Below are 56,604 nucleotides of genomic sequence, written 5' to 3'. Positions count from 1 at the left end.
CACCGCGCCGACACGCAGAAGGTCACCGGGGTGTACGCCGCCGCCTACGACAGCGCCGAGGGCTGGGAGAAACTCAAGGCCGAGATCGCCGCCTTCGCCGAGGAATTCGGCCGCCGTCCGCGCGTGATGATCGCCAAGCTCGGCCAGGACGGCCACGACCGCGGCGCCAAGGTGGTGGCCACGGCCTACGCCGACCTCGGTTTCGACGTCGACATCGGCCCGCTGTTCCAGACCCCGGAGGAGTGCGCGCGCCAGGCCATCGAGAACGACGTGCACGCCGTCGGCGTCTCGACGCTGGCGGCCGGGCACAAGACGCTGGTGCCCGCCATCATCGAGGAACTCAAGAAACAGGGCGCGGACGACATCATCGTCTTCGTCGGCGGGGTGATCCCGCGGCAGGATTACGAATTCCTCTACGAAGCCGGCGTGCAGGGCATCTACGGCCCGGGTACGCCGATCCCGGCCAGCGCCAAGGACGTGCTGGAAAAGATCCGCGCCGCGCTCAAGCGCCAGGCCGCTGGCTGACCCCGGGATCATGGTGATCGCGCAGGATCCCGCGCCGGCAGCGCTGCTGCAGCCGCTGCTGCATGGCGAGGCGCCGGCGCAGCGGCGCGCCTTGGCCAAGGCGATCACGCTGCTGGAGTCGACCCGGCCCGACCATCGGCGCCAGGCCGACGCGCTGCTCAACGCGCTGCTGCCGCACACCGGGCGTGCCTGGCGGCTGGGCATCAGCGGGGTGCCCGGCGTGGGCAAGAGCACCTTCATCGAGGCCCTGGGGCTCCATCTCATCGGGCTGGGGCATCGCGTCGCGGTGCTGGCGGTGGATCCGAGCAGCAGCGTCTCCGGCGGCTCGATCCTCGGCGACAAGACGCGCATGGAAAAGCTCTCCACGCACGAGCGCGCCTTCATCCGGCCCAGCCCCAGCGGGGGCAACCTCGGCGGCGTGGCGGCGCGCACGCGCGAGGCGATGCTGGTCTGCGAGGCCGCCGGCTATGACGTCGTCATCGTCGAGACGGTCGGCGTCGGCCAGAGCGAAACCGCGGTGGCCGACATGACCGACATGTTCTGCGTGCTGCAGCTGCCCAACGCCGGCGATGACCTGCAGGCGATCAAGAAGGGCATCATGGAGCTGGCGGACCTGATCGTCATCAACAAAGCCGACCTCGACCCCGACGCCGCCACGCGCGCGCAGGCGCAGATCACCTCGGCGCTGCGGCTGCTGGGCCTGCACGGCGGCGCGCACGGCGAACCGGGCGCCTGGATGCCGCGCGTGCTGCAGCTCAGCGCCCTGCAGGCGCAGGGCATCGAGGCGTTCTGGCAGGCGGTGCAGGAGTACCGCGCGCTGCAGGAGGCCAGCGGCCGCCTGACGCAGCGCCGCCAGCGCCAGGCGCGCGCCTGGATGTGGGAGCGCATCGACGCCGGCCTGCGCGAGGCCTTTGCCCATCACCCGGCGGTGCGCGAGCGCCTGCCGGCCCTCACCGCCGAGGTGCTGGCTGGCCGTGTGGTCGCCTCCGCGGCCGCGCGCGAGCTGCTGGCCTGTTTCGGGGTCGGATGGATAGACGGCCCGTCCCTGCCGACGAATCAGGAAAGGCCCCCACCATGTTGAGCGAAGCGTCACTGCGTTTGGTGCAGGGGGCTCAAGGGTGGCGCCAGCATCGAATCCAAGTCTTGGACTTGGCCGAAGGCAGGGTGATAGTGAAAGGGCAGCGTGCACCCCGCCCAGCTTGGCGTTTCGCCCCGATGCGCTGGTTGGCCCGGGCGGCTGATTTGCCGCTGCTCTTGCCCGTGCCGGCCCCTGGAGGGCCAGAAGGGCAGGCGATCGAGGTGCGCCGCCTGTGCGCGCTGGCGGAGGCTGGAATAGCAGTGCCGCCGTTGCTGCACGTCGCCGACGATCATCTCGTTCTTGGCTACGTCCGCGGTTCAGCCCTGCCCCGGCTCTTGGCTGCTGAGCCGGGGCAGGCCATGCACGCCTTCAATCTCGCCCTCGACGGGCTGGCCTACGTGCATCGGCAGGGCCAGTACCTTAGCCAAGCTTTCGCCCGCAACGCGATCGTTTCGGACAAGGGCTTGGTGTATCTGGATTTCGAGGACGATCCTCGCACTGTGATGTCACTGCCAGACGCCCAGACCCGCGACTGGCTAGCCCTGCTGCTGTCGAGCGTGTGGATCTGTCGGGCGTCCAGAGCGGCCATGCTGGCGGCATGGCGAGCGATGGAGGCGACCCTTGATCCGGACGTGCGATCCCGCCTACGCCATGTGGCCCGGCGCCTCGCGTGGTTGCGTCATCTGCCTCGCAGTCGCCGTCCCTGGGGGCGCGACGTCGTGACGGTTCAAGCTTTGGCGTCCTTTTTGCACGACTGGGACCCGTTGGGCCTTTGAAGACCGTTTTTTACAGGAGCCCATCATCATGCATGAGATCCTCGAACAACTGGAGCGCAAGCGCGCCGCGGCCCGTCTGGGCGGTGGCCAGCGCCGCATCGACGCCCAACACGCCAAGGGCAAGCTGACCGCGCGTGAGCGCATCGAGGTCCTGCTCGACGAAGGCAGCTTCGAAGAGTGGGACATGTTCGTCGAGCACCGCTGCGCCGATTTCGGCATGGCCGAGCAGAAGATTCCGGGCGACGGCGTGGTCACCGGCTACGGCACCATCGACGGCCGGCTGGTGTTCGTCTTCAGCCAGGATTTCACCGTCTTCGGCGGCGCGCTGTCGGAGGCGCACGCCGAGAAGATCTGCAAGATCATGGACCAGGCGATGAAGGTCGGCGCCCCCGTCATCGGTCTGAACGACTCGGGCGGCGCGCGCATCCAGGAGGGCGTGGCGAGTCTCGGCGGCTACGCCGAGGTGTTCCAGCGCAACGTGCTGGCCTCCGGCGTCATCCCGCAGATCAGCGTCATCATGGGGCCGTGCGCCGGCGGAGCGGTCTATTCGCCGGCGATGACGGACTTCATCTTCATGGTGCAGGACACCTCTTACATGTTCGTCACCGGGCCGGACGTGGTCAAGACCGTGACGCACGAGGAGGTGACGGCCGAGGAGCTGGGTGGGGCGCTGACGCACACCACCAAGAGCGGCGTGGCCGACCGCGCGTTCCAGAATGACATCGAGGCGCTGCTGATGGTGCGGCGGCTGTTCAACTACCTGCCGCTGTCCAATCGGGAACGTCCACCGCTGCGCAAGAGCGGCGACCCGATCGACCGCGCGGAACTCAGTCTGGACACCCTGGTGCCGGACAATCCCAACAAGCCCTACGACATGAAGGAGCTGATCCTGAAGACCGTCGATGACGGCGACTTCTTCGAGATTCAGCCCGACTACGCCAAGAACATCATCGTGGGCTTTGCGCGCATGGATGGCCAGACGGTGGGCATCGTAGCCAACCAGCCGCTGGTGCTGGCCGGCTGCCTCGACATCAAGAGCAGCATCAAGGCCGCGCGCTTCGTGCGCTTCTGCGACGCCTTCCACATCCCGGTCATCACGTTCGTGGACGTGCCCGGCTTCATGCCCGGCACGGCGCAGGAATACGGCGGCATCATCAAGCACGGCGCCAAGCTGCTGTACGCCTACGCCGAGGCCACCGTGCCCAAGATCACCGTCATCACGCGCAAGGCCTACGGCGGCGCCTACGACGTGATGGCCTCCAAGCATCTGCGCGGCGACGTCAACTTCGCCTGGCCCAACGCCGAAATCGCCGTCATGGGCGCCAAGGGCGCGGTGGAGATCATCTTCCGCGAGGACAAGAAGGATCCGGCCAAGCTGGCCGAGCGCGAAGCGGAGTACAAGCGGCGCTTCGCCAACCCGTTCGTCGCGGCCGAGCGCGGCTACATCGACGACGTCATCCTGCCGCACGAGACGCGCAAGCGCATCTGCCGCTCCCTGGCGATGCTCAAGGACAAGAAGCTCGACAATCCGTGGCGCAAGCACGGCAACATTCCGCTTTGAGCCCGGCCATGGCCGACATCGTGCTCGACAGTGTCATCACCTGCCCGGTGTGCGGCGGGCGCTCCAGCGAGCGCATGCCCACCGATGCGTGCCAGTATTTCTACGAGTGTCCACATTGCAACGTCGTGCTGCGTCCTAAGACGGGTGATTGCTGCGTGTTCTGCAGCTACGGCAGCGTGCCGTGTCCCCCCGTGCAGTCTCCATCGCCCCCGTCGTGTTGCCGCACGACCTGACGAGGTTACGTGATGTTCAAGAAGATCCTGATTGCCAACCGCGGCGAGATCGCCTGCCGCGTCATCGCCACCGCCCGCAAGATGGGCATCGCCACCGTGGCCGTCTACTCCGAGGCCGACCGCGAGGCGCGCCACGTCCGCCTGGCCGACGAGGCCGTCTGCATCGGCCCGGCGCCCAGCCGCGAGAGCTATCTGGTGGCCGACAAGATCATCGCCGCGGCCAAGGCCACCGGCGCCGAGGCCATCCATCCCGGCTACGGCTTCCTGTCCGAAAACGAGGATTTCGCCCGCCGCGTCGAGGAGGAGGGCCTGGTCTTCATCGGCCCGAAGCACCACAGCATCGCCGCGATGGGGGACAAGATCGCCTCCAAGAAACTGGCCAAGGAAGCGGGCGTCAACACCATTCCGGGATGGAACGACCCGATCGAGTCGGCCGAACAGGCGGTGGAGATCGCGCGCGGCATCGGCTATCCGGTGATGATCAAGGCCAGCGCCGGCGGCGGCGGCAAGGGCCTGCGCGTGGCCTGGAACGACAAGGAGGCGCTGGAGGGTTTCACCTCGTGCCGCAACGAGGCGCGCAACAGCTTCGGCGACGACCGCGTCTTCATCGAGAAGTTCGTCGAGGAGCCGCGCCACATCGAGATCCAGGTGCTGGGTGACGCGCACGGCAACGTCGTCTACCTGTGGGAGCGCGAGTGCTCGATCCAGCGCCGCCACCAGAAGGTCATCGAGGAGGCGCCCAGCCCCTTCATCAGCGACGCCACGCGCCGCGCCATGGGCGAGCAGGCCGTCGCCCTGGCCAAGGCGGTCAAGTACCAGAGCGCGGGCACCGTGGAGTTCGTGGTCGGCAAAGACCAGAGCTTTTATTTCCTGGAGATGAACACCCGCCTGCAGGTGGAGCACCCGGTCACCGAGTGCATCACCGGGCTGGATCTGGTGGAGCTGATGATCCGCGTGGCCGCCGGTGAGAAGCTGCCGTTCACCCAGGCCGACATCCGGCGCGAGGGCTGGGCGATCGAGTGCCGCATCAACGCCGAGGACCCGTTCCGCAACTTCCTGCCCTCCACCGGGCGGCTGGTGCACTTCAAGCCCCCCAGGGAGACCATGTGGGCGGCCGACACCGCGCATCGCTACGGCGTGCGCGTGGACACCGGGGTGTTCGAGGGCGGCGAGATCCCGATGTACTACGACTCGATGATCGCCAAGCTCATCGTGCACGGCAAGGATCGGCTGGACGCCATTGCCAAGATGCGCGAGGCGCTCAACGGCTTTGCCATCCGCGGCATCAACAGCAACATCCCGTTCCAGGCTGCGCTGCTGGCGCATCCGGACTTCGTGGCCGGTCGCTTCAACACCGGCTTCATCGCCCAGCACTACGCCAGCGGCTTCCGCGCCGAAGACGTGCCGCACGACGACGAAGGCTTCCTGGTGGCGCTGGCGGCGTTCGTGCGTCGCAAGAGCCGCGAGCGCGCCGCCGGCATCAGCGGCCAGATGCCAGGGTACGGTGCGCGCATCGGCAACGACTACGTGGCCATCGCGCTGGCGGCCGACGGGCAGCATCGCCACATCCCGGTCCACGTCGACGAATACGTGGGCGAGGCCGGCTACGCCAGCGTGCTGGTGTGGCAGGGCGAGCAGGCCCGCCGCTACAAGATCACCTCGACCTCCCGTCTGAGCGACATCGTCATCACCGGTGACTGCAACGGTGAGCCGTTCACCGCGCAGGTCGAGCGTGGCTCGGCCAAGCACCCGCTGGCGCTGGTGGTGCAGCACAACGGCACCAGGCTCGAGTGCCTGGTGGTGTCGCCGCGCATCGCCGAGCTGCATCGCCTGATGCCGTTCAAGGCCCCGCCGGACATGAGCCGCTTCGTGCTGTCGCCGATGCCGGGGCTGCTGGTGGAGGTGGCGGTGCAGCCGGGACAGAAGGTGCAGGCCGGCGAGCGCGTCGCCGTCATCGAGGCGATGAAGATGGAAAACATCCTGTTCGCACCGGCCGACGGCGTCGTGGCCAAGGTGCTGGCGCAGCAGGGTGAGAGCCTGGTCGTCGATCAGCCGATCGTGGAGTTCGAGCGATGAGCGCACCGCGCCCTTTCCGCATCCTGGGCATTCAGCAGATCGCCATCGGCGGGCCGGACAAGGCACGGCTGCGCCGCCTGTGGGTGGAGCTGTTCGGCCTGCCGGTCACCGGCTCCTTCGTCAGCGAGCGCGAAAACGTCGACGAGGACATCTGCGCCCTGGGCGCCGGGGCGCTGAAGGTCGAGGTCGACCTGATGCAGCCGCTGGATCCGCAGAAGAAGCCCGCGGTGCACGCCACGCCGCTGAACCACGTCGGCCTCTGGGTCGACGACCTGCCGCGGGCGGTGGAGTGGCTCAGCGCGCAGGGCGTGCGCTTCGCGCCCGGCGGCATCCGCAAGGGCGCGGCGGGCTTCGACATCTGCTTCATCCACCCCAAGGGCAGCGAGGAGGCGCCGATCGGTGGCGAGGGCGTGCTGATCGAGCTGGTGCAGGCGCCGCCCGAGGTGGTGCGCGCGTTCGACGCCCTGGCCGCGGCGGGTGCCCCGGCCTGAGCCTTGGCGCCGGCGGTCACCGCGAGGCACGGCGCCCCGGGCGTTTCAGCGGCCAGCCGGCTCCGCGGGGCCGGCGCCGGGGCCCGCCGCCGTGCGGGCCGCGCGGGCGGCGCGCGCTTGCTCGATCGCCGCTCGCACCAAGGCGCGCTTGCGCTCCAGCAGCGCCGGATCCGTGTGCCTGGAGTGCTGGGCCAGGTCAGCAAGCTTGGCTTCGGCCTTCTGCAGCCGCCGCACCTCGGCCTCCTCGGCCTCGCGCGCCAGGCGCCGCTGGCGCGCCTGGTAGCGTCGCCGGGCGGTGGCGGCCTGCGTCGTCGACCACGCCTGCCAGCCGGTACGTCCCGGTGTGGTCACCTCCATCGCGATGCAGTCCACCGGGCAGACGGGGATGCACAGCTCGCAGCCGGTGCAGTACGCCTCGATGACGGTGTGCATGCGCTTGTGCGCGCCGACGATGGCGTCGGTCGGACAAGCCTTCAGGCACAGCGTGCAGCCGATGCACCACGTCTCGTCGATCACCGCCACGCCGAACGGCCCCTCGCTGCCCACCTCGGGGTCGAGCGGCCGCACGGGCTGGCCGGTGATCGCCGCCAGCCGCCGCACGCCTTCCTCGCCCCCGGGGGGGCAGCGGTTGATCGGCGCTTCGCCGCGCGCGATCGCCTCGGCGTAGCGGCGGCAGTCGGGATAGCCGCAGCGCGTGCACTGCGTCTGCGGCAGAGCGGCATCGAGCCGCTCGACCAGCCCGTCGTCCTGTCGCGTCTTCATGCGCCGGGCTGCCGCCGGCGCCGGCGGTTGGCCGCCGGGCCCACGGCCGCCCCGCGGCGGTCGCGCTCAATGGCGGCGGCCAGCAGCTCGGCTTCGTCGCCGGCCTGCGCGTCATCGGGGCCCGCGGCGGCGGGCTGGTGGCGGCGGATGAAGTCGCGCACCACGGGGTAGACCTTCTCGCGCCAGCGCCGCCCGCTGAAGATGCCGTAATGGCCGGCGCCCTCCACCTCGAAATGATGGCGGTGCTGGGACTCGATGCCGGTGCACAGGTCGTGCGCGGCGCGCGTCTGGCCGCTGCCGGAGATGTCGTCGAGCTCACCCTCCACCGTCAGCAAGCCGGTGCCGCGGATGTCCTGCGGCCGCACCCGCTCCAGCCGTCCGTCCGGGCTGCGCACGTCCCAGGTGCCGTGCACCAGCTTGAACTCCTGGAACACCGTGCGGATGGTCTCCAGGTAGTAGTTCGCGTCCATGTCCAGCACCGCGTTGTACTCGTCGTAGAACTGGCGGTGTGCCTCGGCGCTCTCGTTGTCGCCCTGGATCAGGTGCTGGAAGTAGTCGTAGTGGCTGTTGACGTGGCGGTCCGGGTTCATCGCGATGAAGCCGGCGTGCTGCAGGAAGCCCGGGTAGACGCGCCGCCCCTCGCCGGGGAAGCCCGCCGGCACGCGGTAGATCACGTTGTTCTCGAACCACTCGTAGCTGCGCTGCAGCGCCAGGTTGTTCACCGCGGTGGGCGAGCGGCGCGCATCGATCGGGCCGCCCATCATCGTCATCGACAGCGGGATCTTCTCGCCGCGGCTGGCCATCAGCGACACCGCCGCCAGCACCGGCACGGTCGGCTGGCACACGCTCATCACGTGGCAGTTGCCGTACTGGCCCTGCAGGTAGCGGATGAACTCCTGCACGTAGTTGACGTAGTCGTCGAGGTGGAAGTCACCCTCGGACAGCGGCACCATGCGGGCGTTCTTCCAGTCGGTGATGTAGACCTTGTGGTCGCGCAGCATCGTGCGCACCGTGTCGCGCAGCAGGGTCGCGTAATGGCCCGACAGCGGCGCCACGATCAGAACGACCGGCTGATCCTTCAAGCGCAGCAGCGTGGCCGGATCGTCGGCGTAGCGCTTGAAGCGGCGCAGCTGGCAGAACGGCTTGTCGATCTCGACGCGCTCATGGATCGCCACCGACACCCCCTCGATGTCGATGGTGCGGATGCCGAACTCGGGCTTCTCGTAATCCTTGCCGAGGCGGTGCAGCAGATCGTAGGCGGCGGCGATGCGCTGCGAAAAGGGGGTCTGGGCCAGCGGCGAGGTCGGGGTGGCGAACAGCTTGGCCGCCACGGCCGCGAAATCGGAGAACGGCTCGATGAGGGCGCGCTGGGCCTCGTACAGGTGGTACAGCATGGGAACCCCGAAGGAATATTTGTTGCGGTGCAACAAATATAACAGGAAGCCAACGGGCGCGCCATCGGCACCTTCGCCGAGGCGGCGTCACCTCGGCGACAGGCGCCGCGCCGGCCGCCTCAACCGCGCAGCACGCTGGCGATGGCCCGGCAGACGTAACCGATGTTGCGGCTGTTGAGCGCCGCCACGCACATGCGCCCGGTGTCGGTCCCGTAGACGCCGAAGTCGCTGCGCAGGCGCTGCATCTGCTCCTTGGTCAGACCGGAGTAGCTGAACATGCCGATCTGCCGGGTGATGAAGCTCATGTCCTGCGTCACGCCGGCATCCTTCAGGCCCTGCACCAGCTGCTCGCGCATCGCCTTGATGCGCGTGCGCATGCCCGCCAGCTCCTGCTCCCACAGCGCCCGCAGCTCCGGGGTGTTGAGCACCGTGGCCACCACCGCCGCACCGTGCGTCGGCGGGTTGGAGTAATTGGTGCGCACGACGATCTTGAGCTGCGACAGCACGCGCTCGGCCTCGTCCTTGCTCGCGCACACCACCGACAGCGCGCCGACGCGCTCGCCATACAGGCTGAAGCTCTTGGAGAACGACGTGGCGACGAACACGTCCAGTCCCGCCTCGACGAACTTGCGCACCGCCGCACCGTCCTCGGCGATGCCGTGGCCGAAACCCTGGTAGGCCATGTCGAGGAACGGCACCAGGCCGCGCTCCTTCACGACCGCCACGACCGCATCCCACTGCCCGGGGGTCAGGTCATAACCCGTCGGGTTGTGGCAGCAGGCGTGCAGCACGACGATGGTGCCGGGCGCGGCGGCGCGCAGGCTGGCCAGCATGCCCTCCACGTTGACCCCGCGCGCGGCGGCGTCGTAGTAGGCGTAGGTATCCACGGCGAAGCCGGCGTTGGCAAACAGCGCGCGGTGGTTCTCCCAGCTCGGATCGCTGATCAGCACCTTGGCGGCCGGGTTGAGCTTCTTCAGGAAGTCGGCGCCGATCTTCAGGCCCCCCGTGCCGCCCAGCGCCTGCACGGTGGCCACGCGGCTGCTCTGCACCACGTCGCTGTCGGCGCCGAACACCAGCGCCTTGACCGCGTTGTCATAGGCCGGCATGCCGTCGATCGGCAGGTAGCCGCGCGGGGCGGGCTTTTCCATCAGGCGCGCCTCGGCCTGGCGCACGCACTGCAGCAGCGGCAGCTTGCCATCGTCGTCGTAGTACACCCCCACCCCGAGGTTGACTTTCTCCGGGCGGGGATCGGCGGCGAACTGTTCGTTGAGCCCCAGGATCGGGTCGCGCGGGGCCATCTCGACGGCGGCAAAGAGGGACATGGCAGCAGGGCTTTCTCGATGATTCGGTTTGAAAGGCAAAACTTTGCGATTTTACGTTCTGGCCATACGGGCGCGGCGTTCGCCGCACCCACGCCAAGCGGAAGGTTGGTCTATACTCGAAGTAGATGCCAAGCGCTGGAGCGAGGCCCTCACCATGACCACCGCCGCCGTGTTCAGCAACAATCGCAGTCAGGCCGTGCGCCTGCCGGCCAGCATGCGCCTGCCCGATCACGTCAAGCGGGTGGAGATCCGCCGCCGGGGGGCCGAACGCATCCTGTGTCCCCCCGGACAGCGCTGGGACAGTTTTTTTCTCGACCCGCAGGCCGAGACGGTTCCGGAGGACTTCCTGCCGCAGCGTGCAGATCAGCAGCAGCCCGGGCGCGAGGCGCTGTGATGCTGCGCTACCTGCTCGACACCAACATCGTGATCTATGTCATCAAGCGGCGGCCGCTGAGCGTGCTGCCGCGCTTCAACGAACACGCCGAAAGGCTGGCCATGTCGGCGATCACGCTGGCTGAGCTGATGCACGGCGCCGAAAGTAGCCGCGAGCCGGCGCGCGCGTTACGGGTCGTGGAGGATTTCTGCAGCCGGCTGGAAGTGCTGCCGTACGGGCCGAGGGCGGCGCAGCACTACGGGGCGATCCGCGCCGCGCTGGAGCGCCAGGGCCAGCCGATCGGGATCAACGACCTGCACATCGCCGCCCATGCCCGCAGCGAGGGTCTGACGCTGGTCACGAACAACGTGCGCGAGTTCGAGCGTGTGCCGGCCTTGCAGGTCGAAAACTGGGTGCAGGACGCGTGAACGCCCCCGCCCCCGGCCAGTTCGTCCACTTTCCCGGCTCGCCGTACGAGCTGTTCCAGCCCTATCCGCCGGCCGGTGACCAGCCGGAGGCGATCGCGCGCCTGGTCGAAGGGGTGCAGGATGGCGAGGCGTTCCAGACGCTGCTGGGCGTGACCGGCTCGGGCAAGACGTTCACGATGGCCAACGTGATCGCGCGGCTGGGGCGGCCGGCCATCGTCTTTGCGCCCAACAAGACGCTGGCGGCACAGCTCTACAGCGAGTTCCGCGAGTTCTTCCCGCGCAACGCGGTCGAATATTTCGTCAGCTACTACGACTACTACCAGCCCGAGGCCTACGTGCCGCAGCGCGACCTCTACATCGAGAAGGACAGCGCGATCAACGAGCACATCGAGCAGCTGCGCCTGTCGGCCACCAAGAGCCTGCTGGAGCGGCGCGACGTCGTGATCGTGGCCACCGTCAGCGCCATCTACGGCATCGGCGACCCGCACCACTACCACCGCATGATCCTGACGCTGCGCACCGGTGACCGGCTCGCGCAGCGTGACATCATCGCCCAGCTGGTGCGCATGCAGTACCAGCGCAACGAGCAGGAATTCGTGCGCGGCAAGTTCCGCGTGCGCGGCGACGTCATCGACGTCTTTCCGGCCGAGCACTCGGAGCTGGCGCTGCGCATCGAGCTGTTCGACGACGAGATCGAGCGCCTGAGCCTGTTCGATCCCCTGACCGGGCGCACGGAGCGCAGCCTGGCGCGCTTCACCGTCTATCCCGGCAGCCACTACGTCACGCCGCGCGAGCAGATCCTGCGCGCCATCGACACCATCCAGGAGGAGCTGCGCGAGCGCGTGCAGTGGTTCGTGCAGCAGGGCAAGCTGCTGGAGGCGCAGCGGCTGGAGCAGCGCACGCGCTTCGACCTGGAGATGCTGGCCGAGGTCGGCCACTGCAAGGGCATCGAGAACTATTCGCGCCACCTGACCGGGGCGCGCCCGGGCGAGCCGCCGCCGACGCTGGTGGACTACCTGCCGGCCGATGCGCTGATGTTCCTGGACGAGAGCCACGTGATGATCGGCCAGCTGGCCGGCATGTACAACGGCGACCGCGCGCGCAAGCAGACGCTGGTGGACTACGGCTTTCGCCTGCCCAGCGCGCTGGACAACCGGCCGCTGAAGTTCGAGGAATTCGAGCAGCGCATGCGGCAGGTGATCTTCGTGTCGGCCACGCCGGGCGACTACGAGCTGGCCAGGAGCGGCCAGGTGGTCGAGCAGGTGGTGCGCCCCACCGGCCTGGTGGACCCGGTGGTGGAGGTGCGCCCGGCCACGCACCAGGTGGACGACGTGCTGCAGGAGATCCGCCTGCGCGTGCAGCGCCACGAGCGCGTGCTGATCACCGTGCTGACCAAGCGCATGGCCGAGCAGCTCACCGACTACCTGGGTGAAAACGGCGTGCGCGTGCGATACATGCACTCCGACATCGACACCGTGGAGCGCGCCGAGATCATCCGCGACCTGCGGCTGGGGGCGTTCGACGTGCTGGTCGGCATCAACCTGCTGCGCGAGGGGCTGGACATCCCGGAGGTGTCGCTGGTGGCGATCCTCGACGCCGACAAGGAAGGCTTCCTGCGCTCCGACCGCAGCCTCATTCAGACCATCGGGCGCGCCGCGCGCAACTTGAACGGCATGGCGATCCTCTACGCCGACACGGTCACCGACTCGATGCGCCGCGCCATCGACGAGACCGAGCGGCGCCGCGCCAAGCAGCTGGCCTTCAACGCCGCGCACGGCATCACGCCGCGTGGGGTGAACAAGCGCATCAAGGACCTGATCGAGGGCGTGACCAGCGAGCGGGCGCAGCAGCAGGCCGCCGCCCAGCGCGCCACCGCGGCCATCGTGGCGACGCCGCAGGCGATGGACGAGCAGGCGCTGGCGCGGGAGATCAAGCGGCTGGAGCGCCAGATGCTGGAGCACGCCCGCAATCTGGAGTTCGAGGCCGCCGCGCGCGTGCGCGATGCGCTGCTGCAGCTCAAGCAGCAGGTGCTGGGCGCGCAGCACCCCGACGCCGTGGTCTGAGAACCTCCCCCGTTTGGGGGAGGGGGTGCCGGCGGCCACTTGCTCGAAAATCGGAGGGCATGTCGGCCATCACGCGCATCTACCTGATCGAGGACGACCGCACCATCCTGCGCTTCGTCGAGGACGCGCTGCGCCTGCGTCCGGACTGGAAGCTGGTGGGGCATTCCGACACCTATGCTCACGCCCAGATGATGGCGCCGCACAGCCTGGCCGACGTGTTCCTGGTCGACCTCGGCCTGCCGGACGGACGCGGCGAGGACATGCTGCGCCTGCTGGCCGAGGGCCGGCCCGAGGCCGAGCTGCTCGTCTTCACCGTCTTCGGTGACGAGTCGCGCCTGATCCGCGCGCTGCAGTGGGGCGCCACCGGCTACGTGCTCAAGGGTTGCTCGCCGCAGGAGCTCGTCGAGGCGATCGAGCAGATCCGGCAGGGCGGGGCGCCGATCTCGCCTCTGCTGGCGCGCATGCTGCTCAAGCAGTTCCGCCAGGCCGGCGACGCCGGCGACGGCATGGCCGACGGCCCGGTGCCGGTGCTGTCGGAACGCGAGACCGACGTGCTGCGGCTGGTGGCGCAGGGCTACGTCAACAAGGAGATTGCCCAGCGCCTGGGCATCGGCGTGGCCACCGTCAGCACCCACGTCAAGAACCTGTACCGCAAGCTGGCCGTGCGCACGCGGGTGCAGGTGGTGCGCGCCGCCCAGGCACGGGGGTTGCTGTGACGCTGGCGCCGGCGCTGGCTCCCCCGCCGGGCCAGGAGGCACCCGGCGCTTGGCGACCGGTCGTCTGGGCGGTGGGGGTGCTGTTGCTGGCGCTGCTGCTGGGGCTGCACGCGCTCACCCGTCCGTGGGCACCGCCGGGCACGGTGGCGCTCAAGGAGGCGCGCGCATCGCTGCCGCACGACCCCGGCCAGCCGCCGCGGCCGGTACGCCTGCCGCACGTGCTGGACGACGAGGGGCCGGCCTGGTGGGGCACGGTGCGCTACGAACTGGACTGGCCCGCACAGCTGGCCTATGACGATGCCGCGCAGCAGCGGCTGGGTCTGCTGCTGCCGCGCGCGGGCATGCGCCTGCGCGTGCTGCTCAACGGGCAGGAGATCTACCAGTTCGGCTGGACTGCGCCGCCGCAGCAGACCGTCATCGGCAACGCCGTGCCGCATTTCGTGCCGCTGCCGCCGTCGCTGCTGGCCACGCGCCCGCACGACAACCGGCTGGCGGTGGAGGTGCAGGCGCGCGTGCTGGAACGCAGCGGCCTGTGGCCGGCGGTGCTCGGGCCGCAGGAGGTGCTGCAGGATCGTCAACAGTCGCTGCTGCTGTGGCAGGTCACCGGCTCGTGGGTCATGGCGGCGCTGGCGCTGTTCATCGGCGCACTGGCGCTGCTGCTGTGGCGGGCGTTGCGCGAGCGGCTGTTCCTGCTAATCGCGCTGGCCTCGCTGGCCCACGGCGTGCGCACCGCGCTGGTGTCGGTGGTGGAGCCGCCGCTGCCGTTCGAATGGCTCCTGCTGCTGCGCTGGAGCACTTTTGGTGTCTACGTCGGCTTCTTCGTGCTGACGATCGAGGAGCTGTTCGAGGCCGGGCTGCGCTGGGTGCGCGCCGGGGCCTGGGCGGTCGTCGTGCTGTCGCCGGCGTGGACCGGGGCGGCGCTGTGGACGCTGGACTACGACATCATCCGCATCTGGGCCGGCGCGATGACGGTGTTCGCCGCCGTGGCGCTGCTGGCGGCGGTGCTCGACCGGGTGCGCCGGCGCGCGCTGCACCATCAGCACCTGCTGGTCGCGCTGGTGGCGGCGTTCACCTGGATCAGCGCGCTGCGCGACTTCGTCGTCATCCAGCTCGACTTTCCCGGCGATGGCGACCTGCGCTGGATGTCGGTGGGCAGCCTGGTGCTGACGCTGACGCTGGGCTGGGTGCTGGTGGAACGCGCCGCCGGTTGGGCGCAGGCCGTGCACCGGCTCAACGACACGCTGGCGCAGCGCATCGCGCAGCGCGAGCGCGAACTCAGCGCCGCCTTCGAGCGCCTGCAGGCGGCCGAGCGCCAGCGCGCCATCGAGGAGGAGCGCCGGCGCCTGATGCGCGACATGCACGACGGGCTGGGCAGCCAGCTGGTGCAGACACTCAACCTGGTGCGCAACCCCAACGCCCAGCTCGACCGTGAGGCGCTGGCGGGCATGCTGCGCCAGGCGCTGGACGAGCTGCGCCTGACGCTCGATTCGTTCGAGCCGATGGAGGGTGACCTGCCGGCCATCCTGGGCACGCTGCGGCGCCGACTCGGACCTGCCTTGGAGGGCGTCGGCATCGAGCTGCGCTGGGAGGTGCAGGATGTGCCGCCGCTGGCGGTGCTGGACTCCCGCGGCGTGCTGCACCTGTTCCGTTGCCTGCAGGAGATCTTCGCCAACGTCGTCAAGCACGCCAGGGCGCGGCGCATCGTCGTCAGCACCTGGCAGCGTGACGACCAGGTCATTCTCACGATCGAGGACGATGGCGTCGGCCTGCCGCCGGCGCAGGCCCGACCGCGCGAGGGGCGCGGGCTGCGCAACGTGCTGACGCGCGCCGCCAAGCTGGGCGCCACCGTGCGCTTCTACGACGCCCACCCCGGCACCGGCATCGAATTCACCTTCCCACTGGGCGAGGCACGCCCGGCGCTGGACAGCGGCTGGCCGCCGTTGGCACGCTGAGCGTGGGGTCAATACCCGACTGTTTCGTTCGACTTTTGTTATACTTTACGAAAACAGTCGGGATTAGGGCGGTCGCTGTCAGGTGGCAGCCCGCTGCCATCCACGAGCCAGGAGCCACGCCATGCGCTTGACCACCAAGGGACGCTTCGCCGTCACGGCGATGATCGATCTGGCGCTGCGCCAGGCCAGCGGTCCGGTCACGCTGGCCGCCATCAGCCAGCGTCAGCACATCTCGTTGTCTTACCTGGAGCAGCTGTTTGGCAAGCTGCGCCGCCACAAGCTGGTCGAATCCACCCGCGGACCCGGTGGCGGCTACACGCTGGGCCGCAAGGCCAGCGAGATCACCGTGGCCGACATCATCCTGTCGGTGGACGAGCCGATCGACGCCACCCAGTGCGGTGGCAAGGAAAACTGCCAGGGCGACGGCCAGCCGTGCATGACGCATGATCTGTGGGCCGAACTCAACGAGCGCATGATCGAATTCCTGCGCTCGGTCACGCTGCAGAAGCTGGTGGACGACCAGCTGGCCAAAGGCGCCGTGGTGGAGCCGCCGCCGTCGCTCAAGCGCGCCATCTCGCCGCACCCGGTGGTCAAGCCGATCCGGGTCAACGCCCCCAACTCCGTCTTCGCGCTGGCGGCTGCCGGCGCCAAGTGAGCCACGACTTTCCAACCGCCAGGAGCGCGCCGCGATGAGCAGCACCCCGCACTACCCCCTGTACATGGATTACAGCGCCACCACGCCGGTCGATCCGCGCGTGGTGGAGAAGATGATCCCCTGGCTGCACGACCACTTCGGCAACCCCGCCTCGCGCAGCCATGCCTGGGGCTGGGAGGCCGAGAAGGCCGTCGAGCACGCGCGCGAGCAGGTCGCCGACCTGGTCGGCGCCGACCCGCGTGAAATCATCTGGACCAGCGGCGCCACCGAATCCAACAACCTGGCACTGAAGGGCGCGGCGCACTTCTACAAGGACCGTGGCCGCCACATCGTCACCGTCAAGACCGAGCACAAGGCGGTGCTGGACACCTGCCGGCATCTGGAGCGTGAGGGCTTCGAGGTGACCTACCTCGACGTGCAGCCCGACGGCCTGGTCGACCTGGAGGCGTTTCGCGCCGCGCTGCGCCCCGACACCATCCTGGCCAGCGTGATGCTGGTCAACAACGAGATCGGCGTCATCCAGGACGTGGCCGCCATTGGCGCCATCTGCCGTGAGAAGGGGGTGATCTTTCACTGCGACGCCGCGCAGGCCACCGGCAAGGTCGAGATCGACCTGCGCGAGCTGCCCATCGACCTGATGAGCCTGGCCTCGCACAAGACCTACGGGCCGAAGGGGATCGGGGCGCTGTACGTGCGGCGCAAGCCGCGCGTGCGGCTGGAGGCGCAGATGCACGGCGGCGGGCACGAGCGCGGCCTGCGTTCGGGCACGCTGGCCACGCATCAGTGCGTCGGCATGGGCGAGGCGTTCGCCATCGCCAAGGCCGAGATGCCCACCGAACTGCCGCGCATTCGCCGCCTGCACGAGCGGCTGGTGGCGGGGCTGACGCAGATCGAGCAGTCCTACATCAACGGCCACCCGACCCGGCGCGTGCCGCACAACCTCAACATGAGCTTCAACTACGTCGAGGGCGAATCGCTGATCATGGGCATCAAGGGCGTGGCCGTCTCCAGCGGCTCGGCCTGCACCTCGGCGAGCCTGGAGCCGAGCTACGTGCTGCGGGCGCTGGGCCGCAGCGACGAGCTGGCCCACAGCAGCCTGCGCATCACGATCGGCCGCTGGACCACCGAGGCCGACGTGGACTACGCCATCGAGGCCATCAAGGCCAACGTCGCCAAGCTGCGCGAGCTCTCGCCGCTGTGGGAGCTGTACCAGGAAGGCGTCGACCTCGACTCGATCCAGTGGGTGGCGCACTGACGCGCCTGCCTGCCACGACACGAAAGGAGCATGACCATGGCTTACAGCGACAAGGTCATCGATCACTACGAGAACCCGCGCAACGTCGGCAGCTTCGACAAGAACGACGACAACGTCGGCACCGGCATGGTGGGGGCACCGGCCTGCGGCGACGTCATGAAGCTGCAGATCAAGGTCAACCCGGCCACCGGCGTCATCGAAGACGCGCGCTTCAAGACCTACGGCTGCGGCTCGGCGATCGCCTCCAGCTCGCTGGTGACCGAGTGGGTCAAGGGCAAGACGCTGGACGAGGCGGTGCAGATCAAGAACAGCCAGATCGCCGAGGAGCTGGCGCTGCCGCCGGTCAAGATACACTGCTCGATTCTGGCCGAGGACGCGATCAAGGCGGCGGTGGAGGATTACCGCCGCAAGCACGCCGTGGCCACGCAGGAGTGAAGCAGGACATCATGGCCGTGACCCTCACCGAAGCCGCCGCGCGGCACGTGCAGAAATACCTGGCCCGCCGGGGCCGGGGCATCGGCGTGCGGCTGGGCGTCAAGACCACCGGCTGCTCGGGCCTGGCTTACAAGCTCGAGTACGCCGACGAAGCCGCACCCGAGGACATCGTCTTCGAGGCGCACGGCGTCAAGGTGCTGGTCGATCCCAAGAGCCTGCCGTACTTGGACGGCACCGAGCTCGACTTCGTGCGCGAAGGCCTCAACGAGGGCTTCAAGTTCCGCAACCCCAACGAGCGTGATCGCTGTGGCTGTGGCGAATCCTTCCGTGTCTGACGGCACGGCGGCGCTGCAGGCGGACGACTTCACGCTGTTCGGCCTGCCGCGGCGCTTCGCGCTGGACGTGGCCGAGCTGGACGAGCGGCGCAAGGCGCTGCAGCGGCTCTCGCATCCCGACCGGCACGCCGCCGCGGGCGCGGCCGCGCAGCGCGTGGCCATGCAGTGGTCGGTGCGCATCAACGAGGCCTGGCAGCGCCTGCGCGATCCGCTGCGCCGCGCCGCGTACTGGTGCGAGCTGCACGGCGTGCCGGTGCAGGCCGACAGCAACACCGCGATGCCGGCCGACTTCCTGCTGCAGCAGATGCAGTGGCGCGAGGCGCTGGAGGAAGCGGCCGACGAGACGGCGCTGCGCGCGCTGCAGGCCGAGATCGAGCACGAGCGGGCCGCGCGCCTGGCCGCGCTGCAGGCCGCGATCGACGTCGAGGGCGACGCCGCCTCCGCCGCTGCCCAGGTGCGCGCGCTCATGTTCATCCAGCGCCTGCTGGACTCCCTGCACGCGCGGCTCGACGAGGCCGCCCATTCCAAGGCATCCTGATGGCACTGCTGCAGATTTCCGAACCCGGCATGGCGCCGGACCCGCACCAGCGGCGCATCGCGGTGGGCATCGACCTCGGCACCACCCATTCGCTGGTGGCGGCGGTGCGCCATGGCGTGGCCGAGTGCCTGCCGGACGAACAGGGCAGGGTGATCCTGCCCAGCGTCGTGCGCTATCTGCCGCCGGGCGGCTCGCCGTCGCGTCAGATCGGCCACGAGGCGCTGGCCGCGCAGGTCGACGACCCGGCCAACACGATCAGCTCGGTCAAGCGCCTGATGGGCCGCGCGCTGGCCGACATCCAGCGCGACGGCGTCGCCGGCCGGCTGCCCTACACCGTGGTCGAAGGGCCGGGTGGCGTGGCGGTGCGTACCGTCGCCGGCGACAAGACCCCGGTGGAGGTCAGCGCCGAGATCCTGGCCGCTCTGCGGCAGCGTGCCGAGGCCACCTTCGGCGCCGAGCTCTACGGCGCGGTCATCACCGTGCCGGCCTACTTCGATGACGCGCAGCGCCAGGCCACCAAGGATGCGGCGCGCCTGGCGGGTCTCCATGTCCTGCGCCTGCTCAACGAGCCCACCGCGGCGGCCATCGCCTACGGGCTGGACAACGGTTCGGAGGGGCTCTACCTCGTCTACGACCTCGGTGGCGGCACCTTCGATGTGTCGCTGCTGCGGTTGACCAAGGGGGTGTTCGAGGTCGTGGCCACCGGGGGCGACTCGGCGCTCGGCGGTGACGACTACGACCGCGCACTGGCCGCGTGGGCGCTGCAGCGCGCAGGCCGCACCGAGCCGCTGGAGCGGCTCGATCCACGCGTGCGCGCGCGTATGCTGGCCGAAGCACGGCGGGTGAAGGAGGCGCTGTCCGGTGCGGCAGAAGGCACCGCCGTTCCGATGGAGCTGGCGGTGGACGCGGGCGGCGCCGCGCGCTCGGTGCTGCCGGTGACGCTGCAGGATCTGCACGAGGCCACCGCGCACCTGACCGAGCGCACGTTGGAGGCGGTGCGGCGCGTGCTGCGCGATGCCCGCGTGCGCCCCGACGACGTCCAGGGCGTGGTGATGGTGGGGGGATCCACGCGCATGCCGCTGGTGCGCCGGGCAGTGGCCGCGCTGTTCGGACGCGAGCCGCTGACCAACCTGAACCCGGACGAGGTGGTGGCGCTCGGTGCGGCGATCCAGGCCAACCAGCTGGCCGGCAACGACCCCGACGGCGAGCTGCTGCTGCTGGACGTGATCCCGCTGTCGCTCGGCATCGAGACCATGGGCGGGCTGGTGGAGCGCATCGTGCCGCGCAACACGCCGATCCCCACCGCGCGCGCGCAGGACTTCACCACCTTCCAGGACGGCCAGACGGCGCTGGCGATCCACGTCGTGCAGGGCGAGCGTGAGCTGGCGCGTGACTGCCGCAGTCTGGCGCGCTTCACGCTGCGCGGCATCCCGCCGATGGCCGCCGGCGCGGCGCGCATCCGCGTCACGTTCACCCTCGATGCCGACGGGCTGCTGACGGTGAGCGCGCGCGAACTCTCCACCGGCGTGGAGGCGCACGTCGAGGTCAAGCCGTCCTACGGCCTGAGCGACGAGCAGGTCGCGCGCATGCTGCAGGAGAGTTTCGCCACCGCCGAGGCGGACATGCGCGCACGCGCGCTCACCGAGGCGCGCGTGGAGGCCGAGCGGCTGCTGGCGGCCACGCGCAGTGCGCTGCAGACGGACGGCGACCTGCTCGATGAGGCCGAGCGCGCCGCGATCGAGGCGCTGATGCAGGCGCTGCAGGCTGCGCGGCAGGGCGAAGACCCTGCCGTCATCGACGCCGCGGTCAAGGCCCTGGCGCAGGGCACCGAGGCGTTTGCCGCCCGCCGCATGAACCGCAGCATTGCCCAGGCGCTGGCCGGGCGTCACGTGGAGTCGATCTGAATGCCTGCCATCACCGTCCTGCCCCATCCCGAGATCTGCCCGCAGGGCGCCACCATCCACGCCCCCACCGGCACCACGATCTGCGAGGCGCTGCTCGACCACGACATCGAGATCGAGCACGCCTGCGAGATGAGCTGCGCCTGCACGACCTGCCATGTGATCGTGCGGCAGGGCTACGCGTCGCTGGGCGAGCCGTCGGAGGAAGAGGAGGACCTGCTCGACAAGGCCTGGGGCCTGAGTCCAACCTCGCGCCTGAGCTGTCAGGCGCGTCTGGGCACGCAGGACGTCACGATCGAGATCCCGCGCTACACCATCAACCACGCGCGCGAGCGCCACTGAGGCGCCGCGCGCAGGGGAGCAGGGCGCATGCGCCAGATCGTGCTCGACACCGAGACCACCGGCCTGTCCCCACAGGACGGCGACCGCATCATCGAGATCGGCTGCGTGGAGCTGGTCAACCGCCAGCTCACCGGCCACAACCGGCACTACTACCTCAACCCCGAGCGCGAGATCCACGAGGATGCGCTGCGCGTGCACGGCATCACGCTGGAGTTCCTCGCCGACAAGCCGCGCTTCGCCGACATTGCCGCCGAGCTCGCGGACTATCTCGCCGGCGCCGAGCTGATCATCCACAACGCGCCGTTCGACCTCGGGTTTCTCGACGCCGAGTTCAGCCGCGTCGGGCTGGGGCCGACGCGGGCGCTGGTGGCCGGCGTCATCGACACGCTGGTGTTGGCCAAGGAGATGTGGCCCGGCAAGCGCAACGGCCTGGATGCCCTGTGCGACCGGCTCGGCGTGGACAACTCGGGCCGGCAGCTGCACGGCGCGCTGCTGGACGCCGAGCTGCTGGCCGACGTCTACATCCACATGACGCGCGGGCAGGAGTCGCTGGTCATCGACCTGGGCGGCGGCCCAGCGGGTGCCGGCGAAGTGGCGCGGCAGGATTTCTCGCACCTGCGGTTGCCGGTGCTGGCACCGGATCCCGACGAGCTGGCGGCGCACGAGGCGCTGCTGGCTGCCCTCGACCAGGAGAGCAAGGGCCGCACCGTCTGGCGCCGAGTGGGGGCGGAAATCGGTTATACTGACGCCTGTTGACGACGACGTCACGACCGGGTGATTAGCTCAGCGGTAGAGCACTGCCTTCACACGGCAGGGGTCGTAGGTTCGAACCCTGCATCACCCACCAGATCAACGCACCGCCTGCCAAGCTCACGCCTTGGCAGGCGGTTTCTTTCTTTTGGGATGGCCGGCTGGGTGCGGCGGGGCTGCGTCAGGGTCGCGCAAGGCGACGTTCCATAATCAGCGGGTTTTCCTTCCCCGTTGGACGACAACCCGAGGAGTCGCAGCGCCATGGCCACTGACTACGCCGCCTTCCACCGCCGCTCGATCGAGGAGCGCGACGCCTTCTGGGCCGAACAGGCCCGCCTGATCGACTGGCACCGCCCGTTCGACCGCGTCTGCAACACCGACCGGCCGCCGTTCGTGCGTTGGTTCGAGGGCGGGCTGACCAACCTGTGCCACAACGCGGTGGACCGCCACCTGGCCACGCGTGCCGACCAGAACGCCCTGATCTACGTCTCCACCGAGACCGACACCGAGCGCGTCTACACCTACCGCGAGCTGCACACCGAAGTGCAACGCATGGCCGCCATCCTGCGCTCGCTCGGCGTCGGCAAGGGCGACCGCGTGCTGATCTACATGCCGATGATACCGGAGGCGGCCTTCGCGATGCTGGCCTGCGTGCGTATCGGCGCCATCCATTCGGTGGTGTTCGGTGGCTTCGCCAGCCACAGCCTGGCCACGCGCATCGACGACGCCGCGCCGAAGGTGATCGTCAGCGCCGACGCCGGCATGCGCGGCGGCAAGGTGGTGCCGTACAAGCACCTGCTGGACGAGGCGATCCGCCTTTCGGGCCACAAGCCCGAGCGCGTGCTGATGGTCAACCGCGGGCTGGCGGCACTGGACCCGGTGGAGGGGCGTGACGTCGACTACGCCACGCTGCGCGAGCGGCATCTGGATGCCCAGGTGCCGTGCGAGTGGGTGGACAGCACCCACCCCAGCTACATCCTCTACACCAGCGGCACCACCGGCAAGCCCAAGGGCGTGCAGCGCGACACCGGCGGCTACGCGGTGGCGCTGGCGGCCTCGATGCGCCACATCTACATGGCCAACCCGGGCGAGACGTATTTTTCCACCAGCGACATCGGCTGGGTGGTCGGCCACAGCTACATCATCTACGGGCCGCTGATCAACGGCATGGCCACCATCATGTACGAGGGCACGCCGATCCGGCCCGACGCCGGCATCTGGTGGCGTCTGGTGCAGGACTACCGCGTCAGCATCATGTTCACGGCGCCCACCGCCGCGCGCGTGCTCAAGAAACAGGATCCGGCCTACCTGACCAAGTACGACCTGAGTAGCCTGCGCGCGCTGTTCCTGGCCGGTGAGCCGCTGGACGAGCCCACCGCCACCTGGATCGCGCAGGCGCTGGGCAAGCCGGTCATCGACAACTACTGGCAGACCGAGACCGGCTGGCCGATCCTGGCGATCTGCAACGGCATCGAGCCGGCGCCGACCAAGTTCGGCTCGCCCGGCAAGGCGGTCTACGGCTACGACGTGCGCCTGATCGACGAGGTCACGGGCGAGGAGATCCACGAACCCGACCGCAAGGGCGTGATCGCCGTGCAGTATCCGCTGCCGCCGGGCTGCCTGCAGACCGTCTGGGGCGACGACGAGCGCTACGTCAAGACCTACTGGTCCAGCATCCCCGGCCGCCAGATGTACAGCACCTTCGACTGGGGCGTGCGCGACGCCGACGGCTACTACTACATCCTCGGCCGCACCGACGACGTCATCAACGTGGCGGGCCACCGGCTCGGCACGCGCGAGATCGAGGAAAGCATCGCCAGCCATCCGGCCGTGGCCGAGGTGGCCGTGGTCGGCGTGGCCGATGCGCTCAAGGGCCAGGTGGCGATGGCGTTCGCGGTGCTGAAGGATCCGGCGCGTGCGGCCACCGAAGCCGACGCGCAGCAGCTCGAGGCCGAGATCATGAAGGTCGTCGACGAGCAGCTGGGCGCGGTGGCGCGGCCGGCGCGCGTGCGCTTCGTGCAGCTGCTGCCCAAGACGCGCAGTGGCAAGCTGCTGCGCCGCGCGATCCAGGCGGTGTGCGAAGGGCGCGACCCGGGCGACCTGACCACGCTGGACGATCCGACCGCCCTGCAGCAGATCCGCGATCTGGTGTCGCCACGCTGACGCCGGCGCTTTTGGCATCCAGGGGCTTTGTGGGTATCATGCAGTCCGCATTGGCTCCTGGATGCTGATATATGCAACAACTGACCGATACCGACGTCATCGTCGACAAGGACCGGGTGTTCGAGCTGGCTGCCGAGCTGTTCGGCATCCTGTCCACGCCGATGCGGCTGCGCATCCTCAATGCGCTGTGCGACAAGGAAAAGTCGGTGTCGGAGCTGCTGGCGGAGATCGACACCACGCAGCCCAACCTGTCGCAGCACCTCAACCTGCTGTACCGCGCCGGGGTGCTGGCCAAGCGCAAGGAAGGCACGCAGGTGTACTACCGCGTGCAGAGCGAGCAGGCGGTGGCGCTGTGCCGCACGGTCTGCACGCAGATCGCCATCGAGCTCGACGAGCCGGGCGGCGTGCCGCCGAGCCAGCGCCTCACCCCCCGCGGGGCCTGAGCGGCCGGCGGCGCGCGCGGGTCTGGGCGGCGCGCGGTTTCGAAATCGTTACAACATTCTCGTCCATCCGGGGTCGGTTGGTGGCACAATGCGGCCTGCACCGGCCCTTCCAGTGTCACAGTCGCGTCCGCCATCCGGTTCAGCCGTGTCGCGGAAGGTGATTCCAACCAGCAGGTTTCCCGCAGGGAAACGGAGGTCAGCGATTCCATGAGCGAGACGACCAGCGTCTACCAGGCCTTCAGCGCCAACTCGTACCTCTTCGGTGGCAATGCGCCTTACGTCGAGGAGCTGTACGAGAAATACCTCACCGACCCAAGCAGCGTGCCGGACTCGTGGCGCGATTACTTCGATGCGCTGCAGCATGTGCCCGCGGTGGACGGCAGCGACGCGCGGGACATCCCGCACATGCCGGTGATCAACGCGTTTGCGCAGCTGGCCAAGCAGGGGCCGCAGCCGGTGGTGGTGGCGCAAGGCGCCGACAGCGACGTGGCGCGCAAGCGGGTGGCCACCCAGCAGCTGATCGCCGCCTACCGCAACCTGGGCGTGCGCTGGGCCAACCTCGATCCGCTCAAGCGCTCCGAACGGCCGGATATCCCGGAGCTGGAACCCTCGTTCTACGGTTTCACCGACGCCGACCTGGAGACCGTCCACAACGTCTCCAACACCTACTTCGGCAAGGAGACGATGTCGCTGCGCGAGCTGCTCAACGCGCTGCGCGAGACGTATTGCGGCACGATCGGCGCCGAGTACATGTACATCAGCGACCAGAGGCAGAAGCGCTGGTGGCAGGAAAAGCTCGAGAGCATCCGCAGCAAACCTTCCTTCCGCCCCGAGCAGAAGCGCCACATCCTCGAGAACCTGACCAAGGCCGAGGGGCTGGAGCGCTACCTGCACACCAAGTACGTCGGCCAGAAGCGCTTCTCGCTGGAGGGCGGCGAGAGTTTCATCGCCTCGATGGACGAGCTGATCCAGCGCGCCGGTGCGCTGGGTGTGCAGGAGATCGTCATCGGCATGGCGCACCGCGGGCGCCTGAACGTGCTGGTCAACGTCCTGGGCAAGATGCCCAAGGACCTGTTCGCCGAGTTCGAGCACACCGCACCGGAGGATCTGCCGGCCGGTGACGTCAAGTACCACCAGGGCTTCAGCTCCGACGTCTCCACCCCCGGCGGGCCGGTGCACCTGAGCCTGGCGTTCAACCCCTCGCACCTGGAGATCGTCAACCCGGTGGTGGAGGGTTCGGCGCGCGCGCGCATGGACCGCCGCGGCGACCGCAAGGGTGACCAGGTGCTGCCGGTGCTGGTGCATGGCGATGCGGCGTTCGCCGGCCAGGGCGTGGTGATGGAGACGCTGGCGCTGGCGCAGACGCGCGGCTACTACACCGGCGGCACGGTGCACATCGTCATCAACAACCAGATCGGCTTCACCACCTCCGACCCGCGCGACAGCCGCTCCACGCTGTACTGCACCGACGTCGTCAAGATGATCGAGGCGCCGGTGCTGCACGTCAACGGCGACGACCCCGAGGCGGTGGTGCTGGCCACGCAGCTGGCGGTGGAGTTCCGGCAGACCTTCAAGAAGGACGTCGTCATCGACATCGTGTGCTTCCGCAAGCTGGGCCACAACGAGCAGGACACGCCCAGCCTGACGCAGCCGCTGATGTACAAGAAGATCGCCCAGCACCCCGGCACGCGCAAGCTGTACGCCGACAAGCTGGTCACGCAGGGCGTGCTGCCGCCGGAAGGGCCCGACGAGATGGTCAAGGCCTACCGCGCCATCCTCGACGAGGGGCGTCGCACGGTCGATCCGGTGCTGACCAACTTCAAGAGCAAGTACGCGGTCGACTGGGCGCCGTTCCTCGGCAAGAAGTGGACCGACGTGGCCGATACCGCCATCCCGCTGTCGGAGTGGAAGCGGCTGGCCGAGCGCATCACCACCGTGCCGGACAACATCACGCCGCACCAGCTGGTCAAGAAGGTGCTGGCCGACCGCGCCGCCATGGGCCGCGGCGAGATCAACGTCGACTGGGGCATGGGCGAGCACATGGCGTTCGCCTCGCTGGTGGCCAGCGGCTACGGCGTGCGCCTGTCGGGTGAGGACTGCGGCCGCGGTACCTTCACGCACCGCCACGCCGTCATCCACGACCAGAACCGCGAGAAGTGGGACGAGGGCACCTACATCCCGCTGCAGAACGTCGCGGAAAACCAGGCCCCGTTCACCGTCATCGACTCCATCCTGTCGGAAGAGGCGGTGCTGGGCTTCGAGTACGGCTACGCCTCCAACGACCCCAACACGCTGGTGATCTGGGAGGCGCAGTTCGGCGACTTCGCCAACGGGGCGCAGGTGGTCATCGACCAGTTCATCGCCTCCGGCGAGGTCAAGTGGGGCCGCGTCAACGGCATCACGCTGTTCCTGCCGCACGGCTACGAGGGCCAGGGGCCGGAGCACAGCTCGGCGCGCATCGAGCGCTTCATGCAGCTGGCGGCCGACACCAACATGCAGATCGTGCAGCCGACCACCGCGGCGCAGATCTTCCACGTGCTGCGCCGGCAGATGATCCGGCCGCTGCGCAAGCCGTTGATCGTCTTCACGCCGAAGTCGCTGCTGCGCGCCAAGGACGCGACTTCGCCGCTGTCGGAATTCACGCGCGGCGGCTTCCAGACCGTCATTCCGGAGCAGAACGCCGACATCGTCAAGAACGCCCAGCGCGTCAAGCGCGTCATCGTCTGCTCGGGCAAGGTCTACTACGACCTGGTGCGCAAGCGCGAGGACAAGGGCGCCGACGACGTGGCCATCGTGCGCATCGAGCAGCTCTATCCGTTCCCGCACAAGGCGTTCGCGGCGGAGATGAAGCGCTACCCCAACGCCACCGACGTCGTGTGGTGCCAGGACGAGCCGCAGAACCAGGGGCCCTGGTTCTTCGTGCAGCACAACATCCACGAGAACATGCTGGACGGCCAGCGCCTGGGCTACGCCGGGCGTGCGGCGTCGGCCTCGCCGGCGGTGGGCTACGCCCACCTGCACCAGGAGCAGCAGAAGACGCTCGTGGAGGCTGCCTTCGGCCGCCTGAAGGGCTTCATCCTCACCAAGTGAACCGATCTCTGGCGCGGGCAGTGGCGCGCCGCCCGTGCGCGCGGCCCGCATCCGTCACGCATACGCTTTCCGGGAAAAGAACATCATGGCCATCGTTGAAGTGAAGGTTCCGCAGCTGTCCGAGTCGGTCGCCGAGGCCACGCTGCTGCAATGGAAGAAGAAAGTCGGTGAGGCCGTCGCCGCCGACGAGATCCTGATCGAGATCGAGACCGACAAGGTCGTGCTGGAGGTGCCGGCGCCGGCCGCGGGCGTGCTGGCCGAGATCCTGGTCGGCGACGGCGGCACCGTCGTCTCCGAGCAGGTGATCGCTCGCGTCGACACCGAAGCCAAGGCAGGCACGGCGGCGGCCGCGGCACCGGCTCCGGCGGCACCCCCGGCGGCCCCCGTGGCCGCGCCGGCTGCGGCTGCGGCTGCGGCGGCCAAGGCCGGCGTGGCGATGCCGGCGGCGGCCAAGCTGATGGCCGATCACGGGCTCGAGGCCGGCAGCGTCACCGGTACCGGCAAGGACGGCCGCATCACCAAGGGCGACGTGCTGGCGGCCGTCGCTGCGCCGAAGCCCGCCGCCGCGGCGGCGCCGATCCCGACCGGCGTTCCTGCCAAGGCGCTGCCGCAGGTGAGCGCCCCGGTGGGCCTGCCGCCGGAGCTGCTCAATCGCCCCGAGCAACGCGTGCCGATGACGCGCCTGCGCGCGCGCATCGCCGAGCGGCTGCTGCAGTCGCAGGCCACCAACGCCATCCTGACCACGTTCAACGAGGTCAACATGGCGCCGGTGATCGAGCTGCGCAAGAAGTACCAGGAACGCTTCGAGAAGGAGCACGGCGTCAAGCTCGGCTTCATGAGCTTCTTCGTCAAGGCCGCGGTGCACGCGCTGAAGAAATTCCCGATCCTCAACGCCAGCGTCGACGGCAACGACATCGTCTACCACGGCTATTTCGACATCGGCATCGCGGTGGGCTCGCCGCGCGGGCTGGTGGTGCCGATCCTGCGCAACGCCGACCAGCTGAGCTTTGCCGAGATCGAGAAGAAGATCGCCGACTTCGGCAAGCGCGCCGCCGAGGGCAAGCTCGGCATCGACGAGATGACCGGCGGGACGTTCTCGATCTCCAACGGCGGGGTGTTCGGCTCCATGCTGTCCACTCCCATCATCAACCCGCCGCAGTCGGCCATCCTCGGCGTGCACGCGACCAAGGAACGCCCGGTGGTGGAAAACGGCCAGATCGTCATCCGCCCGATCAACTACCTGGCGCTGAGCTACGACCACCGCATCATCGACGGGCGCGAGGCGGTGCTGGGGCTGGTGGCGATGAAGGAGGCGCTGGAGGATCCGGCGCGCCTGCTGTTCAACATCTGAGGCCGGAGCACCCGACATCATGAGCCAGACCTTCGACATCGTCGTCATCGGCGCCGGCCCGGGGGGCTACATCGCCGCCATCCGCGCCGCACAGCTCGGCTTCAAGGTCGCCTGCATCGACGAATGGAAGAATGCCGCCGGCGGCCCCGCCCCGGGCGGCACCTGCACCAACGTCGGCTGCATCCCGTCCAAGGCGCTGCTGCAGTCCTCGGAGTACTTCGAGCACGCGCGGCTGCACTTCGCCGAGCACGGCATCAGCACCGGCGCCGTGCGCATCGACGTGCCGCAGATGATCGCGCGCAAGGACGCCGTCGTGAGGCAGAACAACGACGGCATCCTGTACCTGTTCAAGAAGAACAAGGTGACCTTCTTTCACGGCCGCGGCTCGTTCGCGCGCGCGCTGGAGGGCGGCTACGAGATCGCCGTCAGCGGGGCGCAGCCCGCCACGCTGCAGGCGCGCCACGTCATCGTGGCCACCGGTTCGCGCGCGCGCGCGCTGCCCGGCGTGCCGTTCGACGAGGAGCGCATCCTCTCCAACGACGGCGCGCTGCGCCTGCAGGCGGTGCCGAAGCGGCTCGCCATCATCGGCGCCGGCGTCATCGGGCTGGAGATGGGGTCGGTCTGGCGTCGCCTCGGCGCGGAGGTGACGATCCTGGAGGGTCTGCCGACGTTCCTGGCCGCCGCCGACGAACAGATCGCCAAGGAGGCGAAGAAGGCGTTCGACAAGCAGGGCTTGAAGATCGAGCTCGGCGTCAAGGTCGGGGAGGTCAAGGCGACCAGGAAGGGCGTGGCGATCGCCTACACCCAGGCCAACGGAGCCGAGGTGACGCTGGAGGCCGACCGTCTGATCGTCTCGATCGGCCGCGTGCCCAACACCGAGGGGCTCAATGCCGAGGCGGTGGGCTTGAAGCTCGACGAGCGCGGCGCCATCGTGGTCGACGAGCAGTGCCGCACCAACCTGCCCGGCGTGTGGGCGGTCGGCGACGTGGTGCGCGGCCCGATGCTGGCGCACAAGGCCGAGGAGGAGGGCGTCGCGGTGGCCGAGCGCATCGCCGGCCAGCACCCGCACGTGGACTTCAACACCATCCCGTGGGTGATCTACACCAGCCCCGAGATCGCCTGGGTCGGCCAGACCGAGCAGCAGCTCAAGGCCGCCGGGCGTGCCTACAAGGCCGGAACCTTCCCGTTCATGGCCAACGGACGCGCACGCGCGCTGGGCGACACCACCGGCCTGGTCAAGATCCTGGCCGATGCCGTCACCGACGAGATCCTGGGCGTGCACATGGTCGGGCCGATGGTCTCGGAGTTGATCGCCGAGGCGGTGGTGGCCATGGAGTTCAAGGCCAGCGCCGAGGACATCGCGCGCATCTGCCATGCGCACCCCTCGCTGTCGGAGGCGACCAAGGAGGCGGCGCTGGCGGTGGACAAGCGCACGCTCAACTTCTGAGGCCGTGACCGCAGGCCGGGTGAGCACAGCCGAGCAGGCGGTCGCGTCCGTCTCCGCCCCCGCCCCGGATCCGACGTGGGGGCCGGTGCGGCGGGCCTACGAGGCGGCCTTGGCGGCGCACGGCTATGCCAGCGACCCCGCGCAACTGCGCGGGGTCGAGGCGCTGGAGCGCTGCGCCGCGCAGTGGACGCACTTCAAGCAGCGCCGCTCCAACGCCCTCAAGAAGCTCATCAACCGCCTGCCGATTCCGCGCGGGGTGTACCTTTGGGGCGGCGTGGGGCGCGGCAAGAGCTTCCTGATGGATTGCTTCTATCAGGCCGTGCCGCTGCGGCGCAAGACGCGGCTGCACTTCCATGAGTTCATGCGCGAGGTGCACCGGGAGCTGGCGCACCTGCAGGGCACGGTCGATCCGCTCAAGGCGCTCGCGCGCCAGATGGCGCAGCGCTACCGCCTGATCTGCTTCGACGAGTTCCACGTCGCCGACGTCACCGACGCGATGATCCTGCACCGCCTGCTGGAGGCGATGCAGGCGCACGGCATCGGCATGGTGACGACCAGCAACTTCCACCCCGACGGGCTGTATCCGGACGGGCTGCATCGCGACCGCATCCTGCCGGCCATCGAGCTGCTCAAGCGCACGATGGAGGTGGTCAACGTCGACCACGGCGTGGACTACCGCCGGCGTGCGCTGGAGCAGGTACGCACCTATCTCACGCCACTGGGCGAGGCCGCCGAGCGCGAGATGGAGGCGATCTTCGAGCAGCTCGCCGAGGCGCACGACGAGGATCCGGTGCTGCGCATCGAGGGGCGCGAGATCCGCGCCATCCGCCGCGCAGGCGGGGTCGTGTGGTTCGACTTCCGCACGCTGTGTGGCGGACCGCGTTCCCAGAACGACTACCTGGAGCTGGCCAGTCAGTTCCACACCGTGCTCGTCAGCAACGTGCCGGTGATGCCGCCCAACATGGCCTCGGCGGCGCGGCGCTTCACGTGGCTGGTGGATGTGCTGTACGACCGGCGGGTCAAGCTCATCGTCTCGGCGGCCGAGCCGCCGGAGCAGCTCTACACCGAGGGGCCGCTCGCGCACGAATTCCCGCGCACCGTCTCGCGCCTGACCGAGATGCAGTCGCGCGAGTACCTGGCGTTGCAGCGGCGCGACGTCGACACGGCCTTGACCTAGGCCGGCGCCTGCCGCCGCGCCCGCACCGCGGACATGACCGCGAAGACGCCGCTAGCATAGCGCCATGCCGTGGCGTCCCGCATCCGCTGTGCCGGCGGAGGAAACCTCCAGCATCCCTCCCGGGGCGGGCTGTCCGGTCGCCGCGTGGGCGGAGGCGATGGCCGGCTGTGACCAGCCGGCCTACGTGCTGGCGCTCGACGGGCGTTTCCTGTGGGTCAACGCCGCTTGCGAAGGCCTTTTCGGGCGCCCTGTGCCCGAGCTGCTGCGCCTGCGGTTTCAGGATCTGACGCATCCGGACGACCATGCCGGCGACCGCCAGCGCATCGGCCGGCTGATCGCCGGCGAGGTGCGCTGGCTGCAGGTGGACAAGCGCTTCGTGCGCCCGGACGGCGCCAGCGTCTGGGTGCGGCTCAACGTCCATCGACCGTGGCGCGAAACGTCCGCCGCCCGTCCCGAACTGGACGAACGCCTGCTCGTGCTGGCGCGCGAGATCGGCCTCGACGACGCCGGCCGCGAGGCCCTGCGCCGCAGCGAGCGGCAGCTGAGCCTGGCGCTGGAGGGCAGCCGAGCCGGCTCGTGGGACTGGAACCTGCAGACCGACATCGTCGAGTACTCGGCCAGCTTCGCGCGCCTGCTGCGCTACGAGGGCGACGACTTCCATCGCGACTTCCTGTTCCGCGACCGGTTGCACCCCGCCGACCGCGAGCGCGCGCTGGCCGCGGTGCAGCGCGCGCTGGCGACCTCGGAGGCGTTCGACGAGGCCTACCGCCTGCGCTGCTTCGACGGCCGCTGGCGCTGGTTCCGCGGGCGGGGCATGGCCATCCGCGACGCCCAGGGCGTGGCGCGCCACTTCAGCGGCATCCTGTTCGACTGGCAGGATCAGCGCCGCCAGCAGCTGCTGTTGCGCCGCAGCGAGCGCCGCATGGCGCACCTGGCGCGCCACGATCCCCTGACCGGCCTGCCCAACCGCCTGCTGTGGAACGAGTGCCTGCGCGGTGCACTGGCCGAGGCCCAGCGCCACGGCGAGCGGCTGGCGCTGCTGATGCTGGACCTGGACCGCTTCAAGGACGTCAACGACACGCTCGGCCACGCCACGGGCGATGCGTTGCTGGCCGTCGTCGGCGCGCGGCTGCGCAGCCGCCTGCGCGAGGGCGACACGCTGGCGCGCCTGGGAGGCGACGAGTTCGTCGTGCTCATGCGGCGGCTGCGCGATCCGGCCGACGCCGCGGCACTGGCGCGCGACATCGTCGAGACGCTGGCCCGCCCCTGGGTCAGTCCCGTGGGGCACGAGATCCAGATCGGCACCAGTGTCGGCATCGCGGTGGCACCGGAGCACGGCACCGAGGCCGAGACGTTGATGGGCGCGGCCGACGCGGCCCTCTACCGCGCCAAGGAGCTGGGGCGGGGCACCTTCGCCTACTTCACGCAGGAGCTGACGCAAGCGGCGGCGCGGCGCATGCGGCTCGAGTCCCGCCTGCGCCGGGCGGCGGGTGAGCAGCGGCTGAGGGTGGTGGTGCAGCCGCAGCACCGCTTCGGTGATGCGGCCCCGTGTGGGGGTGAGGCGCTGCTGCGCTGGCACGACGAGGAGCTCGGTGCCGTCTCGCCGGCCGAGTTCATTCCGGTGGCCGAGGCATGCGGTCTGATCGAGCCGATCGGCCGCTGGGTGCTGGAGCAGGCGCTGGGCATCGTCGCCACCTGGCGCCAGGCGGGCTGGCGTGACGCGCGCATCGCCGTCAACGTCTCGGCGCGCCAGTTCAGCCGGGGCGACCTGGTCGCGACGGTGCAGGCCGCGCTGGCGCGCCACGGCCTGGGCGGCGACGCGCTGGAGCTGGAAGTAACCGAGTCCGTGCTGGTCGATTCCGGCGCCGAGGTCGCCGCCGCACTGGCGCGCCTGCGCGCGATGGGCGTGATCATTGCCATCGACGATTTCGGCATCGGCTACTCGTCCCTGGGCTACCTGCAGCGGTTGCCGGTGGATGTGATCAAGATCGACCGCAGCTTCGTGCGCGGCCTCGGACGACCGGACGGGGACGCGCGTCTGTGCGCCGCCATCGTCGCGATGGCGCACCACCTGCACCTCGGCGTGGTGGCCGAGGGCGTGGAGACCGCCGCCCAGCACGACGCGCTGCAGGCCATGGGCTGCGACCGCTACCAAGGCTACTGGCAGGATGGGCAGCCGACCGAGGCGATGGAGGTGCTGGCACGGTGGCGACGGGCGTCAACCGTCTGACCGGTCGATCGGGGCGCTTGCCTGCGGACAGCCTCCCCGCCGCGCAACGCCAAGCCCGATCCGGCTCGCAGCGAACGCAGGCCCGGTCGGGCCATGCGTCAGGCACTGCGCCGCCCGGTGGCGGATCAGACCGGATGTGGCGGAGAGAGGGGGATTCGAACCCCCGAGGGGCTTTGGACCCCTACACGCTTTCCAGGCGTGCGACTTCGACCGCTCATCCATCTCTCCGCGTCGAGGGATGGCATTGTACACCGGCGCTCAGGTCGACGGGGTGCGGCTGCCCTCGATCAGCTTCATCGCCGAGCCGATGAGCGTGGCCACTTCGGTCATGTTGCCCGGCACGATGAGGGTGGTTTTGGCGTCGTGGGCCACGCGCGCGTAGGCCTCGACGGCCTTTTCCGCCACTTTCAGCTGGACGGCCTGCTCGCCACCGGGCTGGCGAATGGCGGCGGCGATGCGCTCGATGGCCTGCGCGGTGGCCTCGGCCACTTCGCGGATCGCGGCGGCCTCGCCCTGGGCCTGGTTGATCGCGGCCTGCTTCTCGCCCTCGCTCTTGGCGATGAAGGCGGCGCGCTCGCCCTCCGCGAGGTTGATCTGCTCCTGCCGCTTGCCCTCGGAGGCGGCGATCAGCGCGCGCTTTTCGCGCTCGGCGGTGATCTGCGCCTGCATCGCGCGCAGGATCTCCGCCGGCGGCGTCAGGTCCTTGATCTCGTAGCGCAGCACCTTCACGCCCCAGTTCAGCGCCGCCTCGTCGATGGCGTTGACGACCTGGGCGTTGATCATCTCGCGCTCCTCGAAGGTCTTGTCCAGCTCCAGCCGGCCGATGACGCTCCTCAGCGTCGTCTGCGCCAGCTGCGTGATCGCCAGCACGTAATTGGAGGAGCCGTAGCTGGCGCGCATCGGGTCGGTGACCTGAAAGTAGAGGATGCCGTCGACCTTGAGCTGGGTGTTGTCCTTGGTGATGCAGATCTGCTCCGGCACGTCCAGCGGAATCTCCTTCAGGCTGTGCTTGTAGGCCACCTTCTCGATGAACGGCAGGACGAAGTTGAGGCCCGGGGCCAGGGTGCGGTCGTAGCGGCCCAGCCGCTCGACCACCCAGGCGGTCTGCTGCGGCACGACCTTGATCGACTTGACGACGAAGACGAGCGCGACGATGACGAGGACGATGGCGATTTCCATGAGGGGCTTTCGGTCGACGGAGGAGGACGGATCGGGGCAGGGGTTCAGGGATGATCCAGGGGTTCGATGACGAGCCGGTTGCCATGCACCGCTCGGATGCGGTGCGGGCCGGGCTGGCGCTGGAGGTGCGGCGCGGCGGCGACGGCCAGCCACTCGGCGCCGCGGTAGCGCACGTGGGCCGTGCCGTCGGGCAGCCAGCCCTGCACCTGCACGGTCTGGCCGACGTCGAGCACCACGCCCGGGTCGGTTTCGGGACTGGCGCGGCGGCGGCGCAGCCGCACCCACGCCCAGCCGCCCGCCGTCAGCAGCGCGCACAGCCCCGCGGTCAGCAATTGGCCGCTGAGGGCCAGCCCCGCGTGCACGGCCACGGCCCCCGCCGCGGCAGCCAGCGCCAGCATCAGCAGGACAAAGGTGCCGGACAGCAGCTCGGCCGCCACCAGCAGCCCGGCCAGCACCCACCACAGCGTGGCGTCATCCATCGCTCACCCCTTTGGCCTACACTCGCGCTCCATGAAATTCCGCTTCCCGATCGTCATCATCGACGAAGATTACCGTTCCGACAACACGTCGGGGCTGGGCATCCGCGCCCTGGCGCAGGCGATTCAGAACGAGGGTTTCGAGGTCGTCGGCGTGACCAGCTACGGCGACCTGAGCCAGTTCGCCCAACAGCAGAGCCGCGCCAGCGCCTTCATCCTGTCGATCGATGACGAGGAGGTCAGCGGCAACCCGGAGGAAGACCCGGCGGTGCAGAACCTGCGCGCCTTTGTGCAGGAGGTGCGGCGGCGCAACGCCGAGGTGCCGATCTATGTCTACGGCGAGACGCGCACCAGCCGCCACCTGCCCAACGACATCCTGCGCGAGCTGCACGGCTTCATCCACATGTTCGAGGACACGCCGGAGTTCGTCGCGCGCCACATCATCCGCGAGGCCAAGGCCTACCTCGAATACATCCAGCCGCCGTTCTTCAGGGCGTTGCTGGACTACGCCGAGGACGGCTCCTACTCCTGGCACTGCCCGGGCCACTCGGGCGGGGTGGCGTTCCTCAAGACCCCGGTGGGGCAGATGTTCCACCAGTTCTTCGGCGAGAACATGCTGCGCGCCGACGTCTGCAACGCGGTGGAGGAGCTGGGTCAGCTGCTCGACCACAACGGCGCCATCGGCGAGAGCGAGCGCAACGCCGCGCGCATCTTCAACGCCGACCACTGCTTCTTCGTCACCAATGGCACCAGCACCAGCAACAAGATGGTCTGGCACCACACGGTGGCCCCGGGCGACGTGGTGGTGGTGGACCGCAACTGCCACAAGTCGATCCTGCATTCCATCATCATGACGGGGGCGATCCCCGTCTTCCTCAAGCCCACGCGCAACCACTACGGCATCATCGGGCCGATCCCGCAAAGCGAGTTCGAGCCGGACAACATCCGCGCCAAGATCGCCGCACACCCGCTGCTCAAGGGGGTGGATCCGGCCAGCGTGCGGCCCAAGATCCTGACGCTGACGCAGTCCACCTACGACGGCGTGCTCTACAACACCGAGACGATCAAGCAGATGCTGGATGGCTTCGTCGACAACCTGCACTTCGACGAGGCGTGGCTGCCGCATGCGGCGTTCCATCCGTTCTACGGAACCTACCACGCGATGGGGCGCAAGCGGGCACGCCCCAGGCATTCGGTGGTGTATTCGACGCAGTCGATCCACAAGCTGCTGGCCGGCATCAGCCAGGCGTCGCAGGTGCTGGTGCAGGACTCGCAGACGCAAAAGCTCGACCGGCACCTCTTCAACGAAGCCTACCTGATGCACACCTCCACCAGCCCGCAGTACAGCATCATCGCCAGCTGCGACGTGGCGGCGGCGATGATGGAGCCGCCCGGCGGCACCGCGCTGGTGGAGGAAAGCATCGTCGAGTCGCTCGACTTCCGCCGCGCGATGCGCAAGGTGGATGCGGAATTCGGGCCGGACGAGTGGTGGTTCCAGGTCTGGGGACCCGAGGAGCTGGCCGAGGAGGGCATCGGCCAGGCCAGCGACTGGGTGCTCAAGCGCACCGACGCCGACGGCGTGCAGACCAGCGACGGCGAAGACGCCTGGCACGGGTTCGGCGACATGGCGCCGGGCTTCAACATGCTGGACCCGATCAAGGCCACCATCATCACGCCGGGCCTCAACCTCAAGGGCGACTTCGCCCCCACCGGCATCCCGGCCAGCATCGTCACCAAGTTCCTGGCCGAGCACGGCGTGGTGGTCGAAAAGACCGGGCTGTACTCGTTCTTCATCATGTTCACCATCGGCATCACCAAGGGCCGCTGGAACACGCTGCTGACCGCGCTGCAGCAGTTCAAGGACGACTACGACAAGAACCAGCCGATGTGGCGCGTGATGCCGGAGTTCTGCCGCAAGCAGCCGCGTTACGAGCGCATGGGTCTGCGCGACCTTTGCCAGTTCGTGCACGGGATGTACGCGCAGTACGACGTGGCGCGGCTGAGCACCGAGATCTACCTGAGCGACCTCACCCCGGCGATGAAGCCCAGCGACGCCTACGCGCAGATCGCGCGCCGCAACACCGAGCGCGTGCCGATCGACGAGCTGGAGGGGCGCATCACCACCGCGCTGATCACGCCGTACCCGCCCGGCATCCCGCTGCTGATTCCGGGCGAGGTGTTCAACCGCCGCATCGTCGAGTACCTGAAGTTCTCGCGCGAGTTCAACGAGCGCTGTCCCGGCTTCGAGACCGACATCCACGGACTGGTGGTGGAGGAGGGCTTCGACGGACGCAAGCGCTACTTCGCCGACTGCGTGCGGGTGTGAACACCCGGTTCCAGAAGGAAAGGGATCGGGCCCACTCAGTGATTCCGCAGCTGGCGGGAGGCCGGGTAAATCCGGTGTCGAAAGGTTCCATTCGTATGTAACGATAGCGTTGCGCTCGCATGCAGCGCAACGACAACCCCAACGACAACCCCAACGACCGAGGAGACCCCCATGACGATCGATCGACGCCGCCTGCTGGCCGCCGCCGGCCTGTCCGCAACGCTGCCATGGTGGGCGCTGCCCGGTTGCGCCACGCTGGGCGCAGGCAGCGCGACGGTGCACCGGATGGTGTTTGCGCTGCGCGGCGATGGCGCCGTGGTGGCCATCGACTCGGAGACCGATGCCGTGGCTGCCCGCATCCCCACCGGCGGGGCCGGCGGTACGCTGGGCAGCCTGACGCCCGACGGACGCTGGCTCTACGTCGCCAACAACGCCGCAGGACAGCGCACGCTGGTCAAGATCGACACCCAGAGCCTGCGCGTCGCCGCCACCCTGGAGACCGGCAACCGGCCCAAGCATCCGGTCGTCTCGCCCGACGGCCGGCGCGTGGCCCTGAACCACTCGGGCGTGGACGGTGGCAAGATCCGCATCGCCTTCGTCGAGGTGGCCACCGACCGCGTCCGCACCGCCGAGATCGCGGTGCGCAACGCCCAGCACGGCGGCGACTTCAGCATGCACGGCGCCTGGCTGGCCGACGGACGCCATTACGCCATCGGCAACTACGCCGACAACGAGGTGGTGGTGATCGACGCGGAGACGCTGCAGCAGCACGTCGTCGCGGTGGAGGGCAATCCTCATTATTTCGACGTGCTGGGCCGGCAGCTGTGGGTGACGCTTGAGGCAGGCGAGCCCAAGAGCGCCCAGTCGCGCCCGGTGGTGGCGATCTTCGATGCCGCCAACCCGATGGGCCTGAAGCGCACCGGGGAGGTCACGATGACGCTGTCCGCGCACGAGACGGCCAACCCGGCGCGCATCGAGGGCCACCACGGCAACTTCACGCCCGACCGGCAGCGGTTCTTGGTCTGCAACCGCGGGGCAGGCAGCGCGCTGGAGGGCGGCTCGCTCGACGTCTTCGATGTCAACACCCGGCAGCGGCTGGCCCATCTCGAGCTCGGCATCAAGGGAGCCGGGCACGCCTACCTGACCCCCGACGGACGCCATGCGCTGGTGACGCAGTACAACGACACCCGCGTGCCGGTGCTCGACCTGCAGTCGCTGCGCGTCGTGGCAACGATCGACGCCGGCGGGGGAGGGCACCTGGGCCACGCCGCCTTCACGGCCGACGGCCGCAAGGTCTACCTCAACAACCGCAAGGGCGATGAAGTGCTGGTGGTCGACACCTCCCGCTGGGCCATCGTCAAACGCATCGCCACCGCCACCAGCGGTCAGGCGCAGGCCATGGTGCTCAACACCCACTACGGTGTCTTCGAGCGGGTGGGGCCGCGGGCACTGCTGGCATGAGGGTCGCCGACAGCCTCGACGCGGTCGTCGTCACGGGCTTTCTCGGCGCGGGCAAGACCACCTTCATCCTGCACGCGCTGCTGCCTTGGCTGGTCACCGAGGCCGAGCCCGTGCTGCTCGTCAACGATGCCGGCGAGGTCAACTTCGACGCCGAGCGGCTGGCCGTGGCGGGCGTGCCGCTGCTGTCGGTGGCCGGCGGCTGCGGTTGCTGCGAGCTGGCCGGCGCGATGGCCGACGCCATCGCGCAGCTGGCCGCCCAACCCCGGCGGCCGCTGGTGATCGAGGGCTCGGGCCTGGCCGCGCCGCAACCGTTGCTGCAGGCCCTGCGCGCGCACGGCCTGCACCGCATCGCCGTGCTGGGCCTCGTGCACGGCCCGACGGCGCAGCGGCGGCTGGCCGAGCCGCTGGCGCAGGCGCAGTTGGCCGCCGCCGACTGGCTGCTCATCTCGGCCGCCGACACGCTGTCGGGCAGACAGGCGAGCGAGCTGGCGCAGACGCTTGACCGGCTGCGCCCGCGGCCGGTCTCGTTCTGGAGTCTGGCCGGCGGCGTGGCCGACCCGCGCTGGCCCGCGGCGCTGCCGGCTCTGCTCGGTGAGGGTGGCCCTGAGGCCGCATCGATCGGCCCCGCGGCCACCCCCGAGGTTGCCCGCCGCACGCTGCGCCCGCGCGGCTGGGCGACGCGCGCGCAGTGGGAGGCCTGGCTGCAGGATCTGCCGACCGACCTCTGGCGGGTCAAGGGCTGTGTCGCCGTGACCGGGGCGGTCTGGCCGCAGGCGCTGGATCACAACGGCGGTGACGCGCCGAGCTGGCATGCCCTCGCCGAGCCGGTCGATCCCTACCTGGTGGTAATCGGCGCGCCGCGCAGCCTGCTGCAGCTGCCGCCGCTGCCCGAGGGGACGGCCGTCGACCTCGAGGACGATGCCGCATGGTGGCCAGGGGCGGCGGCCGACGGGCGGGGCGAGGCCGGCTGGTCAGGCGGAACGCCGCTTTCGCTGCGCGAGGCGGGGATGCGCTGGCTGGACGCGGTGGCGCACCCATCGCCGGCGGATCTGATCTGGTTGGCGCCCGGCTGGGACATGGAGCGGGGCGCGGAGCCGGTGCCGCCGCCGCAGGCGCGCGTGGAGTGGGATCGACTCGGCGAGCGGTTGCAGCGGTGGCAGCGCACGCATCCGACGGGGCGTTGGCTCGTGGGGGGCTGGCCGCTGGCTCACGTGCAGCAGCTGGCCGCACGTGCCGGCCTGCCGGCGCAGCGCGTCTGGCACGCCGGCCGCCACTGGGTCTGGCCCGATGCCGGCCTGTCGTGTCGGCTGCCGCAGCCACTGGGGGCCGCGGGGCGGTCGTCCGATTTGCGGCAGGTCAAGCCGGCAGCCGCCGTGCCGATCGATGCGGCCGCCTGATCCGTTACGATTGGATCGTTCATCCCATCCTGCACCGAAAGGGCGACCGCACCATGTTTCCCGAGTACCGCGACCTGATCAGCAAGCTCAAGACCACCGATCACCACTTCCAGCGCCTGTTCGACAAGCACAACGAGCTGGACGAGCGCATCAAGCGCATGGAGGAGGGCATCGAGCCCGGCACGCACGAGCAGATCGAGACGCTGAAGAAGGAAAAGCTGCTGCTGAAGGATCAGCTGTACGACATCCTGCGCAAGGCCGCCACCTCTGCGGCCTGACGCGACGCCTCACTCGGCGCGGGCCTGCAGCGCCGCGCCCGGCGTGACGCGGCGCGCGCCGTCGAAGCGGGCGCGCCAGTAGCTGCCGTCCAGGCGCTCCAAGCGCACCTGCGCCCCAGGGCGTGGCGAGTGGACGAAGCGCCCCTGTCCGACGTAGAGCCCGACGTGGCTGAAGGGGCGCCCCAGGGTGTTGAAAAACACGAGATCCCCAGGTCTGAGATCCTCGGGCTCGATCGGCTGGGTGGCGGCGGCCTGCTCTGCGGCGGTGCGCGGCAGCACCACTCCGGCACCCTCACGATAGGCGATCTGCACGAAGCCGCTGCAGTCCACCCCCTGTTCGTAATCGCTGCCGCCACGACGGTACGGCACCCCGACGTACGCCATCGCCACCACCAGCGCGTCGGCCTGAAGGTCCGGTCGCGCCGGTCTCGTCGGGCCCGCTTCGCCCGCCGGTGACGGCACGAGCGCATCACGGCGCCGCAGCCACTCGCCCAGCGGGTCGTCCGCCGGCACCGGGGGCGCCGCGGCGGCCTTGGCGGCCGGCGCCTGCGCCGCTCCCCCCGTGGCGCAGCCGGCCAGCAGCCACGCAAGCGCCCCGAGCGCCGCCAGCGCGGCGCGCGCCACATGGTCGGTGCGGAAGCTGGCCAGACGGAGCATGATGGCGGTTACGATACGCGCCCGTGCCCGGTTGCGTCAACCGGTTTGCCTTCACCACATTCTGGACGACCCCCGATGCTGTTGGATGCGAGCGACTGCCAGCTGGTGCTGGTCGACTATCAGGCGCGCCTGATGCCGGCCATCGAGCAGGGTGAGGAGGTGCTGGAGCGTGCGCGGCGCCTGGTGGCGCTGGCGCGGCTGTTCGAGGTGCCGGTCTGGGGCACCGAGCAGGATGCACGCAAGCTGGGCACCATGCCGCCCGAGCTGAGAGATGCCTGCATTGCGGTGCTGCCGAAGCAGGCGTTCGACAGCAGCGACAGCGCCCTGCTCGAGCTGCTGCACGGCGGCGCGGCCGCGCGACCCGTGGGCGGCAATGCGCGCAGCCTGCCCAAGCACCTGCGCAAGGTCGCCAGCCCCACGCGCACGACGGTGCTGCTGGCCGGCTGCGAGGCGCACGTCTGCGTGCTGCAGACTGCCTTCATGCTGCTGGAGCAGGAGGATCTGGAGGTGGTGGTGGTGACCGACGCCTGCGGCTCGCGCCGTGCGCGGGACCGTGACGCAGCCCTCGACCGGCTGGCCGCCGAGGGGGTGACGCTGGTCACCGTGGAAATGGTGGGCTTCGAGTGGCTGCGCACGGCGCGCGAACCCCGTTTCAAGGAGGCGCTGGCGATCCTGAAGTGAATCCCCGTCCAGCCGCTGCCGCACGGCGCCGCCCGTGCGCGGCTGCAGGGCGGTCAAGGCAAGGGATGGTCATAGCCCCTGTCTATCAGAGAGCAAGAATATTCCAATGTTTAGGGAAAATGCCCATCCCCCCGAAGGACGCGTTTGCGAATAATCATGCGCGAGAAGCGTTCAACCCAGTCGGGCGGCCTGCGGCCGCCGTGTCTCAAGGAGCAAGTCATGTCCATACGATCGAATCGCAGGCGCGCCGTGCTGAAGGCCGGCGGAGCCGTGGCGACGCTGGTGTCGCTGGGGCTGATCACGGCCGAGCAGGCGCTGGCGCTGCCGCGCGAGGCGTTTGCGAGCAAGAGCCTGGCCGAGGCGCTCAAGGCCATTGGCGGCGAGCCGGCCACGAACGACCAGGTGCAGATCATCTCGCCCGACATTGCGGAAAACGGCGCGGTGGTGCCGGTGGGGGCGGCCAGCAAGCTGCCCAACACGACGGAGATCTACCTGCTGGTGGAGAAGAACCCGACGCCGCTGGCGGCGGTGTTCATGATTCCGGCGGGCACGGAGGCTGACGTGCAGACGCGGCTGAAGATGGGGCAGAGCACCAATGTGCTGGCGGTGGTCAAGGCCGACGGCAAGCTGTACTCGGCGGTGAAGGAAACGAAGGTGACGCTGGGCGGCTGCGGCGGCTGACGGCGACGACCTGCCCAGAAGTCACAGAGACGAAGGAGAGCGAAGATGGCAGATCCGATGCGCATCCGTGCCAACGAGGCCGGTGGCGTGACGACGGTGCGGGTGCTGATGAGCCACCCGATGGAGCCCGGGACGCGGCGCGATGCGTCGGGCAACCTGGTGCCGGCGCACTACATCACGGACGTGGTGGCCACGCACAATGGGCGCGAGGTGCTCAAGGCGCAGTGGAGCGGGGCGGTGTCGCAGAACCCGTTCCTGAGCTTCAAGTTCAAGGGTGCGGCCAAGGGCGACAAGGTGGTGGTCAAGTGGACCGACAACAAGGGCGAGTCGCGCACCGACGAGGCCACCATCGCCTGAACTTTCTCATCATTCCCCACCGACCAGAGGGCAATCCCATGATGAAGAAGACAATGTTGGGTGCAGCTGCCGTGGCGCTGGTCCACGCAGCCGCCTGGAGCCAGGACATCGATGCCTCCAAAGGCATCGAGGAATACCGCGCGATGCTGCAGGACGGCAACCCCGCCGAGCTGTTCGAGGCCAAGGGCGAGTCGCTGTGGAAACAGAAGCGCGGCCCGAGGAACGCGTCGCTGGAGCAGTGCGACCTCGGCAAGGGTCCGGGCGTCGTCAAGGGTGCGTTCGTGGAGCTGCCGCGCTTCTTCCCCGACGCCGGCCGGGTGATGGACCTGGAAAGCCGCATCGTCTGGTGCATGGAGAAGCTGCAGGGGCTCGACGTCAGCGAGGTCAGCGCGCGCAGTTTCACCAAGGGGTTGACGGCGGATGTGGTCGCCATCGCCACGTGGGTGGCCTCCGAATCGAAGGGGATGCCGTTCAACCTGCCGTTCAACACGCAGGCCGAGCGTGACATGTACGAGATCGGCAAGCGGCTGTTCTTCATGCGCGGCGGCCCGCACGACTTCTCCTGCGCCAGTTGCCACTCCGAGGACGGCAAGCGCATCCGCCTGCAGGATCTGCCGAATCTGACCAAGAACCCGGGCGACGGTGTCGGCTTTGCGGCCTGGCCGGCGTATCGTGTCTCCAACGGCCAGATGTGGAGCATGCAGTGGCGCCTCAACGACTGCTTCCGCCAGCAGCGCTTCCCCGAGCCCAAGTTCGGCAGTGACGTGACCATCGCGCTGAGCATGTACATGGGCGTCAACGCCAAGGGCGCCAAGAACGCCGCCCCCGCCATCAAGCGCTGAATCAGGAGACGTCGTGATGAAGAAGACCCTTGTTGCCCTGAGCACGATCACCGCGGCCGCGCTGCTGGCCGGCTGCGGAACCGGTGCGCGCAGCGCGGCCGAGTACGACAAGATGACGGCCGAGGTGGTCAAGGCCTCGTTCGTCGAGCGTGGCATCGCCAAGCTCGACCGGCTGGAGCAGGACGAGGCACGCAAGGCGTGCTGGGAGTCCGAGGTGACCGGCAAGCCGCTCGATCCGAAGGTCGAGAAGGCCATCGAGGAAGCGGCGCTGAAGTCGGTCAAATGGCCCAGCGACGGCAAGTTCCTCGGGGACTGGCGCGAGGGCGAGAAAATCGCCCAGAGCGGCCGCGGCCTGACCTGGAGCGACAACGAGAAGACGGTCAATGGCGGCAACTGCTACAACTGCCACCAGATCGACAAGAAGGAGATCTCGTACGGCACGCTCGGCCCCAGCCTGTGGAACTATGGCAAGATGCGCGGCGTGACCGATCCCGACAGCCCGGCGGCCAAACCGATCATCGAGTACACGTGGGCCAAGATCTGGAACTCGCGCGCGTTCAATGCCTGCACGCGCATGCCGAGCGCCGGCCACCGCGGCATCCTGAACGAGCAGCAGATCAAGCACATCATGGCGCTGCTGCTCGATCCGAAATCGCCCGTCAACCAGTGACGCGGACGTGAGGGCGCGGGAGCATGGGGCCCGCGCCCTGCCTCCTGTGCCGGCAGGACCATCGGGGCCTGCCGGTTTTTTGTCTTCGGGCCGGGCAGGCGGCCGCGCGTCAGACGCCGAGGTGGCGCTCCAGCACGTCCGGGCGCGCCGTCAGTTCCTGTGACGCCCCCTCGAACACGACGCGCCCCTTGACCAGGATCACGTTGCGGTCGGTGATCTGGGTGACGTGGCGCCAGTTCTTGTCGACGATGATGCTGCTGATGCCGCTGTCGCGGATGAGGCGGCAGATGCGCCAGATCTCGCGCGCCACCAGCGGCGCCAGTCCCTCGGTGGCCTCGTCCAGGATCAGCAGGTCCGGATTCGTCATGAGCGCGCGGCCGATGGTCAGCATCTGCTGCTCGCCGCCGCTGAGCTGCTGCCCGCCGTGATCGAGCCGCTCGGCCAGGCGGGGAAACGTCTCGAGCACGCGCTCGAAGGTCCAGTCGCGGCGGCCATCGACCCCGGGGCGCGCGGCCATGAGGAGGTTTTCGCGGACGCTGAGGTTGCCGAAGATGCCGCGCCCTTCCGGCACGTAGGCCACGCCCAGACGCGCGATCTCGTACGTCGCCAGCCGCTGCGTTGCGCGGCCCTTGATGCGCACTTCGCCGGCGCTGGGCCGCACCAGCCCCATGAGCGTCTTCAGCAGTGTCGTCTTGCCCATGCCGTTGCGGCCCATCAGGCCGATGGTCTCGCCACGCCGCACGGTGAAATCGATGCCGTGCAGGATGTGGCTGGCGCCGTAGTGGGTGTGCAACCCGCGTGTCTCGATCAGCAGCGCCTCGCTCACGCATCCTCTCCCAGATAGGCGGCGCGCACGGCCGCGTCGGCGCGGATGGCGGCCGGCTCGCCCGTGGCGATCACGCGTCCGTTGACCATCACCGTCAGTTCGTCGGCAAGCGCGAAGACCGCATCCATGTCATGTTCGACCAGCATCACGGCATGGCCGCGCTTGATCGAGCGCAGCAGCTCGACGATGCGCTCGGCCTCTGCGGTGCCCATGCCGGCCAGGGGTTCGTCCAGCAGCAGCACTTGCGGCTCGGTGGCCAGCGTCATGGCGATCTCGAGCTGCCGCTGCTCGCCGTGGCTGATGGTGCCGGCGATGCGCTGCGCACGCGCGGTCAGGCCAGCCAGCTCCAGGGCCCGCTCGGCGCGCCGGTTGACGGTGGCCAGGCTGTCGGCGCGCGTCAGCCAGCGCGCCGCGCACGACGCGCGCGCCTGCGCCGCCAGGCGCACGTTCTCCCACACGGTGAAGGGAAGGAAGATGTTGGTCTTCTGGTAGCTGCGGCCGAGCCCGAGGCGGGCGATGGTTTCGGGCGCGGCGCCGGTCACGTCGCGTCCGCCCAGCAGCAGACGGCCGGCGGTGGGGGCGAGGTCCCCGGACAGCAGGTTGGTCAGCGTGGACTTGCCGGCCCCGTTGGGGCCGATGACGGCGTGCACGCGGTCGCGCCGCAGCGTCAGCGACACGCCGTCCACGGCGGTCAGACCACCGAAGCGCTTGGTCAGGCGCTGGGCCTCGAGCAGCACCTCAGCCATGCGGTCCTCCCTGCAGCGAGGTCTCGAGCCGCTGCGCGGCCGTGGCAGGGCGGCGCTGCAGCAGCCGCTGCCCCAGTCCGATCAGCCCGCGTGGCGCGACGAACACCACCAGCACGATGAACGCACCCATCAGCAGCTGCCAGTGCTTGGTCAGATCCTTGAACACATGCAGCAGGTACTCGAACGCGAAGGCACCCACGACGGCACCGGCGAAGTTGCCCATGCCACCCAGGATGACCATCATGATCGCGTGGGCGCTGTGATGAAAGCCGAGCAGCTCCGGGTTGACGAAGCCGGTCTGGGCCGCCCACAGGTAGCCGGCCAGGCCCGCGAGCGCGCCGGCCAGCGTGAAGGCGGCGAGTTTGTAGGCGAACGTGCCATGGCCGACGGCGCGCAGGCGGTGTTCGTTGACACGGATGCCGGCCAGCACACGCCCGAACGGCGAAAACAGCAGGCGGCGCAGAAACGCATAGACCCCCACCAGGCAGGCCAGTGTCAGGTAGTAGAACGTGACGGGGTTTTCCAGGTCGAGCAGCTGCCCCTCCCCGCCCAGCGCGGTGGACGGCTTGAACAGGACGTACAGGCCATCGGAGCCCCCCAGCGCCTTGTTGTCGAAGAACAGGTAGTACAGCATCTGGGCGAAGGCCATCGTGACCATGATGAAGTAGATGCCGCGGGTGCGCACGACGAAGAAGCCGATCACCAGCGCCGCCAGCGCCGAGGCGGCCACCGCGGCGGGCAGGGTCCACCACAGGCTGGGGGCGGCCGTCGGCGGCGTCAGGAACGCCAGCACGTAGCCGGCCAGGCCGAAGAAGGCGGCATGCCCGAGCGACACGAGCCCCGTGACCCCCTGCAGCAGATCCAGGCTCATCGCGAAGATGGCCAGAATCATCATCTGGGTCAGCATCTGGACGTAATAGCGTTCGTTCTCCAGGCCAAGCCAGGGGAAGGCCGCCAACGCCACGGCACCCAGACCGAGGGCGACTTGCAGGCCGCGTGGCAGCCGTTCGAGATGGGCGGAGGTCGACATGGGGAGCTCCGTCAGGGCTTGAAGAGGCCTTCCGGCCGGTAGAGCAGGACGGCAGCCATCAGCATGTAGGTCAGCATGCTGGCGATCTGCGGCAGCAGCACCTTGCCGAACGTATCCACCAGACCGACCATCAACGCGGCGACGAACGCCCCGCGCACCGAGCCGATGCCGCCGATGACCACGACGACGAAGCACATGATGAGCACGGGTGCGCCCATGTTGGGGTAGACGCTGGAAAGCGGCGCGGCGATCATGCCGGCCACGACGGCCAGTGCCACCCCGACCGCGAACACCACACCGTGCACGAGGCGGATGTTGACGCCCAGCGCCTCGGCCATCTCGCGGTTGAACGCCCCGGCGCGGATGCGCATGCCCAGACGCGTACGGGTGATGAGCAGGTACAGCGCCAGCGCCAGCAGCACGCACACGCCCATCACGAGGAGGCGGTAGACCGGGTAGGCCAGCGTGTCGGTCAACGCGATCGAGCCGTCCAGCAGCGCCGGCACCGGCACGGCGTGCACGTCATCTCCCCACAGCAGCGAGCGCACCTCCTCGAACAGGTAGATGAGGCCGAAGGTCAGCAGCACCTGATCGAGGTGGTCGCGGTGGTACAGATGGCGAAACAGCGCTCGCTCCAGCAGCCAGCCCAGCGCCAATGCCAGCACCGCCCCCAGCGCGATGGCCAGCGGCAGGCTGTCGAGCCGAGCCACCAGCCACCACGCGAGGTAGGCGCCCAGCATGTAGAAGCTGCCGTGGGCGAGGTTGACCACACCCATGATGCCGAAGATCAGCGTCAGCCCGGCGGCCAGCATGAACAGCAGCAGCCCGTACTGGATGCCGTTGAGCAGCTGAATCAGAACGTTGGCCAGATCCATGACGGTGGCGTCGGCGGTGCTTCAACCCATGCGGCAACCGGTGCCGGGATCCTCGAGCGCCTTGGCGGCGATGCCGATCACCTTGTTCTCGCGCCCGCGCACCTGGCGCAGGTAGATGTCCTGGATCGGGTTGTGCGCCTTGCTCATGCGCCACTGGCCGCGCGGGCTGTCGATGACGGCGCCCTCCAGCGCCGCGTAGAGGGCCTTCTTGTTGGACAGGTCGCCGCCGACCGCCTTGGCGCCGTGCAGCAGCAGCAGCCCGGTGTCGTAACCCTGCACGGCGTAGACGTCGGGCTGCAGCTTGAAGGTCTTGGCGTAGTTCAGGCGGAACTGCCTGTTGCGCGGAGTATCCAGCGCGTCGCTGTAGTGCAACGTGGTGATGACGCCCTCGGCGGCGTCCCCGGCCGCCTCCAGCACGCCTTCGGTCAGGAAGCCTGAACCGTAGAGCTGGATGCTGCGGTTGAGGCCGGCGGCGGCGTAGTCGCGCAGGAACTTGGCCGCGCCGCCGCCGGCGAAGAAGCAGGCCACCGCATCGGGCTTGAGCGCGGCGATCTCGGTCAGCAGGGCCTGGAACTCGACGTTGGGGAAGGGCAGACCGAGCTTCTTGACGATGGTGCCGCCGGCGGCGGTGTAGCTCTGCTCGAAACCCTCGAAGGCTTCTTCGCCGGCGGCGTAGTTCCACGTGATCCACACCGCACGCTTGTGGCCGCGCTCCACCATCGGCCGGCCCAGCGCCAGCGTCGGCTGCGCGTTGGTGAAGCTGGTGCGGAAGACGTTGGGCGCGCACTGCTGGCGCGTGGTGATGTGCGCGCCGGCGTTCGGGTTGAGGTTGAGCACGCCCGTTTCGCGCGCCACCTTGTGGATGCCCATCTGCACCCCGGAGTGCACGGTGCCGATCAGCACGTCGACCTTGTCGCGCTGCACCAGCCGGGTGGCGTTTTCCACCCCCTTGGCCGGGTTGGCCTCGTCGTCGACCTTGTAGAACTCGATTTCACGTCCGGCCAGCTTGCTGCCGGCCTCCTCCAGCGCCATGCGCACGCCGTTCTCGATCGCTACGCCGAGCTGCGCGAACGTGCCGGTGTACGGCAACATGAAGCCGATGCGCACGCGGGACGACTGGGCGCGCAGGATCTCGGGCAGCAGCAGCCCGGTGGCGGCGGTGCCGACCGCGGCGGCGCTGCGCGTCAGGACGACTCGGCGGGAAATCATGGTGCGGAACTCCTTTTCGGTTGGAAACGGTGCGGGGATCGGTGTATGCAGGATAATGCATGTTCGCGCCTGCATTCCCCCGGACAAACCCTGAAGCGGACAGGGCCAAGCCGGCAGCAGCCCAAGATGAAACGCGGCCGCGGCGCAGGGAAGGCCGCGGTGATGCCCCCGGTAGAATCCGGGCCGTTCGCACCCCTGCGCCCGCCCAACGCACCGTCATGACCGCCACGCCCGCCGTTCACATCGCCACTTTCGCCGGGGCCGACGCGCTCGGCCACTTCCGGGCCCGCCAGCTGCTGCCGCGGCTGCAGGCGGTGGATGCGCGCATCCGCGCGCTGGCGGCGCGGCACGTGCACCTGGTGGCCACCGAGGCGCCGCTTGACGAGGCGCAGCGCCAGCGCTGGCAGGCGCTGCTGACCTATGGCGAGCCCTACCGCGGGCCGACCGAGGGCGTGCGCATCGTGGTTTCGCCACGGCTCGGCACGGTGTCGCCCTGGGCGTCCAAGGCCACCGACATCGCGCGCAACTGCGGCCTGGTGGCGCGGCGCGTCGAGCGCGTGACGGAATACTGGCTGACGCTGGAGACGGGCACGCTGCAGCGGCTGGCCGGGCGCGGCGCCGCACTGGACGAGACGGCCTGGCAGGCGTGCGCGGCGCTGCTGCACGACCGCATGACCGAAAGCGTCTGGCCCGATGTCGCCTCGGCCGCGGCGCTGTTCTCGCCGCTTCAGGCCGCGGCGCTGGAGCGCGTCGACGTGCTGGGGCGCGGTCGCGCGGCGCTGGAAGAGGCCAACCGCGCCTGGGGCCTGGCGCTGGCCGACGACGAGATCGACTACCTGGTGGAGGCGTTCGGGCGGCTGGGGCGCAACCCGAGCGACGTCGAGCTGATGATGTTCGCGCAGGCCAACAGCGAGCACTGCCGGCACAAGATCTTCAACGCGCAGTTCGTCATCGACGGCGTCGAGCAGCCGCTGAGCCTGTTCGGCATGATCCGCCACACGCACCAGCGCGCGCCGCACCGCACCATCGTCGCCTACGCCGACAACGCCGCGATCATGCAGGGTCACGTGGCCGAGCGCTTCGTGGCCAGCGGCGACGGCACGCACAGCCCGGCGTACCGCCGCGTCGAGGGCCTGCAGCACGTGCTGATGAAGGTGGAGACGCACAACCACCCGACGGCGATCTCACCGTTTCCGGGCGCGGCCACGGGCGCCGGCGGCGAGATCCGCGACGAGGGCGCCACCGGTCGCGGCGCGCGGCCCAAGGCCGGGCTGACCGGCTTTTCGGTCTCGCGCCTTTGGGGTGGGCTGGCGGACCAGCCCGACGGCAAGCCGGCGCACATCGCCAGCCCGCTGCAGATCATGATCGAGGGTCCGCTCGGCGGGGCCGCCTTCAACAACGAGTTCGGCCGCCCGAACCTGCTGGGCTACTTCCGTGAATATGAACAGCGCGTCGTCACCGACGTCGATGCGGTGCAGCGTGGCTATCACAAGCCGATCATGATCGCGGGGGGGCTCGGCACGATCGACGCCCAGCAGACGCACAAGGTGGTGTTCCCCGCCGGCACGCTGCTGGTGCAGCTCGGCGGGCCCGGCATGCGCATCGGCATGGGCGGCGGGGCGGCCAGCTCGATGGCCACCGGCGCCAACAGCGCCGAGCTGGACTTCGACTCCGTCCAGCGCGGCAATCCCGAGATCCAGCGCCGCGCCCAGGAGGTCATCAACCAGTGCTGGGCGCTCGGCGCGGACAACCCGATCCTGGCGATCCACGACGTCGGTGCCGGAGGGTTGTCCAACGCCTTTCCCGAGCTGGTGCACGACGCCGGGCGCGGCGCGCGCTTCGACCTGCGCGCGATCCCGCTGGAGGAGACCGGCCTGGCGCCGAAGGAAATCTGGTGCAACGAGAGCCAGGAGCGCTACGTGCTGGCGGTGGCCCCCGAGGCGCTGCCGCGCCTGCAGGCGCTGTGCGCGCGCGAGCGCTGCCCGCTGGCGGTGGTGGGCGTGGCCACCGAGGAGACGCGGCTGGTGGTGCACGACCCGCAGGCCACCGCAGCCGACCAGGCCAACCCGGTGGACATGCCGCTGGAGGTACTGCTGGGCAAGCCGCCGCGCATGCGGCGCGAGGTCCGGCGCGTGCACCGCGTGGCCGCCCCCTTCGACGGCGCTGGCATCGACCTGCGCGAGGCGGTGCTGCGCGTGCTGCGCCATCCCACGGTGGCCAGCAAGCGCTTCCTGATCACCATCGGCGACCGCACCGTCGGCGGGCTGACGCACCGTGACCAGATGGTCGGTCCCTGGCAGGTGCCGGTGGCCGACTGCGCGGTGACGCTGGCCGATTACCGCGGCCTGGCCGGCGAGGCCATGGCGATGGGCGAGCGCACGCCGCTGGCGGCGCTGGACGCGCCGGCCTCCGGCCGCATGGCGGTGGCCGAGGCGATCCTGAACCTGCTGGCCGCGCCGATCGAGCTGCCGCGCGTCAAGCTCTCGGCCAACTGGATGGCCGCCTGCGGCGAGCCGGGCGAGGACGCCGCGCTCTACGACACCGTCAAGGCGGTGGGGCTGGAGCTGTGCCCGCAGCTCGGCGTCAGCATTCCAGTGGGCAAGGACAGCCTGTCGATGCGCACGCAGTGGACCGGCGCCGATGGCCAGCCGCGCAAGGTGGTGGCGCCGGTCAGCCTGATCGTGTCGGCGTTCGCGACGCTGGACGACGTGCGCGGCACGCTGACGCCCCAGCTCGCGCGCGACGAGGAAACCGTGCTGATCCTGGTCGATCTGGGGCGCGGGCGCGACCGCATGGGCGGCTCGATCCTGGCGCAGGCGTACGAACAGGCCGGCGGCGCGGTGCCGGACCTGGACGATGCGCAGGATCTGGTGCGGGTGGTGCAGGCGGTCAACGCGCTGCGCGCGCGCGGGCTGCTGCTGGCCTACCACGACCGCAGCGACGGCGGGCTGCTGGCCTGCGTGGCCGAGATGGCGTTCGCGGGTCGGGTGGGCGTGGCGCTCAACGTCGATCTGCTCGTCACCGAGGGCGACGGCATCGCCGACAGCCGCGCCGACGTCGGCGACGCCAAGAACTGGGCGCAGCAGGTCGGCCCGCGGCGCCACGAGCGCACCCTGCGTGCGCTGTTCAGCGAGGAGCTGGGCGTGGTGCTGCAGGTGCGGGCCTCGCAGCGCGACGAGACGCTGGCGCTGCTGCGGCAGCATGGGCTGGGCGCCTGCAGCCACGTCGTCGGCAAGACGCGCCCGACCTCCAGCCCGATCGACCTCGGCAAGGGGGAGCTCACCATCTGGCGCGACGCGCAGTGCATCTTCGGCGCACCGCTGTCGGAGCTGCTGGCCGCGTGGGACGAGGTCAGCTGGCGCATCTGCCGTGAGCGCGACCATCCCGACTGCGCCGATGCCGAACACGCCGCCGTGGCGCGCACCGACGACCCCGGCCTGCACGTGGCGCTCACCTTCGATCCGGGCGAGGATATCGCGGCCCCGTACCTGAACATGACGCGGCCGCGCGTGGCGATCCTGCGCGAGCAGGGCGTCAACTCGCATGTCGAGATGGCTTACGCGTTCGACGCCGCCGGCTTTGAGGCGGTGGACGTGCACATGACCGACTTGCTGGCCGGGCGCACCCAGCTCGCCGGCTTTCAGGGGCTGGTGGCCTGCGGCGGCTTCAGCTATGGCGACACGCTGGGCGCGGGCGTCGGCTGGGCGCGCTCGATCACCTTCCACCCCGAGCTGTCGCAGCAGTTCGCCGCCTTCTTCGCGCGGCCCGATACGTTCGGCTTGGGCGTGTGCAACGGCTGCCAGATGTTTGCCGAGCTGGCCTCGATCATCCCGGGCGCCGAGCACTGGCCACGCTTCACCACCAACGTCAGCGAGCGCTTCGAGGCGCGACTGTCGCTGGTGGAGGTGACCGACTCGCCCAGCCTCTTTTTCCAGGGCATGGCCGGCAGCCGGCTGCCGATCGCGGTGGCGCACGGCGAGGGCTACGCGAACTTCGGCCAGCGGGGCGACCGCGAGCAGGTCCTCGTCGCCCTGCGCTACGTCGATCATCACGGTCAGCCGACCGAAACCTACCCGCTCAACCCGAACGGCAGCCCGGGCGGCATCACCGCGGTCACGACGCCGGACGGGCGCTTCACCGCGATGATGCCGCACCCCGAGCGGGTGTTCCGCAACGCGCAGCTGAGCTGGACGGACCTCGGCGTCAGCGGCGGCGTGGCGGCGTTCAGCCCCTGGATGCGCATGTTCCGCAACGCGCGTCGCTGGGTAGGCTGACGGGGGCGGGGCGGCGGTGCCTTGACCGGGGTCAAGGCCGTCGAGTTGCACCGGTCTAGACTTCGGCGAGGTTCATCTGAATCGACACGAGGAGGCCCCATGACCCGTCCCGACGACACGCCGGCCGCCCAGCAGCCACTGGCGGATTTCTCGCAGTGCCACGCCGGCATCCTGCGCAAGCTCGACGGCCTGGAGGAACTGCCGGCACTGCTGGCGCCGGCCGCCCGCGCGCGCGAGCTGGCCGAATGCTCGGTGGAGTTCTTCTGCGAGGCCATCTTCGAGCACCATCTGGATGAGGAGCGTGAGCTGTTTCCGGCGGTGTTGACCAGCGCCACCCCCGAGGAGCGCGGACGCCTGCAGGCCATCGTGCGCCGGCTCACCGACGAGCACCGCGCGCTGGAGTCGCTGTGGAAGCGGCTCGAGGGGGACTTGAAGCGGGTCGCCAAGGGGCAGGCGTTCGAGGTCGACACCGAGGCCCTGCAGACCCTGGTGTCGCAGTACCGTGCCCATGCCCGCTACGAAGAGGAAACCTTCCTGCCGCTGGCGCAGGCGATCCTCGGCCGCAACGGCGATCACATGGCTGCCCTGGGGCTGGCGCTGCACGTGCGCCACACGCCGATGCCGGTGCCCGCCTACGTCTGACGCCGCTCAGGCACGGGCAGCGGCAGGCAGCGGCCGCGTGCGGTAGAAGCGCAGCGGCTGCTCGCGCACCTGCTGTTGGAGCTGGCGCCGCACGTGCGGCTGCAGCCGCCCGACCACGTGCATCTCGCAGCGCTTGCAGTCGAAGCGCAGCGTCAGCCGCTGGTCGCCGTGCTCGAGGGTCAGCGGCTCGGCGCGGATCGTGCCTTGCACACCGGCCACGCCCTTGGCCTGCTTCGGGCACAAGTGCAGGCTGTAGCGCACGCAGTGCCTGGTGATCATCAGGCTGACCTCGCCCAGCGCCTCGTGGCTCTCGTAGGCGGCCTCGATGACGCGCACGCCGTGGCGGGCGTAGAAGTCGCGTGCCTTGTGGTTGTAGACGTTGCCGAGGTAGGTCAGCACGTCGTCCGGGTACGGCACCGGCGGCTGCAGTTCCGGGCGGCGCCGGCCGCGCGGGCGCGCCGCTTCGCGCACCTCCAGCAGCGCCTGCACCGCGGCGCGGCGCAGCTCGTTGAGGCGCGAGGCCGGCACGAACCACGGCGCCGGCAGCGCCAGCTCCACCGAGGCGGCGGCAAAGATCGTTTCGCCCAGGCGCGTCAGGCTTTCGGTCAGCTGGCGAGCATGGCGCTCGGCGTCGCGCGCCGGCTCGAACGGACCGGCCAGGCGCGCCTCGGCCCCGTGCCCGTCGGCGTCGGTGAGCGTGAGCACCAGGTCGTCACCGTCGGCGTGCAGCCGCAGGTGCAGGCCAATGCGGCGCTCGGCGCTTTTCTTCTGCAGCAGGCGCTCCCAGGCCATGCTGCGGTTGCGGTGCACGCGCGTGCCGCGCTTGAGGTCGCGCAGCGTGGCGACCGCGTCTTTGGGCTCGACGCGCCAGCGTACCCCGCCATCCGTCCCCGGCCCGAGCCGCTCGACGCGGTTGGTCTGCAGGCCGACCAGCTGCTGGCGCGCGTCGAAGTAACAAAGGCCGTCGCCATTGGCCAGTTCCGTGGCCGGGTCGTCGGTCTCGATCTCGACGTGGTCGGCGGCCACGCGCACCACCCAGCCGATCGGCCGACCGGGGTTCTTCGGGCTGTCGAAGGCGCCGATGTCGAGCTGACGCCCGCGCACGAAGTAGTCGGTGAACTCGCGGTTGAAGTTCTGGTCCGGATCGGGCGTGAAGGTGCAGGTGCAGCGGCCGCTGGAGGAGGGCGCCAGCTCCGGGCGCTCCTCCAGGATGGCGTCGAGCAGCCGCCGGTAGTGGGCCGTGACGTTCTTCACGTAGCCCATGTCCTTGTAGCGCCCCTCGATCTTGAAGCTGCGCACGCCGGCGTCGATGAGCGCGCGCAGGTTGGCGCTCTGGTTGTTGTCCTTCATCGACAGCACGTGCTTGTCGCGCGCCAGGATGCGTCCCTGCGCATCGCGCACCTCCCACGGCAGGCGGCACGCCTGCGAGCAGTCGCCGCGGTTGGCGCTGCGGCCGGTGTAGGCGTGGCTGACGTAGCACTGGCCGCTGTAGGCCACGCACAGCGCGCCGTGAATGAAGAATTCCAGCACCGCGCGCTGCGGCGCCGCACGCGGGCCCAGCGCCGCGTCGATGGCGGCGATCTGTTCCAGCGTCAGTTCGCGCGCCAGCACGATCTGGGAAAACCCCACATCCTGCAGGAAGCGCGCCTTCTGCGGCGTGCGGATGTCGCACTGGGTGCTGGCATGCAGCTCGATCGGCGGCAGATCCAGCTCCAGCAACCCCATGTCCTGGACGATCAGGGCGTCCACCCCGATCTCGTGGCACTGCCACGCCAGCCGGCGCGCGGCCTCCAGCTCGTCGTCGCGCAGGATGGTGTTGAGCGTGACGAAGACGCGCGCGTGGTAGCGATGGGCATGGCGCACCAGGCGCTCGATCTCGTGCAGCGGATTGGCCGCGTTGGCGCGGGCGCCGAAACCAGGGCCGCCGATGTAGACCGCGTCGGCACCATGGTTGACCGCCTCGATGCCGATGTCGGCGTCGCGCGCGGGCGACAGCAGTTCAATCTGGTGGGGCAGCATCCGGGGCTCGCAGGGGTGACAATGCAGGCCCGCGATTGTCCCAGAAGCTGCCATGCGACGCCACGAGTTCCGCTGCCTGCACCGCCTGCGCGTGCGCTGGTCCGAGGTGGACCTGC

The 56,604-nt window shown here is 69.5% G+C and carries 51 protein-coding genes and 2 tRNA genes (2 of these 53 cut by a window edge); 40 read left to right on the top strand and 13 right to left on the bottom strand.

The genetic code is table 11. The features are described 5' to 3' along the window. The 7 genes from scpA to Tsedi_RS01790 form a co-directional block, all read left to right on the top strand. Positions 1 to 525, top strand: the end of a protein-coding gene (scpA, locus tag Tsedi_RS01820) for a methylmalonyl-CoA mutase (RefSeq protein WP_143893068.1). It extends 1,647 nt beyond the left edge of the window; the window shows 525 of its 2,172 coding nt (coding positions 1,648-2,172); the start codon falls outside the window, past its left edge; it ends in the stop codon at positions 523 to 525. A gap of 10 nt (positions 526 to 535) precedes the next feature. Continuing rightward, a complete protein-coding gene (gene meaB / locus Tsedi_RS01815; RefSeq protein ID WP_143892967.1) occupies positions 536 to 1,606 on the top strand; it encodes a methylmalonyl Co-A mutase-associated GTPase MeaB in 1,071 nt (356 codons plus the stop codon). A gap of 266 nt (positions 1,607 to 1,872) precedes the next feature. After that, complete coding sequence (locus Tsedi_RS01810; RefSeq protein WP_143892965.1) at positions 1,873 to 2,379, top strand: BUD32 family EKC/KEOPS complex subunit; 507 nt, start codon at positions 1,873 to 1,875, stop codon at positions 2,377 to 2,379. 28 nt (positions 2,380 to 2,407) lie between these two features. Then, complete coding sequence (locus Tsedi_RS01805; RefSeq protein WP_143892962.1) at positions 2,408 to 3,940, top strand: acyl-CoA carboxylase subunit beta; 1,533 nt, start codon at positions 2,408 to 2,410, stop codon at positions 3,938 to 3,940. A gap of 8 nt (positions 3,941 to 3,948) precedes the next feature. Further along, on the top strand, positions 3,949 to 4,173 hold the full coding sequence (locus Tsedi_RS12315; protein WP_143892960.1) for a GDCCVxC domain-containing (seleno)protein: 225 nt from the start codon (positions 3,949 to 3,951) through the stop codon (positions 4,171 to 4,173). Between the two features lie 12 nt (positions 4,174 to 4,185). After that, complete coding sequence (gene accC / locus Tsedi_RS01795) at positions 4,186 to 6,249, top strand: acetyl-CoA carboxylase biotin carboxylase subunit (RefSeq protein WP_143892958.1); 2,064 nt, start codon at positions 4,186 to 4,188, stop codon at positions 6,247 to 6,249. Then, the gene (locus tag Tsedi_RS01790; protein WP_143892956.1) at positions 6,246 to 6,740 is read left to right on the top strand and encodes a VOC family protein; all 495 of its coding nucleotides are present in this window, start codon (positions 6,246 to 6,248) and stop codon (positions 6,738 to 6,740) included. Before accC ends, Tsedi_RS01790 begins: the two co-directional genes overlap by 4 nt. Before the next feature lie 45 nt (positions 6,741 to 6,785). On the opposite strand, the gene rsxB is transcribed toward Tsedi_RS01790, so the two are convergent. From rsxB to Tsedi_RS01775, 3 genes are all read right to left on the bottom strand, one after another. Further along, positions 6,786 to 7,502, bottom strand: a complete 717-nt coding sequence (rsxB, locus tag Tsedi_RS01785) for an electron transport complex subunit RsxB (protein ID WP_143892954.1) — start codon at positions 7,500 to 7,502, stop codon at positions 6,786 to 6,788. Beyond that, positions 7,499 to 8,896: a polyhydroxyalkanoate depolymerase gene (locus tag Tsedi_RS01780; RefSeq protein ID WP_143892952.1), complete on the bottom strand. Its 1,398-nt coding sequence runs from the start codon at positions 8,894 to 8,896 to the stop codon at positions 7,499 to 7,501. Before Tsedi_RS01780 ends, rsxB begins: the two co-directional genes overlap by 4 nt. 119 nt (positions 8,897 to 9,015) lie before the next feature. Then, a complete protein-coding gene (locus tag Tsedi_RS01775; RefSeq protein ID WP_143892950.1) occupies positions 9,016 to 10,218 on the bottom strand; it encodes an amino acid aminotransferase in 1,203 nt (400 codons plus the stop codon). Positions 10,219 to 10,372: 154 nt separating this feature from the next. Between Tsedi_RS01775 and vapB the strand changes: the two genes are divergently transcribed. From vapB to Tsedi_RS01670, 21 genes are all read left to right on the top strand, one after another. Further along, the gene (vapB, locus tag Tsedi_RS01770; RefSeq protein ID WP_143892948.1) at positions 10,373 to 10,612 is read left to right on the top strand and encodes a type II toxin-antitoxin system VapB family antitoxin; all 240 of its coding nucleotides are present in this window, start codon (positions 10,373 to 10,375) and stop codon (positions 10,610 to 10,612) included. Then, positions 10,612 to 11,019 carry a type II toxin-antitoxin system tRNA(fMet)-specific endonuclease VapC gene (vapC, locus tag Tsedi_RS01765; protein ID WP_143892946.1) on the top strand — a complete coding sequence of 136 codons (408 nt, stop codon included), beginning with the start codon at positions 10,612 to 10,614 and terminating at the stop codon, positions 11,017 to 11,019. The genes vapB and vapC overlap by 1 nt, the downstream gene beginning before the upstream one ends. Continuing rightward, a complete protein-coding gene (gene uvrB, locus Tsedi_RS01760; protein ID WP_185970542.1) occupies positions 11,016 to 13,082 on the top strand; it encodes an excinuclease ABC subunit UvrB in 2,067 nt (688 codons plus the stop codon). The genes vapC and uvrB overlap by 4 nt, the downstream gene beginning before the upstream one ends. 59 nt (positions 13,083 to 13,141) lie before the next feature. Then, positions 13,142 to 13,798, top strand: a complete 657-nt coding sequence (locus Tsedi_RS01755; RefSeq protein WP_143892942.1) for a LuxR C-terminal-related transcriptional regulator — start codon at positions 13,142 to 13,144, stop codon at positions 13,796 to 13,798. After that, a complete protein-coding gene (locus Tsedi_RS01750; protein WP_143892940.1) occupies positions 13,795 to 15,750 on the top strand; it encodes a sensor histidine kinase in 1,956 nt (651 codons plus the stop codon). The genes Tsedi_RS01755 and Tsedi_RS01750 overlap by 4 nt, the downstream gene beginning before the upstream one ends. Before the next feature lie 121 nt (positions 15,751 to 15,871). Beyond that, positions 15,872 to 16,405, top strand: coding sequence for a Fe-S cluster assembly transcriptional regulator IscR (gene iscR, locus Tsedi_RS01745; protein WP_143892938.1), 534 nt, complete (start codon positions 15,872 to 15,874; stop codon positions 16,403 to 16,405). Positions 16,406 to 16,439: 34 nt separating this feature from the next. Further along, positions 16,440 to 17,660, top strand: a complete 1,221-nt coding sequence (locus Tsedi_RS01740) for an IscS subfamily cysteine desulfurase (protein ID WP_143892936.1) — start codon at positions 16,440 to 16,442, stop codon at positions 17,658 to 17,660. A 36-nt stretch (positions 17,661 to 17,696) separates the two neighbouring features. Beyond that, on the top strand, positions 17,697 to 18,095 hold the full coding sequence (gene iscU, locus Tsedi_RS01735) for a Fe-S cluster assembly scaffold IscU (protein ID WP_143892934.1): 399 nt from the start codon (positions 17,697 to 17,699) through the stop codon (positions 18,093 to 18,095). A gap of 11 nt (positions 18,096 to 18,106) precedes the next feature. Then, positions 18,107 to 18,430, top strand: coding sequence for an iron-sulfur cluster assembly protein IscA (gene iscA, locus Tsedi_RS01730; protein WP_143892932.1), 324 nt, complete (start codon positions 18,107 to 18,109; stop codon positions 18,428 to 18,430). After that, positions 18,423 to 18,968, top strand: coding sequence for a Fe-S protein assembly co-chaperone HscB (gene hscB / locus Tsedi_RS01725; RefSeq protein ID WP_246099138.1), 546 nt, complete (start codon positions 18,423 to 18,425; stop codon positions 18,966 to 18,968). The genes iscA and hscB overlap by 8 nt, the downstream gene beginning before the upstream one ends. Then, positions 18,968 to 20,872: a Fe-S protein assembly chaperone HscA gene (hscA, locus tag Tsedi_RS01720; protein ID WP_143892930.1), complete on the top strand. Its 1,905-nt coding sequence runs from the start codon at positions 18,968 to 18,970 to the stop codon at positions 20,870 to 20,872. Before hscB ends, hscA begins: the two co-directional genes overlap by 1 nt. Then, complete coding sequence (fdx, locus tag Tsedi_RS01715; RefSeq protein ID WP_143892928.1) at positions 20,873 to 21,211, top strand: ISC system 2Fe-2S type ferredoxin; 339 nt, start codon at positions 20,873 to 20,875, stop codon at positions 21,209 to 21,211. 27 nt (positions 21,212 to 21,238) lie between these two features. Further along, positions 21,239 to 21,967, top strand: coding sequence for a DNA polymerase III subunit epsilon (dnaQ, locus tag Tsedi_RS01710; protein ID WP_143892926.1), 729 nt, complete (start codon positions 21,239 to 21,241; stop codon positions 21,965 to 21,967). Between the two features lie 16 nt (positions 21,968 to 21,983). After that, positions 21,984 to 22,058 (top strand) — tRNA-Val (locus Tsedi_RS01705). A 164-nt stretch (positions 22,059 to 22,222) separates the two neighbouring features. Next, positions 22,223 to 24,124, top strand: a complete 1,902-nt coding sequence (locus Tsedi_RS01700) for a propionate--CoA ligase (RefSeq protein ID WP_143892924.1) — start codon at positions 22,223 to 22,225, stop codon at positions 24,122 to 24,124. A gap of 71 nt (positions 24,125 to 24,195) precedes the next feature. After that, positions 24,196 to 24,567 (top strand): ArsR/SmtB family transcription factor, encoded by a 372-nt coding sequence (locus Tsedi_RS01695; protein WP_143892922.1) that lies wholly within the window; start codon positions 24,196 to 24,198, stop codon positions 24,565 to 24,567. 207 nt (positions 24,568 to 24,774) lie between these two features. Beyond that, entirely contained in the window at positions 24,775 to 27,657 is a 2,883-nt protein-coding gene (locus Tsedi_RS01690) for a 2-oxoglutarate dehydrogenase E1 component (protein ID WP_143892920.1), read from the top strand. Positions 27,658 to 27,742: 85 nt separating this feature from the next. After that, positions 27,743 to 29,008, top strand: coding sequence for a 2-oxoglutarate dehydrogenase complex dihydrolipoyllysine-residue succinyltransferase (odhB, locus tag Tsedi_RS01685; RefSeq protein WP_143892918.1), 1,266 nt, complete (start codon positions 27,743 to 27,745; stop codon positions 29,006 to 29,008). A gap of 19 nt (positions 29,009 to 29,027) precedes the next feature. Continuing rightward, positions 29,028 to 30,455 (top strand): dihydrolipoyl dehydrogenase, encoded by a 1,428-nt coding sequence (lpdA, locus tag Tsedi_RS01680; protein WP_143892916.1) that lies wholly within the window; start codon positions 29,028 to 29,030, stop codon positions 30,453 to 30,455. Between the two features lie 85 nt (positions 30,456 to 30,540). Beyond that, on the top strand, positions 30,541 to 31,632 hold the full coding sequence (gene zapE, locus Tsedi_RS01675; RefSeq protein ID WP_246099137.1) for a cell division protein ZapE: 1,092 nt from the start codon (positions 30,541 to 30,543) through the stop codon (positions 31,630 to 31,632). A 157-nt stretch (positions 31,633 to 31,789) separates the two neighbouring features. After that, complete coding sequence (locus Tsedi_RS01670; RefSeq protein WP_185970541.1) at positions 31,790 to 33,862, top strand: putative bifunctional diguanylate cyclase/phosphodiesterase; 2,073 nt, start codon at positions 31,790 to 31,792, stop codon at positions 33,860 to 33,862. A gap of 137 nt (positions 33,863 to 33,999) precedes the next feature. Here the strand turns inward: Tsedi_RS01670 and Tsedi_RS01665 are convergent. The 3 genes from Tsedi_RS01665 to Tsedi_RS01655 form a co-directional block, all read right to left on the bottom strand. Beyond that, positions 34,000 to 34,090, bottom strand: a tRNA-Ser gene (locus Tsedi_RS01665). A gap of 30 nt (positions 34,091 to 34,120) precedes the next feature. After that, the gene (locus Tsedi_RS01660; protein ID WP_143892910.1) at positions 34,121 to 35,041 is read right to left on the bottom strand and encodes an SPFH domain-containing protein; all 921 of its coding nucleotides are present in this window, start codon (positions 35,039 to 35,041) and stop codon (positions 34,121 to 34,123) included. A 44-nt stretch (positions 35,042 to 35,085) separates the two neighbouring features. After that, complete coding sequence (locus Tsedi_RS01655) at positions 35,086 to 35,520, bottom strand: NfeD family protein (protein ID WP_143892908.1); 435 nt, start codon at positions 35,518 to 35,520, stop codon at positions 35,086 to 35,088. A gap of 31 nt (positions 35,521 to 35,551) precedes the next feature. Between Tsedi_RS01655 and Tsedi_RS01650 the strand changes: the two genes are divergently transcribed. From Tsedi_RS01650 to Tsedi_RS01635, 4 genes are all read left to right on the top strand, one after another. Beyond that, positions 35,552 to 37,843 carry an arginine/lysine/ornithine decarboxylase gene (locus Tsedi_RS01650; protein WP_143892906.1) on the top strand — a complete coding sequence of 764 codons (2,292 nt, stop codon included), beginning with the start codon at positions 35,552 to 35,554 and terminating at the stop codon, positions 37,841 to 37,843. 171 nt (positions 37,844 to 38,014) lie between these two features. Then, complete coding sequence (locus tag Tsedi_RS01645) at positions 38,015 to 39,304, top strand: YncE family protein (protein ID WP_143892904.1); 1,290 nt, start codon at positions 38,015 to 38,017, stop codon at positions 39,302 to 39,304. After that, a complete protein-coding gene (locus Tsedi_RS01640) occupies positions 39,301 to 40,701 on the top strand; it encodes a GTP-binding protein (RefSeq protein ID WP_143892902.1) in 1,401 nt (466 codons plus the stop codon). Before Tsedi_RS01645 ends, Tsedi_RS01640 begins: the two co-directional genes overlap by 4 nt. Positions 40,702 to 40,754: 53 nt before the next feature. Continuing rightward, positions 40,755 to 40,979 carry an HP1242/YdcH family protein gene (locus Tsedi_RS01635; RefSeq protein WP_143892900.1) on the top strand — a complete coding sequence of 75 codons (225 nt, stop codon included), beginning with the start codon at positions 40,755 to 40,757 and terminating at the stop codon, positions 40,977 to 40,979. Between the two features lie 9 nt (positions 40,980 to 40,988). Here Tsedi_RS01635 and Tsedi_RS01630 read toward each other — a convergent pair whose 3' ends face one another. Continuing rightward, positions 40,989 to 41,636 (bottom strand): C40 family peptidase, encoded by a 648-nt coding sequence (locus Tsedi_RS01630; protein ID WP_143892898.1) that lies wholly within the window; start codon positions 41,634 to 41,636, stop codon positions 40,989 to 40,991. 75 nt (positions 41,637 to 41,711) lie between these two features. On the opposite strand from Tsedi_RS01630, the gene Tsedi_RS01625 reads away from it, so the two are divergent. From Tsedi_RS01625 to soxX, 5 genes are all read left to right on the top strand, one after another. Further along, the gene (locus tag Tsedi_RS01625; RefSeq protein WP_143892896.1) at positions 41,712 to 42,317 is read left to right on the top strand and encodes an isochorismatase family protein; all 606 of its coding nucleotides are present in this window, start codon (positions 41,712 to 41,714) and stop codon (positions 42,315 to 42,317) included. Positions 42,318 to 42,536: 219 nt separating this feature from the next. After that, positions 42,537 to 42,998 carry a thiosulfate oxidation carrier protein SoxY gene (gene soxY / locus Tsedi_RS12260; protein WP_221934180.1) on the top strand — a complete coding sequence of 154 codons (462 nt, stop codon included), beginning with the start codon at positions 42,537 to 42,539 and terminating at the stop codon, positions 42,996 to 42,998. A gap of 45 nt (positions 42,999 to 43,043) precedes the next feature. Beyond that, entirely contained in the window at positions 43,044 to 43,355 is a 312-nt protein-coding gene (soxZ, locus tag Tsedi_RS12255) for a thiosulfate oxidation carrier complex protein SoxZ (RefSeq protein WP_143894210.1), read from the top strand. A 41-nt stretch (positions 43,356 to 43,396) separates the two neighbouring features. Next, positions 43,397 to 44,197, top strand: a complete 801-nt coding sequence (soxA, locus tag Tsedi_RS01615) for a sulfur oxidation c-type cytochrome SoxA (RefSeq protein ID WP_143892894.1) — start codon at positions 43,397 to 43,399, stop codon at positions 44,195 to 44,197. Between the two features lie 13 nt (positions 44,198 to 44,210). Continuing rightward, positions 44,211 to 44,867 (top strand): sulfur oxidation c-type cytochrome SoxX, encoded by a 657-nt coding sequence (gene soxX, locus Tsedi_RS01610; protein WP_425472709.1) that lies wholly within the window; start codon positions 44,211 to 44,213, stop codon positions 44,865 to 44,867. Between the two features lie 109 nt (positions 44,868 to 44,976). Here soxX and Tsedi_RS01605 read toward each other — a convergent pair whose 3' ends face one another. From Tsedi_RS01605 to Tsedi_RS01585, 5 genes are read right to left on the bottom strand one after another with little or no spacing between them, the layout of a single operon-like run. Beyond that, positions 44,977 to 45,693: an ABC transporter ATP-binding protein gene (locus tag Tsedi_RS01605; RefSeq protein ID WP_246099136.1), complete on the bottom strand. Its 717-nt coding sequence runs from the start codon at positions 45,691 to 45,693 to the stop codon at positions 44,977 to 44,979. Further along, the gene (locus Tsedi_RS01600; protein ID WP_143892890.1) at positions 45,690 to 46,439 is read right to left on the bottom strand and encodes an ABC transporter ATP-binding protein; all 750 of its coding nucleotides are present in this window, start codon (positions 46,437 to 46,439) and stop codon (positions 45,690 to 45,692) included. The genes Tsedi_RS01605 and Tsedi_RS01600 overlap by 4 nt, the downstream gene beginning before the upstream one ends. Continuing rightward, positions 46,432 to 47,469, bottom strand: a complete 1,038-nt coding sequence (locus Tsedi_RS01595; RefSeq protein WP_143892888.1) for a branched-chain amino acid ABC transporter permease — start codon at positions 47,467 to 47,469, stop codon at positions 46,432 to 46,434. The genes Tsedi_RS01600 and Tsedi_RS01595 overlap by 8 nt, the downstream gene beginning before the upstream one ends. 11 nt (positions 47,470 to 47,480) lie before the next feature. Continuing rightward, positions 47,481 to 48,344, bottom strand: a complete 864-nt coding sequence (locus Tsedi_RS01590) for a branched-chain amino acid ABC transporter permease (protein ID WP_143892886.1) — start codon at positions 48,342 to 48,344, stop codon at positions 47,481 to 47,483. Positions 48,345 to 48,365: 21 nt separating this feature from the next. Continuing rightward, positions 48,366 to 49,553: an ABC transporter substrate-binding protein gene (locus tag Tsedi_RS01585; protein ID WP_143892884.1), complete on the bottom strand. Its 1,188-nt coding sequence runs from the start codon at positions 49,551 to 49,553 to the stop codon at positions 48,366 to 48,368. 218 nt (positions 49,554 to 49,771) lie between these two features. Between Tsedi_RS01585 and purL the strand changes: the two genes are divergently transcribed. Beyond that, a complete protein-coding gene (gene purL, locus Tsedi_RS01580; protein ID WP_143892882.1) occupies positions 49,772 to 53,827 on the top strand; it encodes a phosphoribosylformylglycinamidine synthase in 4,056 nt (1,351 codons plus the stop codon). A 99-nt stretch (positions 53,828 to 53,926) separates the two neighbouring features. Continuing rightward, positions 53,927 to 54,469 carry a hemerythrin domain-containing protein gene (locus Tsedi_RS01575; protein ID WP_143892880.1) on the top strand — a complete coding sequence of 181 codons (543 nt, stop codon included), beginning with the start codon at positions 53,927 to 53,929 and terminating at the stop codon, positions 54,467 to 54,469. Between the two features lie 6 nt (positions 54,470 to 54,475). Here the strand turns inward: Tsedi_RS01575 and Tsedi_RS01570 are convergent, their stop codons facing one another. Further along, positions 54,476 to 56,488: a peptidase U32 family protein gene (locus Tsedi_RS01570; protein WP_143892878.1), complete on the bottom strand. Its 2,013-nt coding sequence runs from the start codon at positions 56,486 to 56,488 to the stop codon at positions 54,476 to 54,478. A 52-nt stretch (positions 56,489 to 56,540) separates the two neighbouring features. Here Tsedi_RS01570 and Tsedi_RS01565 point away from each other — a divergent pair, with 52 nt between their 5' ends. Then, positions 56,541 to 56,604 carry the 5' portion of a YbgC/FadM family acyl-CoA thioesterase gene (locus tag Tsedi_RS01565; RefSeq protein ID WP_143892876.1) on the top strand. The gene runs 806 nt beyond the window's last position, so only the first 64 of its 870 coding nucleotides appear in the window; it begins with the start codon at positions 56,541 to 56,543; the stop codon falls past the right edge of the window.

The sequence above is a fragment of the Tepidimonas sediminis genome (genome assembly GCF_007556605.1).
Taxonomy (GTDB): Bacteria; Pseudomonadota; Gammaproteobacteria; order Burkholderiales; family Burkholderiaceae_C; genus Tepidimonas; species Tepidimonas sediminis.
This window is presented reverse-complemented; position numbering and strand designations above follow the sequence as displayed.

Excerpts from the sequence above, each read along its gene's own strand:
- meaB (WP_143892967.1), top strand. The coding sequence starts at position 536 with ATGGTGATCGCGCAGGATCCCGCGCCGGCAGCGCTGCTGCAGCCGCTG.
- Tsedi_RS01805 (WP_143892962.1), top strand. The coding sequence starts at position 2,408 with ATGCATGAGATCCTCGAACAACTGGAGCGCAAGCGCGCCGCGGCCCGT.
- Tsedi_RS12315 (WP_143892960.1), top strand. The coding sequence starts at position 3,949 with ATGGCCGACATCGTGCTCGACAGTGTCATCACCTGCCCGGTGTGCGGC.
- accC (WP_143892958.1), top strand. The coding sequence starts at position 4,186 with ATGTTCAAGAAGATCCTGATTGCCAACCGCGGCGAGATCGCCTGCCGC.
- Tsedi_RS01790 (WP_143892956.1), top strand. The coding sequence starts at position 6,246 with ATGAGCGCACCGCGCCCTTTCCGCATCCTGGGCATTCAGCAGATCGCC.
- rsxB (WP_143892954.1), bottom strand. The coding sequence starts at position 7,502 with ATGAAGACGCGACAGGACGACGGGCTGGTCGAGCGGCTCGATGCCGCT.
- Tsedi_RS01780 (WP_143892952.1), bottom strand. The coding sequence starts at position 8,896 with ATGCTGTACCACCTGTACGAGGCCCAGCGCGCCCTCATCGAGCCGTTC.
- Tsedi_RS01775 (WP_143892950.1), bottom strand. The coding sequence starts at position 10,218 with ATGTCCCTCTTTGCCGCCGTCGAGATGGCCCCGCGCGACCCGATCCTG.
- vapB (WP_143892948.1), top strand. The coding sequence starts at position 10,373 with ATGACCACCGCCGCCGTGTTCAGCAACAATCGCAGTCAGGCCGTGCGC.
- vapC (WP_143892946.1), top strand. The coding sequence starts at position 10,612 with ATGCTGCGCTACCTGCTCGACACCAACATCGTGATCTATGTCATCAAG.
- Tsedi_RS01755 (WP_143892942.1), top strand. The coding sequence starts at position 13,142 with ATGTCGGCCATCACGCGCATCTACCTGATCGAGGACGACCGCACCATC.
- iscR (WP_143892938.1), top strand. The coding sequence starts at position 15,872 with ATGCGCTTGACCACCAAGGGACGCTTCGCCGTCACGGCGATGATCGAT.
- Tsedi_RS01740 (WP_143892936.1), top strand. The coding sequence starts at position 16,440 with ATGAGCAGCACCCCGCACTACCCCCTGTACATGGATTACAGCGCCACC.
- iscU (WP_143892934.1), top strand. The coding sequence starts at position 17,697 with ATGGCTTACAGCGACAAGGTCATCGATCACTACGAGAACCCGCGCAAC.
- iscA (WP_143892932.1), top strand. The coding sequence starts at position 18,107 with ATGGCCGTGACCCTCACCGAAGCCGCCGCGCGGCACGTGCAGAAATAC.
- hscA (WP_143892930.1), top strand. The coding sequence starts at position 18,968 with ATGGCACTGCTGCAGATTTCCGAACCCGGCATGGCGCCGGACCCGCAC.
- fdx (WP_143892928.1), top strand. The coding sequence starts at position 20,873 with ATGCCTGCCATCACCGTCCTGCCCCATCCCGAGATCTGCCCGCAGGGC.
- dnaQ (WP_143892926.1), top strand. The coding sequence starts at position 21,239 with ATGCGCCAGATCGTGCTCGACACCGAGACCACCGGCCTGTCCCCACAG.
- Tsedi_RS01700 (WP_143892924.1), top strand. The coding sequence starts at position 22,223 with ATGGCCACTGACTACGCCGCCTTCCACCGCCGCTCGATCGAGGAGCGC.
- Tsedi_RS01695 (WP_143892922.1), top strand. The coding sequence starts at position 24,196 with ATGCAACAACTGACCGATACCGACGTCATCGTCGACAAGGACCGGGTG.
- Tsedi_RS01690 (WP_143892920.1), top strand. The coding sequence starts at position 24,775 with ATGAGCGAGACGACCAGCGTCTACCAGGCCTTCAGCGCCAACTCGTAC.
- odhB (WP_143892918.1), top strand. The coding sequence starts at position 27,743 with ATGGCCATCGTTGAAGTGAAGGTTCCGCAGCTGTCCGAGTCGGTCGCC.
- lpdA (WP_143892916.1), top strand. The coding sequence starts at position 29,028 with ATGAGCCAGACCTTCGACATCGTCGTCATCGGCGCCGGCCCGGGGGGC.
- Tsedi_RS01670 (WP_185970541.1), top strand. The coding sequence starts at position 31,790 with ATGGCCGGCTGTGACCAGCCGGCCTACGTGCTGGCGCTCGACGGGCGT.
- Tsedi_RS01660 (WP_143892910.1), bottom strand. The coding sequence starts at position 35,041 with ATGGAAATCGCCATCGTCCTCGTCATCGTCGCGCTCGTCTTCGTCGTC.
- Tsedi_RS01655 (WP_143892908.1), bottom strand. The coding sequence starts at position 35,520 with ATGGATGACGCCACGCTGTGGTGGGTGCTGGCCGGGCTGCTGGTGGCG.
- Tsedi_RS01650 (WP_143892906.1), top strand. The coding sequence starts at position 35,552 with ATGAAATTCCGCTTCCCGATCGTCATCATCGACGAAGATTACCGTTCC.
- Tsedi_RS01645 (WP_143892904.1), top strand. The coding sequence starts at position 38,015 with ATGACGATCGATCGACGCCGCCTGCTGGCCGCCGCCGGCCTGTCCGCA.
- Tsedi_RS01640 (WP_143892902.1), top strand. The coding sequence starts at position 39,301 with ATGAGGGTCGCCGACAGCCTCGACGCGGTCGTCGTCACGGGCTTTCTC.
- Tsedi_RS01635 (WP_143892900.1), top strand. The coding sequence starts at position 40,755 with ATGTTTCCCGAGTACCGCGACCTGATCAGCAAGCTCAAGACCACCGAT.
- Tsedi_RS01630 (WP_143892898.1), bottom strand. The coding sequence starts at position 41,636 with ATGCTCCGTCTGGCCAGCTTCCGCACCGACCATGTGGCGCGCGCCGCG.
- Tsedi_RS01625 (WP_143892896.1), top strand. The coding sequence starts at position 41,712 with ATGCTGTTGGATGCGAGCGACTGCCAGCTGGTGCTGGTCGACTATCAG.
- soxY (WP_221934180.1), top strand. The coding sequence starts at position 42,537 with ATGTCCATACGATCGAATCGCAGGCGCGCCGTGCTGAAGGCCGGCGGA.
- soxZ (WP_143894210.1), top strand. The coding sequence starts at position 43,044 with ATGGCAGATCCGATGCGCATCCGTGCCAACGAGGCCGGTGGCGTGACG.
- soxA (WP_143892894.1), top strand. The coding sequence starts at position 43,397 with ATGAAGAAGACAATGTTGGGTGCAGCTGCCGTGGCGCTGGTCCACGCA.
- Tsedi_RS01600 (WP_143892890.1), bottom strand. The coding sequence starts at position 46,439 with ATGGCTGAGGTGCTGCTCGAGGCCCAGCGCCTGACCAAGCGCTTCGGT.
- Tsedi_RS01595 (WP_143892888.1), bottom strand. The coding sequence starts at position 47,469 with ATGTCGACCTCCGCCCATCTCGAACGGCTGCCACGCGGCCTGCAAGTC.
- Tsedi_RS01590 (WP_143892886.1), bottom strand. The coding sequence starts at position 48,344 with ATGGATCTGGCCAACGTTCTGATTCAGCTGCTCAACGGCATCCAGTAC.
- Tsedi_RS01585 (WP_143892884.1), bottom strand. The coding sequence starts at position 49,553 with ATGATTTCCCGCCGAGTCGTCCTGACGCGCAGCGCCGCCGCGGTCGGC.
- purL (WP_143892882.1), top strand. The coding sequence starts at position 49,772 with ATGACCGCCACGCCCGCCGTTCACATCGCCACTTTCGCCGGGGCCGAC.
- Tsedi_RS01575 (WP_143892880.1), top strand. The coding sequence starts at position 53,927 with ATGACCCGTCCCGACGACACGCCGGCCGCCCAGCAGCCACTGGCGGAT.
- Tsedi_RS01570 (WP_143892878.1), bottom strand. The coding sequence starts at position 56,488 with ATGCTGCCCCACCAGATTGAACTGCTGTCGCCCGCGCGCGACGCCGAC.